The sequence below is a fragment of the Streptomyces sp. TLI_053 genome (genome assembly GCF_900105395.1).
GTDB lineage: Bacteria > Actinomycetota > Actinomycetes > Streptomycetales > Streptomycetaceae > Kitasatospora.
Genome location: NZ_LT629775.1, coordinates 2,918,589 through 2,976,259, shown reverse-complemented (window position 1 = coordinate 2,976,259; position 57,671 = coordinate 2,918,589). Strand labels below are relative to the sequence as shown.

Annotated in this window: 45 protein-coding genes, 1 tRNA gene and 2 pseudogenes (2 of these 48 cut by a window edge); 37 read left to right on the top strand and 11 right to left on the bottom strand. The window is 74.1% G+C overall.

The window, feature by feature from the left end:
- The 8 genes from BLU95_RS11555 to BLU95_RS11520 form a co-directional block, all read left to right on the top strand.
- On the top strand, window positions 1-1,904 hold the 3' portion of the coding sequence (locus BLU95_RS11555) for a tetratricopeptide repeat protein (RefSeq protein ID WP_159424861.1). The gene continues 133 nt to the left of window position 1, outside the view; 1,904 of the gene's 2,037 nt are visible here — the last part of the coding sequence; its start codon lies beyond the left edge, outside the window; the stop codon is at window positions 1,902-1,904.
- A 261-nt stretch (window positions 1,905-2,165) separates the two neighbouring features.
- Complete coding sequence (gene ald / locus BLU95_RS11550; RefSeq protein WP_093859950.1) at window positions 2,166-3,281, top strand: alanine dehydrogenase; 1,116 nt, start codon at window positions 2,166-2,168, stop codon at window positions 3,279-3,281.
- A 473-nt stretch (window positions 3,282-3,754) separates the two neighbouring features.
- Window positions 3,755-4,822 (top strand): ParA family protein, encoded by a 1,068-nt coding sequence (locus tag BLU95_RS11545; RefSeq protein WP_030396097.1) that lies wholly within the window; start codon window positions 3,755-3,757, stop codon window positions 4,820-4,822.
- On the top strand, window positions 4,819-5,457 hold the full coding sequence (locus tag BLU95_RS11540) for a hypothetical protein (protein ID WP_093859949.1): 639 nt from the start codon (window positions 4,819-4,821) through the stop codon (window positions 5,455-5,457). Before BLU95_RS11545 ends, BLU95_RS11540 begins: the two co-directional genes overlap by 4 nt.
- Window positions 5,458-5,749: 292 nt before the next feature.
- A complete protein-coding gene (locus BLU95_RS11535) occupies window positions 5,750-6,811 on the top strand; it encodes a segregation and condensation protein A (protein WP_093859948.1) in 1,062 nt (353 codons plus the stop codon).
- 419 nt (window positions 6,812-7,230) lie between these two features.
- A complete protein-coding gene (gene scpB / locus BLU95_RS11530; RefSeq protein ID WP_231978738.1) occupies window positions 7,231-7,824 on the top strand; it encodes an SMC-Scp complex subunit ScpB in 594 nt (197 codons plus the stop codon).
- Between the two features lie 64 nt (window positions 7,825-7,888).
- Window positions 7,889-9,211 (top strand): pseudouridine synthase, encoded by a 1,323-nt coding sequence (locus BLU95_RS11525; protein ID WP_093859947.1) that lies wholly within the window; start codon window positions 7,889-7,891, stop codon window positions 9,209-9,211.
- 216 nt (window positions 9,212-9,427) lie between these two features.
- Complete coding sequence (locus tag BLU95_RS11520; RefSeq protein ID WP_093859946.1) at window positions 9,428-10,411, top strand: helix-turn-helix domain-containing protein; 984 nt, start codon at window positions 9,428-9,430, stop codon at window positions 10,409-10,411.
- 27 nt (window positions 10,412-10,438) lie between these two features.
- Here the strand turns inward: BLU95_RS11520 and BLU95_RS11515 are convergent, their stop codons facing one another.
- From BLU95_RS11515 to BLU95_RS11505, 3 genes are read right to left on the bottom strand one after another with little or no spacing between them, the layout of a single operon-like run.
- Complete coding sequence (locus BLU95_RS11515) at window positions 10,439-10,801, bottom strand: DUF952 domain-containing protein (RefSeq protein WP_093859945.1); 363 nt, start codon at window positions 10,799-10,801, stop codon at window positions 10,439-10,441.
- A 55-nt stretch (window positions 10,802-10,856) separates the two neighbouring features.
- Entirely contained in the window at window positions 10,857-12,503 is a 1,647-nt protein-coding gene (locus BLU95_RS11510; RefSeq protein WP_093859944.1) for a DUF4139 domain-containing protein, read from the bottom strand.
- Window positions 12,504-12,506: 3 nt separating this feature from the next.
- The gene (locus BLU95_RS11505; protein ID WP_353653557.1) at window positions 12,507-14,768 is read right to left on the bottom strand and encodes a DUF4139 domain-containing protein; all 2,262 of its coding nucleotides are present in this window, start codon (window positions 14,766-14,768) and stop codon (window positions 12,507-12,509) included.
- Between the two features lie 407 nt (window positions 14,769-15,175).
- Between BLU95_RS11505 and BLU95_RS11500 the strand changes: the two genes are divergently transcribed.
- From BLU95_RS11500 to der, 3 genes are all read left to right on the top strand, one after another.
- Window positions 15,176-16,261: a prephenate dehydrogenase gene (locus BLU95_RS11500; RefSeq protein ID WP_093859942.1), complete on the top strand. Its 1,086-nt coding sequence runs from the start codon at window positions 15,176-15,178 to the stop codon at window positions 16,259-16,261.
- Between the two features lie 271 nt (window positions 16,262-16,532).
- Window positions 16,533-17,252, top strand: coding sequence for a (d)CMP kinase (cmk, locus tag BLU95_RS11495; RefSeq protein WP_231978524.1), 720 nt, complete (start codon window positions 16,533-16,535; stop codon window positions 17,250-17,252).
- A gap of 170 nt (window positions 17,253-17,422) precedes the next feature.
- The gene (gene der, locus BLU95_RS11490) at window positions 17,423-18,880 is read left to right on the top strand and encodes a ribosome biogenesis GTPase Der (RefSeq protein ID WP_093859940.1); all 1,458 of its coding nucleotides are present in this window, start codon (window positions 17,423-17,425) and stop codon (window positions 18,878-18,880) included.
- Between the two features lie 236 nt (window positions 18,881-19,116).
- Here the strand turns inward: der and BLU95_RS11485 are convergent, their stop codons facing one another.
- A complete protein-coding gene (locus tag BLU95_RS11485) occupies window positions 19,117-19,920 on the bottom strand; it encodes a hypothetical protein (protein ID WP_093859939.1) in 804 nt (267 codons plus the stop codon).
- A 312-nt stretch (window positions 19,921-20,232) separates the two neighbouring features.
- Window positions 20,233-21,120 (bottom strand): DUF8842 C-terminal domain-containing protein, encoded by an 888-nt coding sequence (locus tag BLU95_RS11480; RefSeq protein WP_093859938.1) that lies wholly within the window; start codon window positions 21,118-21,120, stop codon window positions 20,233-20,235.
- A gap of 682 nt (window positions 21,121-21,802) precedes the next feature.
- Between BLU95_RS11480 and BLU95_RS11475 the strand changes: the two genes are divergently transcribed.
- The 6 genes from BLU95_RS11475 to BLU95_RS11450 all read left to right on the top strand — a co-directional run bounded on the left by BLU95_RS11475 (window position 21,803) and on the right by BLU95_RS11450 (window position 27,542).
- Window positions 21,803-22,618, top strand: a complete 816-nt coding sequence (locus tag BLU95_RS11475) for a LysM peptidoglycan-binding domain-containing protein (protein WP_093859937.1) — start codon at window positions 21,803-21,805, stop codon at window positions 22,616-22,618.
- A 266-nt stretch (window positions 22,619-22,884) separates the two neighbouring features.
- Window positions 22,885-23,658 (top strand): alpha-ketoglutarate-dependent dioxygenase AlkB, encoded by a 774-nt coding sequence (locus BLU95_RS11470; RefSeq protein WP_093859936.1) that lies wholly within the window; start codon window positions 22,885-22,887, stop codon window positions 23,656-23,658.
- 238 nt (window positions 23,659-23,896) lie between these two features.
- Window positions 23,897-24,757, top strand: coding sequence for an acyl-CoA thioesterase (locus BLU95_RS11465; RefSeq protein WP_093859935.1), 861 nt, complete (start codon window positions 23,897-23,899; stop codon window positions 24,755-24,757).
- 210 nt (window positions 24,758-24,967) lie between these two features.
- Window positions 24,968-25,762, top strand: coding sequence for a DUF1684 domain-containing protein (locus BLU95_RS11460; protein WP_093859934.1), 795 nt, complete (start codon window positions 24,968-24,970; stop codon window positions 25,760-25,762).
- A 226-nt stretch (window positions 25,763-25,988) separates the two neighbouring features.
- The gene (locus tag BLU95_RS11455; RefSeq protein ID WP_093859933.1) at window positions 25,989-27,323 is read left to right on the top strand and encodes an MFS transporter; all 1,335 of its coding nucleotides are present in this window, start codon (window positions 25,989-25,991) and stop codon (window positions 27,321-27,323) included.
- Between the two features lie 145 nt (window positions 27,324-27,468).
- Window positions 27,469-27,542: transfer RNA gene (locus BLU95_RS11450), tRNA-Pro, on the top strand.
- Window positions 27,543-28,228: 686 nt separating this feature from the next.
- Here BLU95_RS11450 and BLU95_RS11445 read toward each other — a convergent pair.
- The 3 genes from BLU95_RS11445 to BLU95_RS11435 are packed head-to-tail and all read right to left on the bottom strand — an operon-like array spanning window position 28,229 to window position 30,403.
- Window positions 28,229-28,714, bottom strand: coding sequence for a SitI3 family protein (locus BLU95_RS11445; protein WP_093859932.1), 486 nt, complete (start codon window positions 28,712-28,714; stop codon window positions 28,229-28,231).
- A gap of 22 nt (window positions 28,715-28,736) precedes the next feature.
- Complete coding sequence (locus BLU95_RS43250; RefSeq protein WP_197698751.1) at window positions 28,737-30,077, bottom strand: putative T7SS-secreted protein; 1,341 nt, start codon at window positions 30,075-30,077, stop codon at window positions 28,737-28,739.
- Complete coding sequence (locus BLU95_RS11435) at window positions 30,077-30,403, bottom strand: hypothetical protein (RefSeq protein ID WP_093859931.1); 327 nt, start codon at window positions 30,401-30,403, stop codon at window positions 30,077-30,079. Before BLU95_RS11435 ends, BLU95_RS43250 begins: the two co-directional genes overlap by 1 nt.
- Window positions 30,404-30,950: 547 nt before the next feature.
- Here BLU95_RS11435 and BLU95_RS41415 point away from each other — a divergent pair.
- From BLU95_RS41415 to BLU95_RS11415, 4 genes and pseudogenes are all read left to right on the top strand, one after another.
- Window positions 30,951-31,043 (top strand): annotated as a pseudogene (locus BLU95_RS41415) (phosphorothioated DNA-binding restriction endonuclease); the annotation flags it as partial.
- A 443-nt stretch (window positions 31,044-31,486) separates the two neighbouring features.
- Window positions 31,487-32,197 (top strand): thioesterase II family protein, encoded by a 711-nt coding sequence (locus tag BLU95_RS11425; RefSeq protein ID WP_093859929.1) that lies wholly within the window; start codon window positions 31,487-31,489, stop codon window positions 32,195-32,197.
- Complete coding sequence (locus BLU95_RS11420) at window positions 32,197-33,021, top strand: SDR family oxidoreductase (protein WP_093859928.1); 825 nt, start codon at window positions 32,197-32,199, stop codon at window positions 33,019-33,021. Before BLU95_RS11425 ends, BLU95_RS11420 begins: the two co-directional genes overlap by 1 nt.
- On the top strand, window positions 33,018-35,984 hold the full coding sequence (locus BLU95_RS11415; protein WP_093859927.1) for an amino acid adenylation domain-containing protein: 2,967 nt from the start codon (window positions 33,018-33,020) through the stop codon (window positions 35,982-35,984). The genes BLU95_RS11420 and BLU95_RS11415 overlap by 4 nt, the downstream gene beginning before the upstream one ends.
- Window positions 35,985-36,064: 80 nt before the next feature.
- On the opposite strand, the gene BLU95_RS11410 is transcribed toward BLU95_RS11415, so the two are convergent.
- A complete protein-coding gene (locus BLU95_RS11410; protein WP_093859926.1) occupies window positions 36,065-36,733 on the bottom strand; it encodes a response regulator in 669 nt (222 codons plus the stop codon).
- Window positions 36,730-37,878 (bottom strand): sensor histidine kinase, encoded by a 1,149-nt coding sequence (locus tag BLU95_RS11405; protein ID WP_159424860.1) that lies wholly within the window; start codon window positions 37,876-37,878, stop codon window positions 36,730-36,732. The genes BLU95_RS11410 and BLU95_RS11405 overlap by 4 nt, the downstream gene beginning before the upstream one ends.
- Window positions 37,879-37,997: 119 nt before the next feature.
- Here BLU95_RS11405 and BLU95_RS11400 point away from each other — a divergent pair, with 119 nt between their 5' ends.
- The 3 genes from BLU95_RS11400 to BLU95_RS11390 all read left to right on the top strand — a co-directional run bounded on the left by BLU95_RS11400 (window position 37,998) and on the right by BLU95_RS11390 (window position 40,159).
- On the top strand, window positions 37,998-38,180 hold the full coding sequence (locus BLU95_RS11400; protein ID WP_159424859.1) for a hypothetical protein: 183 nt from the start codon (window positions 37,998-38,000) through the stop codon (window positions 38,178-38,180).
- A gap of 87 nt (window positions 38,181-38,267) precedes the next feature.
- On the top strand, window positions 38,268-39,170 hold the full coding sequence (locus BLU95_RS11395) for an ABC transporter ATP-binding protein (RefSeq protein ID WP_093859923.1): 903 nt from the start codon (window positions 38,268-38,270) through the stop codon (window positions 39,168-39,170).
- Window positions 39,167-40,159, top strand: a complete 993-nt coding sequence (locus BLU95_RS11390) for an ABC transporter permease (protein WP_093859922.1) — start codon at window positions 39,167-39,169, stop codon at window positions 40,157-40,159. The genes BLU95_RS11395 and BLU95_RS11390 overlap by 4 nt, the downstream gene beginning before the upstream one ends.
- Window positions 40,160-40,194: 35 nt before the next feature.
- On the opposite strand, the gene BLU95_RS11385 is transcribed toward BLU95_RS11390, so the two are convergent.
- Complete coding sequence (locus tag BLU95_RS11385; protein WP_093859921.1) at window positions 40,195-42,159, bottom strand: ABC transporter ATP-binding protein; 1,965 nt, start codon at window positions 42,157-42,159, stop codon at window positions 40,195-40,197.
- A 648-nt stretch (window positions 42,160-42,807) separates the two neighbouring features.
- Here BLU95_RS11385 and BLU95_RS11380 point away from each other — a divergent pair.
- From BLU95_RS11380 to BLU95_RS11325, 13 genes and pseudogenes are all read left to right on the top strand, one after another.
- Window positions 42,808-43,608 (top strand): alpha/beta fold hydrolase, encoded by an 801-nt coding sequence (locus BLU95_RS11380; RefSeq protein ID WP_093859920.1) that lies wholly within the window; start codon window positions 42,808-42,810, stop codon window positions 43,606-43,608.
- A 29-nt stretch (window positions 43,609-43,637) separates the two neighbouring features.
- Complete coding sequence (gene hppD / locus BLU95_RS11375; RefSeq protein WP_093859919.1) at window positions 43,638-44,651, top strand: 4-hydroxyphenylpyruvate dioxygenase; 1,014 nt, start codon at window positions 43,638-43,640, stop codon at window positions 44,649-44,651.
- Window positions 44,648-45,643, top strand: a pseudogene (locus BLU95_RS45835) (alpha-hydroxy acid oxidase); the annotation flags it as partial. The gene hppD and the pseudogene BLU95_RS45835, both read left to right, overlap by 4 nt.
- 12 nt (window positions 45,644-45,655) lie before the next feature.
- Window positions 45,656-47,095 (top strand): aminotransferase-like domain-containing protein, encoded by a 1,440-nt coding sequence (locus BLU95_RS45830; protein ID WP_502689863.1) that lies wholly within the window; start codon window positions 45,656-45,658, stop codon window positions 47,093-47,095.
- 95 nt (window positions 47,096-47,190) lie between these two features.
- Window positions 47,191-48,288, top strand: coding sequence for a 3,5-dihydroxyphenylacetyl-CoA synthase DpgA (gene dpgA, locus BLU95_RS11365; RefSeq protein ID WP_231978522.1), 1,098 nt, complete (start codon window positions 47,191-47,193; stop codon window positions 48,286-48,288).
- A gap of 11 nt (window positions 48,289-48,299) precedes the next feature.
- Complete coding sequence (dpgB, locus tag BLU95_RS11360) at window positions 48,300-48,959, top strand: enoyl-CoA-hydratase DpgB (RefSeq protein ID WP_093859916.1); 660 nt, start codon at window positions 48,300-48,302, stop codon at window positions 48,957-48,959.
- Complete coding sequence (gene dpgC, locus BLU95_RS11355) at window positions 48,956-50,254, top strand: (3,5-dihydroxyphenyl)acetyl-CoA 1,2-dioxygenase DpgC (protein ID WP_093859915.1); 1,299 nt, start codon at window positions 48,956-48,958, stop codon at window positions 50,252-50,254. The genes dpgB and dpgC overlap by 4 nt, the downstream gene beginning before the upstream one ends.
- Entirely contained in the window at window positions 50,244-51,050 is an 807-nt protein-coding gene (gene dpgD / locus BLU95_RS11350) for an enoyl-CoA-hydratase DpgD (protein WP_093859914.1), read from the top strand. The genes dpgC and dpgD overlap by 11 nt, the downstream gene beginning before the upstream one ends.
- A gap of 182 nt (window positions 51,051-51,232) precedes the next feature.
- Complete coding sequence (locus tag BLU95_RS11345) at window positions 51,233-52,816, top strand: MBL fold metallo-hydrolase (protein ID WP_093859913.1); 1,584 nt, start codon at window positions 51,233-51,235, stop codon at window positions 52,814-52,816.
- Window positions 52,817-52,881: 65 nt separating this feature from the next.
- Window positions 52,882-53,091: an MbtH family protein gene (locus BLU95_RS11340; protein ID WP_093859912.1), complete on the top strand. Its 210-nt coding sequence runs from the start codon at window positions 52,882-52,884 to the stop codon at window positions 53,089-53,091.
- Window positions 53,092-53,248: 157 nt separating this feature from the next.
- The gene (locus BLU95_RS11335) at window positions 53,249-55,015 is read left to right on the top strand and encodes a fatty acyl-AMP ligase (RefSeq protein WP_093859911.1); all 1,767 of its coding nucleotides are present in this window, start codon (window positions 53,249-53,251) and stop codon (window positions 55,013-55,015) included.
- Window positions 55,012-56,757 carry an acyl-CoA dehydrogenase family protein gene (locus BLU95_RS11330; protein WP_093859910.1) on the top strand — a complete coding sequence of 582 codons (1,746 nt, stop codon included), beginning with the start codon at window positions 55,012-55,014 and terminating at the stop codon, window positions 56,755-56,757. The genes BLU95_RS11335 and BLU95_RS11330 overlap by 4 nt, the downstream gene beginning before the upstream one ends.
- Window positions 56,754-57,671 carry the 5' portion of an acyl-CoA dehydrogenase family protein gene (locus BLU95_RS11325; protein WP_093859909.1) on the top strand. The gene runs 819 nt beyond the window's last position, so 918 of the gene's 1,737 nt are visible here — the first part of the coding sequence; the start codon lies at window positions 56,754-56,756; the stop codon falls past the right edge of the window. The genes BLU95_RS11330 and BLU95_RS11325 overlap by 4 nt, the downstream gene beginning before the upstream one ends.

Genomic DNA, 57,671 nt, shown 5'->3' with positions numbered 1-57,671 from the left:
CCGCCGCGCGTCCGGCCGAGGGCCGTTGCCCGGTGCTGGTGCTGGCCGGGCGGCCCGGTTCGGGCCGTACCGCGCTGGCCGTCCGGTTCGCCGTCACCGTCGCCGGCCAGTACCCCGACGGCGTGCTGTTCGCCCGGCTGTCCGCCCCCGACGGCGGCCGGGTGCCGCCCGCCAGGGCCGCCCGCCGGCTGCTGGAGCAGCTGGGCGCGGACACCGCCGACGTTCCGCTGCCCGGCGCCGCCGGGGACGGCCGGGACGATCCGGCCTGCGTCGCGCTGCGGGCCGCGCTGGCCGGGCGCCGGGTGCTGCTGGTGCTGGACGACGTCCGGGACGCCGGGCAGCTGTGGCCGCTGCTCGCGGACGAGCCGGGCTGTCTGGTGCTCGCCACCACGGCCGGGCCGCTCACCGGGATCGAGGACATCGATCCGGTCATCCTCGGCGGGCTCGACCGGACGGCGGCGGCCGAGCTGCTGGGCGATCTGGTCGGCGGCACCAGGATCGGCTGCGACCCGGTCGGCGCTGCGGACCTGGCGGAGGCCTGCGGCTCCCAGCCGGCGGCGCTGCGGCTGATGGCCGGGCGCCTGCGCGGGAAGCCGGAGCTGGCGGTGACGGAGGCGGCGAAGGAGCTGCTGCGGGCCGTCACCGAGGCCGGGAAGCCGGAGCCGGAGCCGGAGCGGGCCCCGGAGAAGGACTCGGAGGAGTCGAAGGAGCCCGCGCCGAAGGGCAAGGGGCGGCGCGGGCCGGAGCCGGTCGCCGCGGCGGCCCCGCCGGCGGAGCCGGCCCGTGATCCGGCGGCCTGGGTCCGACCCGGACCGGAGCCCTCCGAACCCGTCCCGGTGCCCGACAACGACCCGCTGGTCGGCGCCTTCACGCTGGCCTATGCCGGCCTGACCGCCGCGCAGGCCCGGATGCTGCGCGCGCTCACCCTGGCCCCCGCCCAGTCCGCGGACCCGCGCACCGCCTCCGCGCTGGTCGGCTGTCCGGCCCCGGAGGCCGCGACGACCCTCGCCGCGCTGGCCGAGCGGGAGCTGCTGGCCGAGGAACCGCCGGCCGCGGACGGCACGGCCCGCTACCGCGTCCCCGGCCGGCTCCACCCTCGGCTGGTGCGGCTGCGCGAGCGGGAGGACCGGCCCGCCGAGATCGAGCTGGCCCGGGCCAGGCTGCTGGAGCGGCTGGTCCGGCTCACCGAGTCGGCCCGCTCGCTGCTCGACCCGTCCGACGGCGCCGGGCCCGACCCGCTGCCCGGTCCGCTGCGGCTGAAGTCCGCCGCGCACGCCCGGGAGTGGCTGCTCGGCGAGCGGGACCCGCTGCTCGGCGCCGTCGCCGACGCGATCGGCCAGGGCGATCTCGACGGCTCGGCGGGCCGGCTGGTCACCGCGCTGCTGCGGTCGCTGCCGCTGACCGGTGCCGCCGCCCCGGCCGACCTCCACCAGCTGCACGAGCTGGTGCTGACGGTGGCCGAGCGCCACGGCCGCCCGCGCCGGGCCTCGGCCGCGCTGCTCAACCTGGGCGACCTCCAGGCGGCCGCGAGCCGCTGGGAACTGGCCTCCGGGCACTACCGGGCGGCCCTGGAGCACGCCAGGACCGCCGACGACGAGGCGCTCTGTGCCCGCGCACTGGAGGGCGCGGCGGGCTGCCACCGGGCGCTCGGCGATGCCGTGCGCGCCGCCGATTGGTACAACCGGGCGCTGGGTGTCCGGCAGTCGATGGGGGACCAGGCCGCCGAGGCCCGGCTGCTGGCCCGGGTGGCCGAGGCGCACGCGGCCCAGCGCCGGTTCGACGAGGCCGAGCGGGAGTACCGGGCGTCCCTGTCGGTACTGCGCCGGATCGGCGACGAACGGGGCCGGGAGGCCGTCGGCGCCGCCCTCGCCGAGCTGCGGGAACGGGCCGCCGGCGGGTGGTAGGTCCAGGTTCGGGAGTATTGTCGAATATGCCCGGTCGGCGCGGCTTTGACAGGAAGATCGCGATGGAAGCCTACGAACCTGCCAATGAGTCCGGCGGATTTGTTCGCTTTGGAAGGCTGACAGGCCGCCTGGGCTTCATTACACTCGTACTCAGTCGCGCAGCGAGCCGTGCCCCGGTGCCATCCGGAGGCTTCCCCCCGTGCGCGTCGCCCGCCGGTCTTCTCCGGTAGGGACCCCCATGGCAAGAGGACGTGTTTAGCCGTGAAGGTCGGCATCCCCCGCGAGGTCAAGAACCACGAGTACCGCGTGGCCATCACGCCCGCCGGCGTGCATGAGCTCGTCCGCAACGGACACGAGGTCTACATCGAGGACAACGCCGGTGTCGGCTCCTCGATCCCGAACGAGGAGTACGTGGCCGCCGGCGCCACCATCCTCCCCACCGCCGACGAGGTGTGGGCCACCGCCGACCTGCTGCTGAAGGTCAAGGAGCCCATCGCGGAGGAGTACCACCGCCTGCGCAAGGGCCAGACGGTCTTCACGTACCTCCACCTGGCGGCCGACCGCGCCGGCACCGACGCGCTGGTCGCCTCCGGCACCACCGCGATCGCGTACGAGACCGTGCAGCTCGCCAACGGCGCCCTCCCGCTGCTCGCCCCGATGTCCGAGGTCGCGGGCCGGCTGGCCCCGCAGGTCGGGTCCTACCACCTGATGCGCCCGGCCGGCGGCCGCGGCACCCTCCCCGGCGGCGTTCCCGGCACCCACCCGGCCAAGGCCGTCGTCATCGGTGGCGGCGTCTCCGGCTGGCACGCGGCCACCATCGCCATCGGCATGGGCTACGACGTGACCCTGCTGGACCGCGACATCAACAAGCTGCGCGAGGCCGACAAGATCTTCGGCACGAAGATCAAGGCCATCATGTCCAACTCCTTCGAGCTGGAGAAGGCCGTCATCGAGGCCGACCTGGTCATCGGCGCGGTGCTGATCCCGGGCGCCAAGGCCCCGAAGCTCGTCACCAACGAGCTGGTCTCCCGCATGAAGCCGGGCTCCGTGCTCGTCGACATCGCCATCGACCAGGGCGGCTGCTTCGAGGACTCGCACGCCACCACGCACGCCGAGCCGACCTTCCAGGTCCACAACTCGGTCTTCTACTGCGTGGCCAACATGCCGGGCGCCGTCCCGAACACCTCCACCTACGCGCTGACCAACGCGACGCTGCCGTACGTCGTCGAGCTGGCCAACCGGGGCTGGAAGGAGGCGCTGCGCCGCGACGCCGCGCTGGCCAAGGGTCTGAACGTCCACGAGGGCCAGATCACCTTCGCCGCCGTCGCCGAGGCCTTCGGCCTGGAGTCGGTCTCCCTGGACTCCGTGCTCGCCTGAGGCACGACCCCGCGTCGCCCCCGATCCGATGTCCTCGGGTCGGGGGCTTCGCCGTGCCCGTCCGCGGGGTCACGCTGAGTCCTCGCGGAGGGTGTGAACGAGGGGTGAACCCCGTGACGACTTCGGGGGTGGAACGGGCGGGTCGCTCTGTCGTCAATTTCTGTGGGTCGTGTCACCCCACCGCAGAAACGTTAGGGTCAAGGGCCCTCGCATCCCTTGACAGAGGGTTGCCCGATAGTCGACACATCCTGCCCACTACCGTGGATTGTGTTGCTGCGAACGCCTTGAACGGCCTAGAGTCGCAAACCGTCGGCATGCTGCCACGCTGACGAATCGACATAGAGTCCTGGATGCCCAAGGAGGTAAGACGACTTGTGAATGAGTCGACATTTGCTCCCGGGGGTGGTCAGCCAGGACTGGCGGAGCACACCGCCGGCCAGCCGAGTGGGGAGTCCGGGGCCAGGCAGGCCTCCGTGGGCTCGGCCGAGGTCGGCTCGGTCGCTCTCCGTACTTTCGAAGCACGCCAGAACACAGCACAGGTGACCACGGTGACCGACTACGACGCCGAACTGCCGGCCCACGGCCTGGCCTACGGCGAGTTCGCCTACGGCGCCTACGACGACCCCGACGCCGAGTACGAGCCGGACCCGGAGTACGCGGCCACGCTCGCCCCCGACGCCGCGCGTCAGCGCCGCGAGCGGATCGGCCCGACCGGACGTCCGCAGCCGTACTTCCCGATCCCGGCGCCGGTGGCCGAGCACGGCCCCGCCCAGATCATCGCGATGTGCAACCAGAAGGGCGGCGTCGGCAAGACCACGTCGACCATCAACCTGGGTGCCGCGCTCGCCGAGTACGGCCGCCGGGTGCTGCTGGTCGACTTCGACCCGCAGGGCGCCCTCTCCGTCGGACTCGGCGTCAACCCGATGGAACTCGACGTCACCGTCTACAACCTGCTCATGGAGCGGGGGCTGACGGCCGACGAGGTGCTGCTGAAGACGGCCGTGCCGGGGATGGACCTGCTGCCGTCCAACATCGACCTCTCCGCCGCCGAGGTGCAGCTGGTCAGCGAGGTGGCCCGGGAGTCCGCGCTGGCGCGCGCCCTGAGGCCGCTGCTGCCCGACTACGACTACGTCATCATCGACTGCCAGCCCTCGCTGGGCCTGCTGACGGTCAATGCGCTGACGGCCGCTCACAGCGTGATCGTGCCGCTGGAGTGCGAGTTCTTCGCGCTGCGCGGTGTCGCGCTGCTCACCGAGACCATCGAGAAGGTCTGCGAGCGGCTCAACCCGGAGCTGCGGCTGGACGGCATCCTCGCCACCATGTACGACTCTCGCACCGTGCACAGCCGTGAGGTGCTGGCGCGCGTGGTCGAGGCGTTCGGCGAGCACGTCTTCCACACCGTCATCGGGCGGACCGTGCGCTTCCCGGAGACCACCGTCGCCGGCGAACCGATCACGACGTACGCGACCAATTCGGTCGGTGCCGCCGCCTACCGCCAGCTCGCCAGGGAGGTGCTCGACCGGTGCCGCCCCGCCGAGTGAGTCTCCCGGGGGCCGACGAGCTGTTCCGAACCACCGGCGGGATGGCGCTCTCGCCGTCCCTCGCGTCGCGTTCGGCCGTCGAGGCCCCCAGACCGGAGACCGCCCGGGCGGTCAACGGCGCCGGTGACCCGGACGGCGCCGAGGGCGTCGACGAGGTCGCCGCGGCCGACGGCACCGGACCGGCCGACGGCGCCGAGGGGCCGGAGCACGCCGGCAGCGGCACGGACCGGACCGGGGACCAGGCGGAGGGCCGACGGAGCACGCGCCGCGAGACCGGTGCGGCGGGCGCGTCCGTGCCCGCTCCCGCCCAGCCGGGCGGCCGGACCTCGGCCCCGGCGCCGCGGCAGCACGCCGGCGCGGTCGAGGACCAGACGGGTGCCGCGGGGCGGCCCCGTCCGCGTGGCCGTGCCCCCCGCCGCCCCAGCGGGCGCGAGCGGCACGACGAGAAGATCACCGTGTACGTGTCCGCCGAGGAGCTGATGGACCTCGAGCACACCCGGCTGGTGCTCCGCGGTGAGCACGGCCTGGCGGTGGACCGGGGCCGGATCGTGCGGGAGGCCATCGCGGTCGTCCTGGCGGACCTGGAGCAGCGCGGCGAGGCCAGCATCCTGGTGCGGCGGCTGCGCGGGCGCTGAGCCCGTGCCTCGGGGCCGCGGGGGGTCCGGGGCGGGTCGTGGTCCGTGCGGTGAGCGGCGTCCGGGAGGGACCGCGGTCGTCCTGGCGGGTCGCCGGGCGGTGCGGTGGGGCCGGCGGGCCCCGTAAGGGCGGTTGTGCGGGCGCCGAGCCCGTGCCTCGGGGCCCGAGGGCGGTCCGGGCGGGTCCGGGGCCGTGCGGTGGCCGCGCGGGCGGCTGCGGGCCCGGCGGGGACCGGCGTGTCGACGGCCCCGGTGCGGGGTGACCGGTGCCGCCGGGCGAAGATGGACCGTCATGCCGAGCACCTCCGAGAGCCCCGTCGACGCCCAGGCCGCCGCTGTCGCCGCGGCGGAGCCCGGCGCGCCGGCCGTCGCGGGCGGGGGAGCGGAGGGTGCGGGCGGGGCGGGTAGCGACGGACCGGGGACCGACGGGCCGCAGGGCGGCTTCCGGGTCCGGCTGGACAACTTCGAGGGCCCGTTCGACCTGCTGCTGAGCCTGATCGCCAAGCACCGGATGGACGTCACCGAAGTGGCGCTGGCGACGGTCACCGACGAGTTCCTCGCCCACATCAGGGCCATGGGGCCGGACTGGGACCTGGACGCGGCGACCGAGTTCCTGGTGGTCGCCGCCACCCTCCTCGACCTCAAGGCGGCCCGGCTGCTGCCCGCCGCCGAGGTCGAGGACGAGGAGGACCTCGCCCTGCTGGAGGCGCGCGACCTGCTCTTCGCGCGGCTGCTCCAGTACCGGGCCTACAAGCGCGCGGCGGCCCTGTTCGGCGAGCGCTGGGCCGCCGAGCTGCTCCGGCGTCCGCGCAGCGTCGGCCTGGAACCCCGGCACGCCGCGCTGCTGCCCGAGGTCGTGATCGCCATCGGCACCGAGCGTTTCGCGCAGCTCGCCGCCCGGGCGATGACGCCCAAGCCCCCGCCCGTCGTCTACGTCGACCACATCCACAGCCCGCCGGTGAGCGTGCGCGAGCAGGCCGGTCTCGTGGTCGACCTGCTGGCCGAGCTGGGCGAGGCCACCTTCCGGAGGCTGGTCGAGGACGCCCCGGACACCATGGTGGTGGTCGCCCGCTTCCTGGCGCTGCTGGAGCTCTACCGGGAGCGGGTGCTCGCGTTCGAGCAGCCGGACGCGCTGGGGGAGCTGCTGGTGCGCTGGGTGGCCGAGGCGGACCGGGGCGTGATCGAGGTGACGGACGAGTTCGACCGGCCGCCGGACGGGGCGGAGCAGTCGTCGCGCGCGCCGGGGTCGGCCGCGGGGTCGGCCGCGGGGTCGGCCTCCGGGATGGCGGCGGGTTCGGCCTCGGGATCGGCGGCGGGTTCGGCAGCGGTGAAGGGCGAGGAGGACGGGCGATGACGGTCGGGAACGGCGGGGCGGGCGGTGGACGGCCGGCCAGGCGGGCGCTGGGGGTGCCGGGCCAGCCGAGGGCCGAGGAGTGGCAGGAACCGGCGCCGAGCGTCCTGGAGGACGGTCCGGTGTCGGTTGCCGGGGCCGTCCCCGCGGTCGTGGCCGCCGTGGCGGCGGTCGCGGCGGCGGGCGAGGCGGTCGCGGCGGTCGACGTGGTGCCGGTGGAGGTGGTGCACCAGAAGTCGGCGCCGTCGACTTCTCCGGCGGACCTTCCGGCGGGGCTTCCCGGAGACTCTCCGGCGGACTCTCCCGCCGGGCTCTCCGAGGACGCTCCGGCGGAGCTTCCCGAGGACCGTCCCGAGGCTCGTCCCGGCGGCTTCCCGGCGGAGGACGGGCCCGGACTGCGGGCGGAGCTCGAGGCGATTCTGATGATCGTCGACGAGCCGGCCGCCGAGGCGCACCTGGCGGCCGTGCTGGAGCGCCCCCGCGCGGAGGTGGCCTCGGCCCTGCGCGGGCTGTCCGCCGAGTACACCGCCCAGGGGCGCGGCTTCGACCTGCGGCAGGTGGCCGGGGGCTGGCGTTTCCACAGCCGCGCCACCTGCGCCCCGGCCGTCGACCGCTTCGTCCTGGACGGCCAGCAGGCCCGTCTGACCCAGGCGGCGCTGGAGACCCTGGCGGTGGTCGCCTACCGGCAACCGGTGTCCAGATCGCGGGTCTCAGCCGTCCGCGGTGTGAACTGTGACGGCGTGATGCGTACCCTGGTACAGCGAGGACTGGTGGAAGAGGCCGGATCCGAGCCCGAAACAGGTGCGATCCTGTATCGGACGACGAACTACTTCCTGGAACGGATGGGGCTCCGCGGCCTGGACGAGCTGCCGGAGCTCGCCCCGTTCCTGCCCGAGGTCGACGACGTGGAAGCGGAGTCCCTGGAGGGCACGATGATCGCGGAGGCGGTCGCCGCCGCTGCCGCGAAGGCTGCGGACGGCAGTGGCGAGGCCGGTCGGGCTGCGCCTGATCGGTAGGGGGCGGTGAGGTCGGCCGAAACGACCGCACAGCCCAAGACGGTAACGACGTACGGACACTTTGATGCGTAGCAGTGGCAACGGCAGGAACAGCAGCGGCGGCGGCAGCGGTCGCGGCGGACAGGGCGGGGGCCGGGGCGGCTCCTACGGGGGCGGCTCGGGCCGCGGTGGCTCGGGAGAGCGCGGGGGTTCGTACGGCGGTGGCTCCGGCCGCGGTGGCTCGGGAGAGCGCGGCGGTTCCTACGGCGGCGGCTCCGGCTCGGCCCGTGGTGGCTCCGGCGCGCCGCGCACCGGCTCGGGCCGTCCGGGCTCGGGCGCGGGCCGTGCCGGCTCCGGCTCGTACGACCGGCGTGACGACCGCCGTGACGACCGTCGCGACGACCGCCGTGACGACCGTCGCTTCCCGGACCGCCCGCTGCGGCCCGAGGAGCGCAGGTACGACCGTCCCGAGTTCGGCGGCGGCCCCAACGCCACCCCGGCCCGCGGCGGCTACTCCGGGCGCCGGCCCGGCCCGGCCCCCCGGCCGCGCCGCGAGGGCGCGCCCGCCCCGGGCGACCCGCGGCGCCAGCCGCAGCGCTCGCGCGAGCTCCAGGCCCGGATCGAGGACGCGGTGCTGGCCCGCCACGACAAGCCGGCCGTGAAGCTGCCGAAGACCTTCGGCGAGCCCGAGGGCGAGCGACTGCAGAAGGTGCTGGCCCGGGCCGGCATCGGCAGCCGCCGCGCCTGCGAGGAGCTGATCGACCAGGGCCGGGTCGAGGTCAACGGCAAGCGCGTCACCGAGCAGGGCAAGCGGGTCGACCCGCAGAACGACGAGATCAAGGTGGACGGCCTGACCGTCGCCACCCAGTCGTACCTGTTCTTCGCGCTGAACAAGCCGGCCGGCGTGGTCTCCACCATGGAGGACCCGGACGGCCGTCAGTGCCTCGGCGACTACGTGACCAACCGGGAGACCCGGCTGTTCCACGTCGGCCGGCTGGACACCGAGACCGAGGGCATCATCCTGCTCACCAACCACGGCGAGCTGGCCCACCGCCTCACCCACCCCCGGTACGGCGTCACCAAGACCTACCTGGCCGCCATCCAGGGCCCGATCCCGCGCGACCTGGGCAAGCAGCTCGCCAAGGGCATCGAGCTGGAGGACGGCTACGCCCGCGCCGACAGCTTCAAGGTGGTCTCGAACGTCGGCAAGAACTACCTGGTCGAGGTGACCCTGCACGAGGGTCGCAAGCACATCGTCCGCCGGATGCTGTCCGAGGCGGGCTTCCCGGTCGAGAAGCTGGTCCGCACCCACTTCGGGCCGATCGCGCTCGGTGACCAGAAGTCCGGCTGGCTGCGCCGGCTGACCAACCCCGAGGTCGGTCAGCTGATGCGCGAGGTCGGGCTGTAGCACCCCGACCCCCGGTCCCCGGAGGGCCTCCCCGCCAGTCGGCGGGGAGGCCCTCCGTCGTTCGGCGGATCTGCTGTGAAGCGGACCGCATCGTGGGGTGATCACCTTGTCAGCCCGGTGATCCGTGGCCGAGGATTGCCACCTGACCGCGACCCGCCGGGTGGCGGGACTGCGCCACCCCGTGCGGGGGGCCGGAGGCGAACGGGGAGCGACGCCGTGTCCGATGCACCACTCAGCGCTCTGGGACTGGCCGGAGCGGACGGGCAGGTCTACGCGGCGCTGGTGGCCAACCCGCAGTCCACCGCCGAGGACCTCGCCGGGCTCTGCGAACTGACTCCCCAGCAGAGCCTGCGGGCCCTGGACCGGCTCGCCCAGCAGGGCATGGCCACCCGGGCCCCGGTGGACCGCCAGCGCTTCCTGCCGGTCGCCCCGGACGTGGCGATCGGCACCCTGATCGGCCACCGCGAGTCCGAACTGCGGCACGCCCGCGCCGAGATGCACCGGCTGATGGACGCCTTCCGGGAAGCGTCCCGGTACACCGACCCGGCGCACTCGGTCGAGGTGCTGACCGGCGGCGAGGCGATAGCCCAGCGCCTGGAGCACATCACCGGGACCAGCCAGTACCAGATCCGCGGCTTCGACTGCCCGCCCTACATCCAGGACCCGGTCGCCAACATCCCGTTGCAGCGGCAGCGGCTGGGCGAGGGCGTGCGGTTCCGGACCATCTACGACCGGGAGGCGGTGGCCTGGCCCGGCCGGCTGGAGAAGAACATCCTGGCCGGGGTCGCCGACGGGGAGGAGGCCAGGGTTAGGCCGGTGCTCCCGATGAAGATGGTCATGTCGGACGACCGGATGGCGATCATCCCGATCAGCGTCGGCGACAGCGTCCTCGACGCCGCCTACGTGATCCATCCCTCGGCGCTGCTCCAGGCCCTGGACACGCTCTTCGAGGCGGAATGGGAGCGGGCCGTCCAGCTGCAGGCCGCGATCGGCACCGGGGACGGGGCGCTGGAGCCGGAGGCCGACCACCGCAAGCTGCTCGGCCTGCTGGCGGCCGGCCTCACCGACGAGTCCATCGCCCGGTCGCTGGGCTGGAGCGCCCGGACCACCCAGCGCCGGCTCCAGTCGCTGATGCGCGAGCTGGGCGCCACCACCCGCTTCCAGGCCGGGATGGCGGCCCGGGAGCGGGGCTGGCTGTAGGGCGCGCCCGCCGGGCCCGCCGGGGCGTCAGCTCCAGGGGGAGAGCGACGCCCAGCGGCCGTCCGGGCCCCGCTCGACCTTCTCCAGGCCGACCACCGCCGTGCGGTTCAGCCGCCCGTAGATGTGCGGGAACAGCACCCCGGGAGTGGCCCCGGGCGGCGGCGCGCCGTTCGGGGCCTCCCACTTGACCATCGGTTCGACCAGCGACTCCTCGATCAGCAGCACCATCAGGGGTCCGCGGGTGTCGGCGAAGAACGCGTTGGCCACGGCCAGCGCGGTCGGCTCGTCCGCCGAGCAGTGGATGAACCCGTCGGTGAGCAGCGAGGCGGCCGCGTACGGCCGCCCCGGGTCGGCCAGCCAGTCGTCCAGGGGCGCGAGGTGCAGGATCATGCTCCTGTTGTACCTGTTCCGGCCGGGACGGGACGGGCGCCCGGGCCGCCGCCGCTCACAGGCCCGCCACCTTCGAGGAGGCGGAGACCTCGTACACCAGGGTCAGCGTGCGGCGGGCGCCCGGGCCGAGCGGGACGTCCCAGCGCACGATGCCCTCGGCGTCGAAGGCGTCCGGCACGGGTGAGCACTCCTCCTTGCGCAGCCGCACCTCCACCGCCGCCACCTCGGAGACCGGCACCCGTTCGCGCACCGCGACCAGCTGCTCGTCCCGCTCCTCCGGGCCGGAGAACCGGGACAGGTGCAGCCGCACCGTGCGGACGGTCACCGCACGCTGGCTCAGGCCCGCGGTGGACCGGCGCTCCTCGCTCTCCCGCACCACCCGGTAGCCGTCCGAGCTGCCGAAGGACAGTTCGGTGTCGGCGCCCGCCGCGGTGAACGGCAGCCGGCCGCGCCCGGTGAATCCGCTGCCGCGGACCAGCTCCACCGGCCCGGCGAGCAGGGGGTGGCCGGCCGTGTTGCGGAACCGGACCACCTGGGTCACCAGCGGCGACAGCTCCGGCGCGCAGGCGAACTCGCTGTGCGCCGGACCGTCGAAGGCGGCCAGCGGCACCCGGTGCGCCTTGCCGTCGGAGGGAACGGTGGCCGGGGCCGGGGCGTTCAGCACCCGTACCTCGCCGCCGTCGTCCACGCCCGGCACCACGCCGTCCGGTCCCAGTTCGGAGACCGCCTCCTCGCGCAGCTCGACCTCGACGGCGCGCTTCTCCTCGGTGGTGCGCTCGCGCAGGACCAGCACGTCCTCGGCGAGCGCGGGGGGTTCGGTGGCCAGCGCCGACCGGGCGGTGGAGAAGGTCAGCCGGACCCCGTCCCACGGCTCGCCGGTGCGCTGCCAGACCACCGCCTCGGACTCCAGTCGCAGCACGCCGTCGGCCAGGGTGGCGCGGTAGGACGGCCGCCACAGGGCGCACGGCACCAGGTGGTGCACGGTGAGCCGGGCCGGGCCGGCCGCGGCGGCCTCGACGGTGAGTTCGAGGTGGGCGACCAGTTCGGCGGGCCGCTCCTCGGACTCCTCCAGGGCGCCGAGCGCCGCCGCGCGGTCCACCTCCAGCCGGCGCAGCCGGACCCGGGCGGCGCGCAGCTCCTCGCCGTGCTGCTCGCGGCCGGCGTCGACCCGGTCCAGCTCGCGGTGCCAGCGGGTGCGTTCGACCTCGCCGGCGCCGGCTCCCTCGCCGACCTCCCGCAGCAGATCGGTGCTGAGCTGGGCGAGCAGGGCCAGCCGGGCCTCCAGCCGGTCGGTCAGCCGTTCCTCCTCGCGGATCCGGACCTCCAGCGCGTGCAGCCGGTGGCGCAGCTCGGAGTCGCCGGGGCCGGGCGGCAGCGGCGGGCGGGGCGTCCAGGCGCGGGTGATCCGGGCGTCCAGGACGCGGACGCCCGGGGTGTCCGACTCGGCGCGCAGGGTGCGGTCGACGGCGAGGGCGGTGAGCGGGCCGAGCCGCAGCCGCTGGACGCCGGCGGCCAGCGTCGGCGAGGCGGTGCGGCCGATCCGGGCGCGGTCCTCCAGGCAGGTGACGGTGGTGACGGGCAGCGCCGTCACGGGGGGTGCGGTCAGGGGGAGCGGGGCGGTGGGGGCTGGGGCGGCGGTGCCCGGGGTGCCCGGTCCCGGGGCACCCGCGCTCGCGGCGCCGGGGAGGGGGGTGACGGTCATCGTTCAGTTCCTCCGGTTTCCGCCGACGATGGCCTTTCCGGCCGGGATTCTGATCTGGTAGCCGCCGTCCAGCTCGGCCCGGCCGCCCGGCGGCAGCTCGACCCGCCGGAGCCGGGTGCCGGGCGGGCACTCGGTGGACGGTTCGTCCGGTGCGTGCCAGCCGGGCCGTTCCTCGATCCGGACATCGGCGTCGGAGCTGACCGGTACCCGTTCGCGGACCTCGACGGTGACCGGGCGGCCGAGCCGGTTGGCCAGCTCGACGCGCACCCGGTGGTCGAGCACGGTGCTGCTGTTCAGCATGCCCGCGGTGGACTCGTGCAGCTCGGTACGGCGCGTCACCTCGACCGACTCGGCGACACCGATGCCCAGTCGGCGCACACCGCCGGGGGCGAGGGTGGGCAGCGCCCCGGTGAGCAGGAACTCGTCGTCGACGGTCACCTCGACCGGGCCGGCGAGCACGGCGCGGGCGGTGCCGTTGGTGAGCACCAGGGTCGCGTAGACCCGCTCCTCCACCGCGGGCACGGCGACGTACTCGGGCCGGACGCTCACCGCGATGTCGTCGATCGTGACGGTGTGCCAGGTGCCGTCGGACGGGATGTCGGCGGGCGCGGCGGCGTCGAAGCGGTGCTCGAAGGAGCCGGTCGAGACCTGCGGCGGCACCGCGTGCTGCGGCATCGGGAGGCGCTGCAGCCGGGCGCCGTACGGGCCGGCCGCCGTCCGGATGCCGGCGCCCGGGCGGAACACCCGGTGCAGGGTGCCGCGCCGGCCGGTGTCGCCGTCCGGGCCGAGCAGTTCGAGCACGGGGTAGTCGAGCAGTTGTTCGTCCGGGACCGGCGGTCCGGGCGGGGGCGCGAACGGGGCGGGCGCGCCGGCGAGCAGGAAGTCGGGCTCGTCGGCGGGGCCGGCGGGGCCGGCGCCCTCGGCGGTGAAGGCCGAGCGGACGCGGCGGGCCTCGGGCGGCAGCGGCACTCCGCCGTAGCCTGCGGCCCCGGGCGGCTGCGGGGCCGGGTACATGCTGCCCTGGGCGCCGCCGCGCGCTGCGCGGCGGTGCGCTCCGCCGCCGGCCGGGCGGGAGGGGAACGAGGCGGCCGCGGGGGCCGGGGGCGGGGGCGGGGCCGAAACCGGGGCCGAAACCGGGGCCGACATCGCGCGCGGCGTCCCGGGGGACCGGAGCGGGCGGTCCGGTACCGGGCGCGGACCGGCCGCGTCGTAGGCCGAGAACAGGTCGGACAGCCCGGCCGGCGGCTCGCGCCAGCCGGAGGACGGTGGGACCGGCTGGCTGCGGCCGATCCGCAGCGAGCGTAGCTTCGGCAGGTCGGTGCGGCGTTCCAGGTCGGCGGTGGAGAGGGCGAGGCGGACGCCGGTCCAGTCCTCGTCGGTCTGCTGGGCGACGGAGGCGCGCAGGACCAGGTGGCCGGTGTCGTCGCCCTGCCGGTAGGACAGGCGGTAGGAGGGCACCCAGCGGGCGGCCTGGACGGTGTACTCCAGCTCGATGTCCAGCTCGGGGGTGGTCGCTTCGGTGCTGCCGGTGGTGTCGGTGCTCTCGGTCGTGCCGGTCGTGCCGGTCGGTGCGGCGGCTTCGGTGCTGAGGGTGAGGAGGGCGGTGGTCGCGGTCGTGATCGCCTCCTGCGGGTCGGCGGTGGTCGCCCGGGCGATCCGGTCGGCGAGCAACTCGGTCTCGTGCTCGGCGAGTTCGATGTCCCGGGTGAGCAGCTCGGCGCGCCGGTGGAGCCGCTCCAGGCGTTCGTCCACGAAGTCGGCCAGTTCGAGCCAGGCGTCGGCGGGCGTGCGGCGCAGCGGTTCGTCGCGGCGCCGGGCCGGCGGGACGGCGCGCAGCGCGGTGGTCTCGGCGACGGCGGCCAGCACCAGTCGGAGACGTTCCCGCAGGGTGCTCTCGTGCTCCCTGGCCTCGTCCAGCCGCAGTCGCAGTCCGGGCAGCTCGGAGGGGTCGCGGAGTTCGGCGACCGCCTCCAGCCGGGCCCCGGTGACGGCGGTGCCGGCCGGGCCGGAGAGGACCCGGGCGCGCAGCGAGCGTTCGTCGAGTCTTCCGGGCAGGCCCGTCAACCGGATCCGCCCGTCCGGGGGCAGGGCCACCCGGGCCCGGCGGCGGCAGACCGCGCCGACGGCGTGGACGACCACGGAGTCCAGGACCGAGGGGACGGTCGGGACGGTGGTTCCTCCTCCGGTGGAACCGCTGGCGGAACCGGTGGTGGTGGTGCTGTGTTCCTGCGGTCGCTGCTGGTCGCTGCTGTGCTGATCGTTCACCCGGCCAACCCCTTCGTCGCGTACCTTCGGCGCCGAGCGCGCGCCGAGCCTTCTCCCGGGCGGCCCATCCTGCCGTGTGCCCGTTCCCGCGTCCCCGGTTTTCCGTCGTGCGTGGCGTGCGGTCGGCGGCATCCGTCGGCCGCCGACCGTCGGCCGCTGTCGTCGGGTGTCGTCGTGGGGGCGGTGCCGGGGCAGGTGGTGCGGGTCCGTGTGAGTGGGGACGGCCACGGTGCCCGGTGCGGTTGCGGACGGCGGCCGCGCGGGCGGTGGTGATGGGGGAGGATAAGGCGGGCCCGGTCCGCGGTCGGTTCCGCGTCGCCCGGTTCCGGTCCTTGTCGTTCCGTGCTGTTCCGTTCCGTGCTGTTCCGTTCCGTGCTGTTCCGTTCTGTGAGGAGAGCCACCCCGCCATGCGCACAGCTGTCGTCGTCGGTACCGGACTCATCGGCACCTCCGCCGCGCTCGCCCTCACCGGACGGGGTCTGACCGTCCATCTGGAGGACGCCGACCCGGACGCCGCCCGCACCGCCGCGTCGCTGGGCGCCGGCACCACCGAACCGGCCGACGGTCCGGTGGACCTGGCGATCATCGCCGTCCCGCCCGCGCTGGTCGGCAAGGTGCTGGCCGACTGCCAGCGTCGCGGCCTGGCGCAGTACTACACCGACGTCGCGAGTGTGAAGGACGGCCCGCGGGCCGAGATCGCCGCGCTCGGCTGCGACACCGTGCACTACCTGGGCAGCCACCCGATGGCCGGGCGGGAGCGGTCCGGCCCGCTGGCGGCCCGCGCCGACCTCTTCGAGGGCCGGCCGTGGGTGCTCACCCCCACCCCCGACACCGACACCGGGGCGCTGAACGCCGTCCTCGAACTGGTCGCGCTCTGCGGGGCCATGCCGATCGTCATGGACGCCGCGGACCACGATCGCGCGGTCGCCCTGGTCTCGCACGCCCCCCAGCTGCTCTCCTCGCTGGTCGCGGCCCGGCTGGAGCACGCCGACGAGACGGCCATAAGGCTCTCCGGCCAGGGCGTCCGGGACGTCACCCGGATCGCCGCCTCCAACCCCGCGATGTGGGTGGACATCCTGTCCGCCAACGCGGGCGCGGTGGCGGACGTGCTGGCGGAGTTCGCCACCGACCTCGGCGAGACCGTGGCCGCGCTGCGTGCCCTCCAGGCCGCCGAGGAGGCCGAGCGGCAGGGCGGCACGGCGGGCATCGAGGCGGTCATGCGGCGCGGGAACACCGGTCAGGCCCGGATCCCGGGCAAGCACGGCGCACCGCCCACCCGCTACGAGACCGTCGCCGTCGTGCTCGGCGACCAGCCCGGCGAGCTGGGTCGGCTGTTCGGCGAGGTCGGCGCGGCCGGGGTCAACATCGAGGACGTCGTGATCGAGCACTCGACCGGCCAGCAGGTGGGCTTCGTCCAGCTGGCGGTGGCGCCGGGGGCGGTCCGGGCGCTGACGGCGGCGCTGCGGTCGAGCGGGTGGAGCGTCCGGGACTGAGCGCTGCCGCCCCGCCGGTTGCCGAGGCGGTCGCCGAGCCGGGCCGGGGCCGGTTGCTGTGCCGGGCCGGGGTCGGTTGCCCGAGCGGGTGCCGAGCCGGGTCGCCGGGGTCGGCCGGGAGGGCTCGGCACCGGCGGGGCCGGGTCGGGCGTCGGTCCATTAACCTTGAGGGAGACAATCCCCGGCTGCCCCGTAGATCCGGGCCGCCATGCTCGGAGACCAGAGATCCGAGCTCCAGCTCCAGCTCCAGCTCCAGAGAGAGGTTCGCGCCGTGGACACTGCCGACCGAGCGCACGCCCCGGTCGTCGTCGCCATCGACGGACCCTCCGGCTCCGGCAAGTCGACCGTCTCCCGGGCGGTCGCCGCGCGGCTGGGCCTGAGCTTCCTCGACACCGGTGCCATGTACCGGGCGATGACCTGGTGGATGCTGGCCAACGACATCGACGTGGCCGACCCGGAGGCGGTGGCGGTCGCCTGCGGCAAGCCGGTGATCGTGTCCGGCACGGACGCGGACGGCCCGACCATCACGGTCGACGGCCAGGACGTCTCCGGCCCGATCCGCGGCCCCGAGGTGACCGCGCAGGTCAGCGCCGTCTCGGCGGTGCCGGCGGTGCGGGCCCGGCTGGTCGAGCTGCAGCGCGGCTGCGCCGGGGTCGCCGAGCGCGGCATCGTCGCCGAGGGCCGGGACATGGGGAGCGTGGTCTTCCCGGCCGCCACCGTCAAGGTCTTCCTGACCGCGTCGGAGGCGGCCCGGGCCGAGCGACGGGCGGCCGAGCTGCGGGCCAAGGGCCTGGACGAGGCGACCATCACCGCGATGGCCGCCGACCTGGCCCGCCGGGACGCCGCCGACTCCTCGCGGGCGACCGCGCCGCTCACCCAGGCGGCGGACGCCGTGCTGGTGGACACCAGCGAGCTCACCCTGGAGCAGGTGATCGACCGGATCACCACGCTGGTCGAGCAGCGGGCCGGAGCCGCGCTGTCGACGGTGTGATGCCGGCCGGACCGTTCGGTCCGGCTCCTCGACGGGAACGTCCGGCAAGAACTTTCTGACAACAACGGGGTGCCGCGGTGGCACCCGGACCAACTCGCGCTGCCCCGGAGGGGCAGGTACGCACGGTGTCTCCCTGGGAAGGGCCGCACCGGGAAACGGACAGTACGAACATGACCGCAGAGCACACCTCCGCCGGCCCCGGCGAGCTGGACGCCGCCGACTACGCCGAGTTCATGGCGCTCGCCGCCGAGGAGGGCTTCGACCTCGACGACGTCGACGGCCTCGGTGACGGCAGCCACGCGCCGCTTCCGGTGCTGGCCATCGTCGGCCGCCCGAACGTCGGCAAGTCGACCCTCGTCAACCGCATCATCGGCCGCCGCGAGGCCGTCGTCGAGGACAAGCCCGGCGTCACCCGCGACCGCGTCAGCTACGAGGCCACCTGGAACGGCCGCCGCTTCAAGGTCGTCGACACCGGCGGCTGGGAGATCGACGTCCTCGGCATCGACGCCATGGTCGCCGCCCAGGCCGAGCTGGGTATCGAGCAGGCCGACGCGGTGCTGTTCGTGGTCGACGCCACCGTCGGTGCCACCGACACCGACGAGGCCCTGATCAAGATCATCCGCCGGGCCGGCAAGCCGACCGTGCTCTGCGCCAACAAGGTCGACGGCCAGTCCACCGAGGCGGAGGCCGCCTACCTCTGGTCGCTCGGCCTGGGCGAGCCCTACCCGGTCTCCGCCCTGCACGGCCGCGGCTCCGGTGACCTGCTGGACGCCGTGATGGCCGCCCTGCCCGACGCCCCGCCGCAGACCTTCGGCGACGCCGCCCCCGGCGGCCCGCGCCGGGTCGCGCTGATCGGCCGGCCGAACGTCGGCAAGTCCAGCCTGCTGAACAGGGTCGCCGGCGAGGACCGCGTCGTCGTCAACGAGCTGGCCGGCACCACCCGTGACCCGGTCGACGAGATGATCGAGCTCGGCGGCAAGACCTGGAAGTTCGTCGACACCGCCGGCATCCGCCGCCGGGTCCACATGACCGCCGGCGCCGACTTCTACGCCTCGCTGCGCACCTCCGCCGCGCTGGAGAAGGCCGAGGTCGCCGTCGTCCTGATCGACTGCAGCGAGACCCTCGCCGAGCAGGACACCCGGATCATCTCGATGGCCGTCGAGGCCGGTCGCGCCGTCGTCATCGCCTACAACAAGTGGGACCAGCTCGACGAGGAGCGCCGCTACTACCTGGAGCGCGAGATCGAGCGCGACCTCGTCCAGGTCCAGTGGGCGCCGCGGGTCAACGTCTCGGCGAAGACCGGCCGGCACATGGAGAAGCTCGTCCCGGCGATCGAGACCGCGCTGCAGGGCTGGGAGACCCGGATCCCGACCGCGCGGCTGAACGCCTTCCTCGGTGAGCTGGTGGCCGCCCACCCGCACCCGATCCGCGGTGGCAAGCAGCCGCGCGTCCTGTTCGGCACCCAGGCGGGCACTCGGCCGCCGCGGTTCGTGCTGTTCGCCTCGGGCTTCCTGGAGGCGGGTTACCGGCGCTTCATCGAGCGCCGGCTGCGCGAGGAGTTCGGCTTCGTCGGGACGCCGATCTCGATCTCGGTGCGGGTGCGGGAGAAGCGCAACCGGAAGAAGTAGCGGCTGACGCTCCCGGTGGAGCCGTTGAGGCGGTGAACCGGGCGTGAGCCGTGCGGAAGCGGTGGGGAAGGGCCCTGTCGGCCGGTCTTGTTCGGGACCGGGTGGCGGGGCCCTTCGTCGTGTCCGGCCGGGGCGGGTGCGGGTGCGGGACCGGTGGGGTGTGGGACGGGTCCGGTGCGGGGTGGGGCGCGGTGCGGTGCGGGGTGCTGCGGGTGGGGCGCGGTGCGCGGGGTCGGTCAGTGGTGGTCGCCGCTCCGGCCCGGGGGGAGTGAGAGCAGGCTGCGGTGGCGGCCGCCACTGGTCGCACCCGGGCCGCCGCCGGGGCCGTAGGCGGTGCCCACGGTCGGCACGGGGGCCGGGACCGGGACCGTCACCGGCGCGGGCGCGGGCAGCTGCGTCGCCATCGGGTGCGGGACGGCGCCGAGGTAGCCGGCAGCCACCCAGCCCTGGCCGGTGCCGAACTGGGCCTGGGCCGGGGCATGGGGGTGGGCGGCCTGGGCGGCGACGGGGTGGAATCCGGTCGCGTACGGGCTGGGCGCGTGGCCGGGGTGGCCTCCGTGGGTGTGGGCCTGGTCGTGCGCGTGGACCTGGGCCGGGAGGGCGGGGAGTCCGCCGTGGCTGTGCTGGTGGTGCTGGCCGTGCGGGCCCTGGTGGCCGGTGCTGGTGTGGTGGCCGGTATGGCCGGTGTGGCCGGTGTTGGCGTGGTGACCGGTGAGCTCGGCCGGGCCGGCGGGGTCGGGGTTGCCCGGCTGGCTCGGCATGAACTGGGGGAGGCCGACCGCCTGGCCCGCGTACGTCTGGAACGCCTGGTGCTGCGGCGGATAGCCGCGGTGGTCGGTCCGGTGGTCGGAGCGGTGGTCGTTCCGGTGGTCGGCGCGCCCGAGGCCGGTGTCGCGGACCGCGAAGCCGGCGAAGGCGAGGTCCTCCTCGCCCGAGCGGTCGCCTGGCAGGGCGCGGAAGAGGCGCCGGTACTCGGAGTACAGCTCGTCGTAGATCGGCGTCACCGAGTGCGGGTGCTCGGCGTCGTACGACGGGCGCATGCCCGGGATCGCGCGGGAGGCGGCGGACCGCCGGGGGGCTGCGGGGACGTCGTAGCTGTACACGCAGGGCCCAACGAGTGAGGACGCCGGGGGATGCGGGGTGCGGCGGGGCGATGGCGCGGTGACGGAGGGGGGTGGAAGGGCCCGGTGGCGGGGTGCGACAGCAGGCGCGGCGGAGGGCGCGGCGGAGGGCTGCTGCCGCCCCGGCCGCCGCCGGTGGAGGCCGCGTCCGGGCAGCGGCGCCCACCGGCGGGGGCTCCACCGGCGGGCGCTCCACTGCCGGGCGCTCCGGCCGGCGGTCCCGGGCGCGGCTCAGGTGCCGGCGAGCGGGAGGGAGGCGGACACCACCTGGCCCATGGCCACCGCGCGCTCCAGCGCCTGGCGCAGCAGGTCCTCGCGCGGCTGCCGGCCGACCGTCCCGGCCGGGACCGCGTACATGGTCACCTCGCCGAGCTGGTTGGCGGCGAACCGCCAGGCGTCGGTCACCTGGAGCGGCTGGTGGGCCTGCCACCAGCCGGTGCTGCCCCCGGCCGCGGCGGGCTGGAGGATCGCGTGCAGCTTGCCCATCGCGACCAGTACCGACCACCCGGGCAGTTGCTCCGGGGTCCGGTCGAGGTCGGCGACCGGCTGGAATCCCGCGTCCTGGAGCAGGTCGAGGAACTCGTCCTCGCCGGTGGTGTTGCCGGGCCGGCCGACCGGCCCGGTCGGCTCGACGACGAGCGAGGCGTGGCCGGTGTCGCCGTGCAGCACCAGTCCGCAGGTGATGCCGAGGATCGCGGCCTGGCCGGGTGCGCCCGTCCGGCCGGCCGGGTCGGACGCCGCGGCCGGGGCGGGAACGGCCTGGGCGGGAAGAGCCTGGGAGGGAAAGGCCTGGGAGGCGAGGGGCGACTGCAGTCCGGCGGCGTCGGCGGACACGTCGCTCCGGGCCTGGCTGATGCTGCGGACGGCGCCGGCCAGCTGCTCCTCGGCGACCGGCACGACCTGGGACGGAATGCAGCGGGCGTGGGCGAAGGCGAGCACGGCCGTCTCGTCGCCGACGAACAGCACCGTGCTGGTCGGCTCCAGGAGCGCGTCGCCGGGGGTGCGGCAGGAGGTGCATTCGTAGCTGTCGGGTGCGTGGGCGCCGCCGAGCAGGCGGTCGGCCTCGTCGTCGCCGATCTCGGATCGGACCTCGTCGCTGACGTCGAGCATGCGCGGCACTGGGTCTCCTCGGTGCGGGGTCGGAAATACCGGTTGGGGGCTGTCGGGGCCGGCGCCCGGGGTCTCGGGGCCGGCCCCCGGGGTCGAACGCGGTGGAGCCGGAAGGTCGGGTCTGTTCGAGTCGGGAGGCGACGGCGGCCCGGCCGCCCTTACCAACGGGCCCTTGTGGCAGGGGTCACGGGTGGGGGGTCGGGGTGACGGGAATTGCCTCTGATCCGATCGCGGAGGGTGTTCTCTGCGTCGCAATCTGTCGATCTCGGAGGCGGGACTGCCGGAATGAAATGGTGAGGTGAGTCACGGCTCGTCGATGTTTGATCTAGGAAATGACGGTTAAAACGGACAAATTGGACATATTTGCATGGTCGTTACCGCTGGTAACCCCGTGCTGAGCTGGGGAGACCTCCGGCTGTTTGAACCCCGGCCGCCCGCCTCGTAGCTTCATTGGCGGTGCAACGAGCACCACCCGGGTTCACCCCCGACGCACAGCCCGCCGGTTTCGCACCGGCGCCGGCGGTGCCCCCCGACGCGACCGCTCGAACAGGTCGCCGGTGTGTGGTGGGTGGCCGGGGCGGCACGGAACGTCCGACACGTACCCGGCCGCCCGACGGACGCGGCGAGCGATTCCAGACCCCCTCCAGGGCTTGGTTCCGCATGCCCTCCCGGGGCTGTCGAGAGGAACCTCATGACCTTCCGTAACGAGATCGCCGCTGCCACCACCACCGCCACCAAGCGCAACCGCGTCCGGATGGCTGTCGTGGCGGGCGCCGCTGTCGCGGCCCTGCCGGTGGCCGGCCTCGTCACGGCCACCTCGGCCTCGGCCGCCTCCGTCTCCACCTGGGACGCTGTCGCCCAGTGCGAGAGCGGTGGCAACTGGGCCATCAACACCGGCAACGGTTTCTACGGCGGTCTGCAGTTCACCTCCAGCACCTGGGCCGCCTTCGGTGGCACCGCCTACGCCTCGCAGGCCAACCTGGCCACCAAGGCGCAGCAGATCGCCGTCGCCGAGAAGGTTCTCGCCTCGCAGGGTCCGGGCGCCTGGCCCGTCTGCTCCGTCAAGGCCGGTCTGACCAAGGGCGGCGCCGCCGCCGCGGTCGACACCTCCACCCCGAAGGCCACCGAGGCCCCGAAGCCGGCCGCCCCCAAGGCCACCGAGGCTCCGAAGGCCGCCGCGCCGAAGGCCGTCGAGGCCCCCAAGGCCGCGCCGAAGGCCGTCGAGGCCCCGAAGGCCGTCGAGACCCCCAAGGCTGTCGAGGCTCCCAAGGCCGCGCCGAAGGCCGACGCCGCGTCCAAGGCCGACAAGGCCGCGAAGTCCGGCAAGTCCTGGACCTCGAACGACGCCAAGCAGGTCAACGGCACCTACACCGTCAAGGCCGGCGACACCCTGAGCAGCATCGCCGCCGCCAAGGGCATCGACTGGCACGCCCTGTACGACAACAACGCCAAGGTCATCGGTGGCAACCCGGACCTGATCCTCCCGGGCCAGACCCTCACCGTCTGATCCGACGCCGGCCGGTCCGAGACCGGTCGATCCGGCGGCGTCCGGTCTCGGACGCCGGCCGGTCCACGCCTCCACGGCCGCCCTTCCGCACTGCGGGAGGGCGGCCGTCGGGGCTTCCGGCGTGTCCGGGGCTGCCGGGGGTCTCCGGTGGTTTCCGGGGCTTCCGGTGTTCCCGGTGTTCCCGGTTCCCGGTGTTCCCGGTGGTTTCCGGGCCCGGTGGCGGTGGCCGCGTCCGGTCCCTGCAGTATCCGGCCGTTGTCGGAGGGATGCGCGAGGATGGGGGCGTGACCCAGGGCGAGTTGTTCGGCGGACTCTTCGACGCCTCCCCCGACCGCGGACGGTCCGAGCCGGCTCCGGGGGCGGTGTTGCTCCCCGGCTGGCTGGACGCGGCGGCGCAGCTGCGCCTGGTCGCCGCCTGCCGGGCGTGGGCGCGTCCTCCCGCCGGGATGCACACCGTCCGGATGCCCACCGGCGGGACGATGTCCGTCCGCATGGTCGGTCTGGGTCTGCACTGGTATCCCTACGGCTACTCCGGCACCGCCGAGGACGGCACCCCGGTCAAACCCTTCCCGTCCGAGCTCGGCGCGCTCGCCCGGCGGGCGGTGGCCGAGGCGTACGGGGCGGCGGGCGTGGACGAGGGCGAACGTGGTGGTGGCGGAGCCAGTGGAGTCGGCGGAGTCGGCGGAGTCGGCGGAGTCGGCGGTATCGCCGGGGCCGTCGGCTACGAGCCGGACGTCGCGATCGTCAACCACTACCCGCACGGTGCCCGGATGGGCCTGCACCAGGACCGCGACGAGCGCGTCGACGCCCCGGTGGTCTCGTTGTCGCTCGGCGACACCTGCGTCTTCCGGCTCGGCAACACGGAGACCAGGACCAGGCCGTGGACCGATCTGGAGCTGCGCGGCGGCGACCTGCTGGTGTTCGGCGGCCCGGCCCGGTTCGCGTACCACGGCGTGGTGCGGACCCTGCCCGGGACGGCGGACCCGGCGCTGGGGCTGACGGGACGGCTGAACATCACCGTCCGGCAGTCGGGCCTGTGACGCCTGTGACGCCTGTGACGCCTGTGACCGGCGCCGGACCGCTCCCACCTGCGGCGACATTCCGCGCAGGGGCTACTGTTCGACCTCGTTCGAGTGAATTGGTGCGGTCGGCCCGAGTGAGGGGAATGTCCCGGCTCGCCGAGGAATTCGATTGAGCTGGAGAATTCGAGAGAACGGGCTGCCGACGTCGGGGCGGAAGACCTCCGGCCCGGGCGGCGGCCCGGAGAGGACGTGTCCCATGGCTACCCCGGTCGACGATCTCGTCGCACTGCTGGACCTCGAGCAGATCGAGCTGAACATCTTCCGCGGGCGCAGCCCCGAGGAGGCGCTCCAGCGCACGTTCGGCGGGCAGGTGGCCGGCCAGGCGCTGGTGGCGGCGGGGCGCACCGTGGACGACGACCGCCCGGTGCACTCGCTGCACGCGTACTTCCTGCGGCCCGGCGTGCCGGGGGTGCCGATCGTCTACCAGGTGGACCGGCTCCGGGACGGCCGCTCGTTCACCACCCGCCGAGTGCTGGCGATCCAGGGCGGTCGGTCGATCTTCGCGCTGACCGCCGACTTCCACGCCCCGGAGCCCGACAGCATCGAGCACCAGTACCCGATGCCCGACGTGCCCGGTCCGGAGAAGCTGCCGAGCGCGCTGGACGAGGTCGGTTCCCGGCTCGGCGAGCTGCCTCCGTTCATCAGCCGGCGCCAGCCCTTCGACATCCGCTACGTCGACCGGTTGCGCTGGAGCACCGAGGAGCTCGCCGGGGTCGAGGCGCGCAGCGGCGTCTGGCTGCGCACCAACGGCGCGCTGCCGGACGACCCGCTGATCCACGTCTGCGCGCTCACCTACGCGTCCGACATGACGCTGCTGGACGCGGTCCGGGCCCCGGTCGAGCCGCTCTGGGGCACCCGGCACTTCGACATGGCCTCGCTGGACCACGCGATGTGGTTCCACCGGCCGTTCCGCACCGACGACTGGCTGCTCTACCAGCAGGAGTCCCCGATCGCCCACGGCGCCCGCGGCCTGGCGCGCGGGCAGATCTTCGACCGGAGCGGTCAGCTGGTGGTGTCGGTGGTGCAGGAGGGACTGTTCCGCCGGATCAAGGCCTGACGGGCGGCTGTGCCGCGAACGGCGTGTTGACCGGCGTGAACCGATGTGACAGGCGTGAACCGGCGTGACGGTGGTGCGACGGCTTTGCGACGGCCGTGCGACGGTGTCCCCGGCCGGGAATGCCCCGCCCGGGTACCGGATGTTCGATGGGGTGACGGAGAACGGACGGCCCGCCCCGCGGGCCCTTGACCGGAGTGGGAGGGCGAGCCGATGACGGCGACGGCCGCGGAGGAATGGCAGCACTGGAGCGACGGACGGGCGGCGACCGTCAGCGCGCCGCACGGCCAGCTGGCGCTGACCGGTACGCACTGGCTGGAGCCGGAGCCGGCGGCGATCGCCGGCCTGCCCGGGCTCTGGTGGGCGGACGCGGAGGGCGTGCGGCTGCGGGCGGCGGCGGCCGACGGCATCGCCGTCGCGGGGGCGGGTGCCCCCGTCGACGGCGAGGTGCTGCTGCGCCCGGACACCGATCCGGCGGCGGACACCGCCGCGCTCGGCGAGGTGCTGCTGGTGCCGATCGAGCGCGAGGGCGAGCCGGCCCTGCGGGTCTTCGACCCGGACGCGCCCGGGCGAGCGTCGTTCGCCGGGATCTCGGCCTACCCCTATGCGCCGGAGTGGGCCGTTCCGGCGGTCTTCACCCCCTTCGAGGACGGCACCGGGCAGACGGTGCTCGTCCCGAACGCCGACGGCAAGGAGCGCCCGCTCGCGGTGACCGGGCAGGTCGCGTTCACCGTCGCGGGCGAGCACCGCACCCTGACGGTCAGCCGCTCGGGCGACGGCCGGTTGAGCGGGGTGATCGCCGACGCGACCAGCGGCCGGGACACCTACCGCTTCCGGTTCGTCACCCTGCCCGCCCCCGACCAGGACGGCCGCACGGTGCTCGACCTCAACCGCGCCTACCTGCCGCCCTGCGCCTTCGCGGACCACTTCATCTGCCCCTTCCCGCCGCCGGGCAACCGGCTGGACTTCGCGGTGGAGGCGGGCGAGAAGCAGGTCCTCACCCGGTAGGGCCCGTTGCCGCGGAGGCACCCGCCCGGTCCGGCGGGCGCCTCCGGGGCCGGGCGCTCGCCCCGGACGGTCGCGTGGCGGCTCCTCCGGTCGGGGCGGGGTTCGTGGTGCACGGGTCCGTTCGGGGGGCGGAGCCGTCCCACCGGGTGGCGATGACGTCGGGGCAAGCGGTCACAGGCGCCCCCGGTGTCCGCGGCCGGGGCGGCCGGGGCGACGATGGGGCACTGTGTCGACCAATCATCCTGCCAATTCGCCGACCGACGGAGACTCGCCGCCGGCCCCCGCCGTCGCCCCGCTCGCAGTCCCTCCGTCCTCCTCCCGCTACCGGCGGCTGGCCCGCGGGGCCTTCGCCGACCTCAGCCCCTTGCGCGACCACGCCGACTACCGACGGGTGTGGTTCGGCCAGTCCATCTCCTCCATCGGCCAGCAGATGACGGCCGTCGCCGTCTCCGTCCAGGTCTACGACCTGACCGGTTCCACCTTCGCCACCGGCCTGGTCGGTCTCTTCTCCCTGGTCCCGCTGATCGCCTTCGGCCTGTACGGCGGCGCCATCGCCGACACCGCCGACCGCCGCCGCCTCGGCCTGATCGGCTCGGCCGGCCTCGCCGTCGTCTCCGCCGTCCTCGCCGCCCAGGCGATCGCCGGCCTCGGGCTGGTCGCGGTCCTCTACGCCGCGGTCGCCCTCCAGGCGGCCTTCTTCGCGCTCGCCTCACCCGCCCGCTCGGCGATGATCCCGCGCCTCGTCCCCGCCGAACAGCTCCCCGCCGCCAACGCCCTGAACACCGTCAGCATGAACCTCGGCCTCACCGTCGGCCCCATGATCGGCGGTGTCCTCATCGGCGCCTACGGCGTCCAGGCCGCCTACCTGGTCGACACCGTCGCCTTCGCGGCCACCCTCTACGCGATGTGGCGCCTGCCCGCCATGCTCCCGCTCGGCGAACGCAAGGGCCGCGCCTCCGTCCTCGACGGCCTCCGCTTCCTGCGCGAGCAGCCCAACCTGCGCACCAGCTTCCTCGCCGACCTCGCCGCGATGATCTTCGGCATGCCGCGCGCCCTCTTCCCGGCCCTCGCCGTCACCTTCTACGGCGGCGACGCCCGCACCGTCGGCCTGCTCGCCGCCGCCCCCGCCGTCGGCGCCCTGGCCGGCGCCCTCTTCTCCGGCTGGGTAGGCCGCATCCACCGCCAGGGCGCCGCCGTCATGACCGCCGTCGCCGCCTGGGGCCTCGCCATCGCCGCCTTCGGCCTGGCCCGCAACCTCTGGCTCGGCCTCCTCCTGCTCGCCGCCGCCGGCTGCGCCGACACCATCAGCATGATCTTCCGCAACACGATGATGCAGGTCGCCGCCCCCGACGAGATGCGCGGCCGCCTCCAGGGCGTCTTCATCGTGATCGTCGCCGGCGGCCCCCGCCTCGGCGACTTCGAGTCCGGCGCCGTCGCCTCCCTCACCAGCCCGACCGTCTCCGTCGTCAGCGGCGGCCTCGCCTGCGTCGCCGCCATCCTCCTCCTCGCCGCCCGCCGCCCCGCCTTCCTCCGCTACGACGCCCGCCACCCCACCCCCTGACCCGCTGCCCCACCCACCCCCGACAACCCTGCAGCGAGCACCCCCCGACGTGCTGTATTGTTTTCCTCGTCGCCGGGTGAACCGGCCGACAAGGTCGAGAAACCCGAAGCCGAGCCCCCCAGGCTCAGCCCGGGCCACGAGACCGCGGGACGTGGCGCAGCTTGGTAGCGCACTTGACTGGGGGTCAAGGGGTCGCAGGTTCAAATCCTGTCGTCCCGACAGTGATGTCGGAAGGCCGTTGATCGGGAGAAATCCCAGATCAACGGCCTTTTTGCTGATGGCCCGACAGGTGGTGGGCGGCTGCGATGCCGCCGCTCCGTGATCCTGCCGGGGGCCAGTCGGGGACCGCAGCCATCGGCCGAAGGCCTGCCGTAACCGTGTGCGGCGGGCGCACGTTCGCACCTGCGCGAGGTTGCCGGCCTGCCGGCCCCCCGGGGGGCGCCTGCCGAAGGGGCCAGGTCGACCTCCGGCGAGGCGCGAAGGGCTGGTGCTGGCGCTGATGCAGCCTCGCCTTCCCTGGGCGGCAGGGCAGTCAAGTCTGCTGAGAGGGCGTCACATTTACGCGAACGAAGCCCGGCGGGCCTGCCGGACCATGAACTGGTGCACCACGACCCTTGTGCCGCCCGCGGGGTTGCCGGAGCCGTGGCTACCGATGCCCCGTCCGGGCGGGTCCGACTGGAACGGCCCCTCGTAGGGAGCCCACGGCCGGGGGACCACATCGGTTCCACAGGACTCACGGCACGGGACGTCGACGGTCTGCTCAGCTCCTCGTCTCCTCATGGTGAGAAGCGGGACAGACCCTCGGCAGGTCCCCTTCCGATGCACACCGTCTTCGCCGTCGACTGCCTGATGCCGGCGCTCGGCCTGCTCTGATCCCCGTCGACGTCGGTGCGCAGGGCGCGGGATCAGTCCTCGTCGGAGAAGACGTGTGTCTCGCGGGTGAAGGGGCGGGGGACGAGGGCCAGGCGGTCGGGCGGCCAGAGGTCGTCCCGCTCGTTGAGGCTGAGTTCGCCGCCGCGTCGCAGGAGCCAGATGATCTCGTAGTGGTACTGGAGCACCGTGTCGCCCGGGACCCGGTCCAGGAGGCCCGCGACCACCCGGACGACGTCGTCCTCCTGTCCCGACAGGTCGGTGGTCTTGTCCAGCCGGAAGGCGACCGAGACGGTCGGGGTGATGCGGAGGTCGGTGACCAGTGGGTTCCACGGCCTGGGGTTGGGGGCGAAGACCCGGATCCAGGTGCCGTACCTGGTGACGACGCCGTCGGTGAGCAGGTCGGCCGCGGCGGTGGTCGTATCGAACAGTCCGGCGCCCCGCGCGACGTCGTCCAGCACGTCGGCCACCTCGGCGATCGACAGTGGCGTGGCCAGGTTGAAGCTGTGGGAGATCGACATGGCTGGGATCCGTTCGGATGCGCTAGGGGTAGATGTGCAGGATATTGCCCTGCCGGTCGATCACCACGGCCTCCTGGAGCCCTTCGATCGGCCAGTCGTGGAGCTGGGCCTTGAGGGCCGAGACCTCCACCGGGGAATCCGCGAGGTTGACGACGATCCGGCTGGTCTGGCCTTCCAGGACCTTCTCCTCGATCCTCGAACCGACGTTCCGGGCACTCCGGCTGCTGGGTGAGACGCAGTCGAAGATCTCGCCCTCGATCCGGTAGTCGGGATTCTTAGGACCGGGGACCGACGGGTTCTGCTCGACGTGGTAGCCCTGCTTCGCCAGGATCTCCGCCGACTCGTTCTCCCGCTGGAGCGCGAGCCGGTTCTCGGCGGCGTCCTCCGGGTTGATCCGGGTGGTGGACCCCTGCGGCGTGGCGTTGGGGTCGGGGGCCCTGGACGGCTGGGTGCGGACCTCGCCCGCGCCGCCGCCCCCGCCCCCGCCGTTCCCCTCCATGTGGACCCGGTCGGGGCCCGCCGCGTCCTCGATGATCTGGCCCGCGCCGATGCCGGCCACGCCCAGGCCGGTGGCGATCACCCCGGCGGAGAGCACGTTCACGGGCACGCCGATCACGGCGCCCGCGCCGGTGAGGTCGAGGCCGGCGCCCAGCACCTCGCCTCCGGCGCCCAGGGCGGCCAGGCCGAGGCCGCCCGCGACCTCCAGCACCGCGCCCGGGTCGTGGACCATCGCGTTGCCCACCGAGGCCAGGTCCTCGACGGCGGTCTTGCCGAGGTCCAGGGCGAAGTCGCCGGCGTCGGAGAAGAAGTCGCCCACCTTGTCCAGCCAGCCGGGCTCCTCGGGAGCCTTGTCGCGGGCCTTGGCGATCGTGCGCGCCGCAGTGTCGCCCGCGCTCTTGAGCTGCTCCCGCGCGGTCTTGAGAGTCTGGTTCGCGGCCGCCCGGGCGCCCTCGCCGGGATCGGTGAAGGGCAGTTCGTGCCCGGCGTTGCGCTCCGCGTCCTGGTGCTCGGACCTGGCCTTGCCCGTGGCGCTCTGGCCCTCGTTCCACTGCCGGATCGCGTCGGCGGCCCGTTCCTGGGCCCAGGCCAGCGTCCACCGGTAGTCGGCCAGCGCCGTGGAGGCGTCGTGGAAGCAGTCGCCGGCCACCAGCCACTTCTTGGGCTCGCCGTGGAAGGCGTGCCGGAACGCGTCGCCGGCCTTGCCGGACCAGCCTTCGACGGTGTCGATGCGCTTGAGGCCCTCGCCGGTCGAGTGCAGGATGTCGCCGTAGCTCTTGAGCCAGGCGACGGTCGAGGCGATCGTTTCGGGGTTCCCCGGGACGAGTTCGCTGGGGTCACCGGTCTGCCCGAGGTTCTTGGCCACTACTTCACCCCGGGGTCCTCGCCGCCCGGACGGGTCACCGTGCCGCCCGGCTGGCCGAAGAGGGTTCCGTCGACCTCGCGGTAGGCCTTGACGCTCGCGGTCAGGCGCTGCGAGACCTGGGCGGCGTCCTTGACCAGGTGCTCGACGCCGATCTCCCAGCGGGTGCAGAACTTCTCCAGGACGTCGGCCAGGTGTCCGTGCCCGATCTCGTCCTTCCTGGGATCGAGGTCCTTCACCTTTCTGAACTGGAGCTTCGCCACCGTGCCGGTGATCCCGGAGGCGGCCTTTTCCAAGGCCGCCAGGTCCACCGTGAATCCCTCCGCCACAGGACCTCCCCCTTACAGCCCCTCGCCGGGTGTGAATCGACCCTCAGGACTCGCCCGCCGAAGCTAGCACGGCGGGTTTGCCCGTTGCACCGAAACGGCGCAGGAGGCGCCCGCGGACCGATCCCGGCGGGATCTACCGGTTTCGAACGGGGCGGGCGGGGCCGGTGTTCCGGGAGTGAATTCCCGGCGTGGCCGGAATAGGGGAGGCGCCGGGAATTCGGGGCCGGCCGCACCGGCAGCCAACCAGCCCCTGCATGACCGGTGCACCGTCACGGCGGCCGAGTCCCGTCCCGATCGGATATCGGTCCGCCTCGTGGCTACCGGTGACAGGTGTCGTGCCTCGGCACAGCGATCCTGGCCCAGGCATGGGCGTCCTACAGCTCGGCATCCAAGGGGCGGCCCGCAGCGCACCGCGGCTGATCACCGTGAAGTGCCAGGGCGGCGGTAGCTCGCCGCATGTCTGACGGGACGGCCGGGTTCATAGGCAAGGCTGACATGAAGCCCGCAGCTGAGGCAGCGTCGGGGCTGCGGAAAACCCTTGACGGCCATGGACTGGCTGGAGCGGGTGGCGAAGCTGAGACGGTGGACGAACAACGACGTTCGGGCGCCGCACACACCGTTGCTGCTGCTGTACGGTCTCGCGTCCCTGACGGGCTTCTTCGCGCTCGGCATCGTCGTGCAGACCGCGGCCTGGCCATGTGGTCGTCCGCCGGCCGCCAGCCGCGACCGCACCGCGGGGTTCGGTGCGTTGCGCAGCGTCGAGACCACCCAGTACAGCGTCGCCCGTCCCGCCGGTCCTCGGCCTGGCGGGTATCGTCCTGGTCGTCGCGCGTTCCGAGGGTAGGCGGGCCCGGGGGCGGGTATCAAGCGGCGGCCCGGTGACGGTGTTCAACCGAGCCGCCGCGGCGGTTGTACGTGTTCGGGGTGGGTTCGGGGGTGGCGGCCGGCGCCTGGCCGTGCGGCGGCCGTGATCAGTACAGTCGGGCCGGTAACCCCCCCAACTCCGCGGTCGCCGCGGTCTTTTGCCTGCCCGTGGCCACCCATCGACCTGGGGGGACCGCAGAACACGCCAGGGAGAAATGTATGAACCGGGCACTGGTATGCCTTCCTTTCGCGGGCGGCGGCGCGGGCTTCTACCGAGCCTGGAAGGACCTTCCGGACGGCTGCCCGAGTATCGTCGCGGTCCAGCTGCCGGGCCGTGAGGAACTGTTCGCCGAGCCGATGTACAAGGACGCGGTCACCGCGGCCGAGGAGCTCGCCCCGAAGATCGCCGAGCAGGTGCGCGGCTTCGACTCCTACGCGCTGTTCGGGCACAGCCTGGGCGCCGTGCTCGCCTTCGAGGTGGCCGGGCAGCTGGCCCGGCTGGACGGCAGGGGGCCCGAGCACGTCTTCGTGAGCGGCTCGCCCGGCCCGTGGAGCGGCCGTTCCGAGCGGGCCACCGGCCTCGGCGACGACGAGTTCGTGGCCAAGGTCGAGCAGTTCGCCGGCTACCGGCACGACGCCCTGAACGAGCCGGAGCTGCGGGAGCTGCTGCTGCCGCTGCTGCGGGCGGACGTCGAGATGCACGAGAACTACCGGCCGCAGGGCCGGACGCCGATCGCGGCGCCGGTCACCTCGCTGCGCGGCGACGCCGACGCCCTGGTGAGCGCCGAACAGGCCCGTGAGTGGGCCGGGGCCACCACCGGCGGGTTCTCCTACCGGGAGCTCCCTGGGCAGCACATGTACCTGGTCGACGCGGCCGACGCGCTGCTGGCCGCGGTCACCGCGACCACGGCCGGCCGGGACGGCCGGTGATGCGGCTCCAGGGGATGACCGCGGTCGTCACCGGGGCCGCCCGGGGACTGGGCCGCGCCTGCGCCGTCCGCTTCGCCGAGGAGGGCGCGGACCTGGTGCTGGTCGACATCGGCGGGCAACTCCCCGGAGTGCCCTACCCGTTGGGAACCGAGAACCAGCTCGGCCACACCGCGGACCTCTGCCGCGAGCGCGGCGCCGCCGTCCTCACCGAGAGCGCCGACGTGCGCGACCTCGACGCCTGCGCGGCGGTGGCCGAGCAGGCGCTGGAGCGCTTCGGCGCGGTCCAGGTGCTGGTCAACGGCGCGGGCATCGCCGCGCCGTCGGGCAAGGCGACCCATGAGATCAGCGGCGACGAGTGGCAGCTGATGATCGACACCGACCTCACCGGCGCCTGGCACATGATCAAGGCGTTCGCGCCCGCGATGGTCGCCCGGCGCGAGGGCAGCATCGTCAACGTCTCCTCCACCGCGGGCCTGGTCGGCTACCGGAACTTCGCCGGCTACGTCGCCGCCAAGCACGGGCTGATCGGCCTCACCAAGGCGGCGGCGCTGGACTACGCGCCCTACCGGGTGCGGGTGAACGCGCTGTGCCCCGGCTCCGTCCGGGACGACCCGCTGGTCGAGGGCCGGATGCTGGCCGAGATCGCCCGCTCCCTGGAGGTGGCGGTCGAGGAGCACGAGGAGGTCTTCACCCGCGCCCAGCCGATGAACCGGCTGATCGAGCCGCAGGACATCGCCGGCGCCGCCCTCTGGCTGGCCGGGCGGGACTCGTTCCAGGTCACCGGCACCACGCTGACCGTGGACGGCGGCTTCGTCGCGAAGTGATCGGCAGGCAGAACGACGGCTACGCGCCGGCCCGCCCCGACGGCGAGGCCGGCGCCCACATGTCAGGAGTCCTCATGGCACACGGCCTGCGCTACCGCGTGGCCGCAGGGCAGGCCGGCCGGGGGGCCGGCGGCTGCCACAGTCTCACCGTCCGGCTCGCCGGCGACGTCACCGCCGAGTCGGTGCACGCCCGGGCACGGACGGTGGCCGGTTCGCACGAGGCCCTCGCCGGGCTGCGGGTCTGGCGCGAACCCGGCGCGGCCCGGTCCGACGACCCCGCCGCGCTCGAACGGCTGCGCACCGAGGCGCAGCGCCCGCTGCACGGCGCCCGGACGGTGCGCGCCGTCCTGATCGAGCACGCGGACGGGGTGGCCGACCTGGTCCTGGTCGCCCGCCGCTCGGCCCTGGGTGGAGCCGGACTGCGGCAGCTCGCGGCCGTCCTCACCGGTGGGCGGCCCGCCGCCGACGGCCTGCCCGGCGTGGCGGACCGGCCCGCGCCCGCGACCGTCGCCACCCTGCCGCAACCCGGCCCGGACACCGCGCCCGAGTGGGGCCTCGGCGACCCGGAGGCGCGCGGAGTGTACGGCGAGGCCGCCGTCGAGCCGCTCCCGGCCGCCGTCACCGACGAACTGCTGCTGGCGGCCACCGCTGTCACCGTGGGCCGCCACGGCGACACCGTGGAACCGGAGCTGGCGGTGTGGTCGACCGCCGATTCCGGCTCCGACCACTGGGTGCACCGGGTGGACTGCCGCCCGGAGCGGACCGTCCGCGAGCACCTCGCCCAGTACCCGCAGCCAACGGACGGCGCGCCGGCCGGCCGGGTGAACCCGTGGATCGGCGTCGTCCTCGACGAGGACCGGCCCGGGGAGCACTACCGCCCCTTCCTGGCGCCGCCGCTGCCCGCCCTGGTGGTCTGGCGGCGCGCCGCCGACGGGACCGTGCGCGGCACCCTCCACTACCGCGAGCGCGACCTGGCGCCCGCCGTCGCCCGCGACCTGGCCGCCCATCTGACCCGGGTGGCTCAGCAGTTGGCCGCCTCGCCGGACCTCGCGCTGGGTGACGTCGAGCTGATCGGGGCGGCCGAGCGCGAGCGCCTGCTGCGGGCCGGTGCCACGCCCGCCGCCGGGGACCCGGCGCCGGACGCCGGGCGCACCGTGCACGAGCTGTTCGCCCGGGTCGCCGCCCGGCAGCCGGAGGCGGTGGCCCTGGTCGACGAGGACGGCGAACTGGGCTACGCGGAGCTGGACCGGCGGGCCGACCGGGTGGCCGCGGGCCTGCGGACGCTCGGCGCCGCACCCGGGGACACCGTGGTGGTCGCCCTGGAGCGCACCGCCGAACTGGTCGTGGTGCTGCTCGGCGTGCTCAAGGCCGGCTGCGCCTACGTGCCGGTGGACATCCGCTACCCGGCCGAGCGGCTGCGCTACACCATGGAGGACGCGGGCGCGAAGCTCGCCGTCGCCCTGCCGGGCGCGCTCCCGGAGGCGGGCGGCGTCCGGCAGGTCTCGCCGGAGGAGCTGTCCGGCCTCGCCGACGCCCCGGGCGTGGACGGCGCGGCAGGAGCGGCAGGAGCGGAGGGCGCGGGCCCGGCCTACGTCATCTACACCTCGGGCTCCACCGGCCGGCCCAAGGGCGTCGTGGTCCCGCACCGCAATGTGGCCGCCCTGGTGGAGGCCGCCACGGCGGGGTTCGGCCTGGGCGGCGAGGACACCTGGACCTTCTTCCACTCCTGCGCCTTCGACTTCTCGGTGTGGGAGATCTGGGGCTGCCTGCTCACCGGCGGCCGACTGGTCGTGGTGCCGTACTGGGCTTCGCGGGACACCGAGGTCTTCTACGAGCTGGTCGAGCGGCGGCAGGTCACCGTACTGAGCCAGACGCCGTCCGCGTTCGCCCAGTTCATCGAGGCAGACGCCCGGCGCGAGGGCCGGTTGGCGCTGCGACTGGTGGTCTTCGGCGGCGAGCCGCTGGACACCGGCATGCTTGCCGCCTGGTTCACCCGCCACTCGCACACCTCCTGCCGGCTGACCAACATGTTCGGGATCACCGAGACCACGGTGCACGTGACCGAGCAGACGCTGACCCCGGCCGAGGTGGTGGCCGGCAGCCGCAGTGTCGGCCGGGCGCTGCCGGGCTGGTCGCTGTCGGTGCGCGACCCCCGGGGCCGGGTGCTGCCGGCCGGGGTCGCCGGGGAGATCTTCGTCGGCGGCGCCGGCGTCGCCCAGGGCTATCTGAACCGCCCCGAGCTGACCGCCGAACGCTTCGTCACCGACCCGGACGGCGCCCGGGTGTACCGCTCCGGCGACCTCGGCCGGCTGCGGCCGGACGGCCGGCTGGACCACCTGGGCCGGATCGACAGCCAGGTGAAGCTCCGCGGCCACCGGATCGAGCTGGACGAGATCCGCGGCGTGCTGCTCGGCCACCCGGCGGTCGCCGCAGCGGCCGTGGCGCTGCGCCACGCCACCGAGGGCGACCGGGACACCGCCCGCCTGGACGCGTACTTCGTGGCGCGCGGCGGCCGGCTGGACGGCCGGGAGCTGCGCGCGCACGCCGCCGGCATGCTGCCCGACTACATGCTGCCGGCCACCTTCACCCGGATCGACGCCATCCCGCTGACCGCCAACGGCAAGGCCGACCTGGCCGTGCTGGCGGGGATGGCCGAGGAGCCGTCCGGGCCCGCACCGGCCGACCCGTCCGGCCCGTCCGGCCCGTCCGATGTGGCGGAGCCGGGGGACGGCCGGGCCGGCGATCCGACCGCGGCCGCCGTGCTGGCGCTCTGGGAGCGGCTGCTCAACACCGAGGTGGGGCTGCGGGACAACTTCTTCGAACTCGGCGGCAACTCGCTGCTGGTGGTCCGGCTGCTGCGCGAGCTGCGCGAGCAGGGCCTGCCCCAGGTGTCCATGCAGGACTTCTACCGCAACTCCGTCGCGGCCCAGTTCGTCGAGGTGGTCCGCAACGCGGCGGGCTGAGCCGCGGGCCCGCGCGCACCGCGGGCCGGGCGCCACTCCCGATGGGACGGAGTGGCGCCCGGCCCGTTCGTGCGGAGGCGTCAGAGCGCGGGCCCGGCGTCGTCCATCAGCCGGCTCTCCCAGGCCCAGGCCGCGATCTCCACCCGGTTGCGCACCCGGAGCTTGTTCTGGATGGTCGCCAGATGGCTCTTGACCGTGCTCAGCGAGATGAACAGCGCGGTGGCGATCTCCTGGTTGGTGCGCCCCCTGGCGATGGCCCGGATGACCTCGATCTCCCGCAGCGAGAGCGGCTGCGCCGGCCCGGTCACCCTGCTGTGCCGGGTCGGCGCCAGATTGCGCAGCAGCCGCAGGGTGATCGACGGGGAGATCAGCGCGTCGCCGGCGCTGGCGGCCCGGACCGCCTCGACCAGCAGGGCCGGTCCGGCGTCCTTCAGCACGAAGCCGACCGCCCCGGCGTGCAGGGCGCCGTGCACGTACTCGTCGAGGTCGAAGGTGGTGACGATGACCACCCGCAGCGGGTCGGCGACATGGGCGCCGGACAGCGCCCGGGTGACCTCGATGCCGTCCAGCTTGGGCATCCGGATGTCCACCAGGCAGACGTCGGGGCGCAGCCGCCGCGCCAGGTCGACCGCCTCGGCGCCGTCCGCGGCCTCGCCGACCACGGTGATGTCGTCCTGGTCCTCCAGGATGAGCTTCAGGCCGCCGCGGATCATCGCCTGGTCGTCGGCGAGCAGGACGTTGATGGTCAACGCGACTCCTTCACCAGGACCGGCACGGTGGCCAGCACCGACCAGCCGGCGCCGGCCTCCGGGCCGACGGTCAGCGTGCCGCCGAGCGCCTCGACGCGTTCGCGCATGCCGATCAGGCCGAAGCCGCCCTTCTGGAGGTGCCGGGCCCGGCCGTGGCCGGCCGGCACGTCGTTGGTGATGGAGATGGTGACGCCCTCCCGGCCCTGGGCGATGTCGACGACCGCGGAGCGCGCCTGCGAGGCGTGCCGGGCGATGTTGGTCAGGGACTCCTGGACGATCCGGTAGACGGTGGTGTCCACCTCGGGGGGCCAGGGCAGCGGCGCTTCGGGCAGCCGCAGTTCGATGTCCGGCCCGTGGCCCTCGAAGCGCTGGACGAGTTCGGGCAGGTGGTCCAGGCCGTGCGGGGTGGGGGAGGTGGTGACCACGTCGTCGGAGTCGCGCAGCAGCCCGACCACCCGGCGCATCGCGGCCAGCGCCTCGGCGCCCGCCCCCTCGATGCCCGCGAGGGTCCCGTCCAGCGTCTCGGGCCGCGAGCGGCCGACGATCCGGGCGGCCTGGGCCTGCACCACGATCCCGGTGATGTGGTGGGCGACCACGTCGTGCAGCTCCCGGGCCAGGATCAGCCGCTCGTCGTGCCGTACGGCCTCGGCGGCGGTGCGGCGGCGGTAGTCCAGGAAGCGCAGCAGCAGGCCGACCCCGAGGGCCAGCACCCAGACCTCGGTGCCCACCCGGAAGGCGGTGCTCGGGCCGTCCCGGGTCAGCCAGCCGGAGACCATCAGCACCAGGCCGCCCGCGGCGATCGCACCGGCCTTCCGGCGGGGCAGTGCCCGGATGGCCGAGCCGCCGAGGACCAGCAGCGCCAGGACCGCGCCGGGGCCGGGCTCGCCGGGCAGGTCGGCCAGTCCGGCGATCACGGCGGCTCCGCCCGCGACCACCAGTCCGGCGACGGCCGCCCACGCGCGGTTCCACTCGCGGGCCAGGGCGATCACGCAGACCAGCAGGCCGACGCCGGTGTCGAAGGCCCAGGGCCGGCCCTGGGACGCGTACTGCGCGGCCATGACGGACAGGACGGCGGCGAACACGGTGCCCAGCGCCGTGTTGACCGCGGCCCTCGGCCCGGCGGCCGATCGAAGAGCGGTAATCACCCTGTGCACGCTACGCGATCGGGTACCGGCGGCCGAACCGGCCGAAAGTAGGAGCGGGCGGGCCCGGACCGTCCTTTCGGCCGGTGCGGGCGCGGGCGCGTGACCAGCAGGCTGAGGTCATGGCTGATCTGACCTCCTCCGCCCCCGCCCTCCTCGCCGTCGCCGCCGAGGCCGAGAAGACCGTGCGCAGTCCGCTGCTGTACGCCTGGTGGGCGCTCAACCTGGTGGTGCTCGCCGCGGTGGTCTACGGGGCCTACTGGGGCGTCAAGAAGTACCGCTCCAGGCGCGCTCCGCGCCGCTGACGCCGCCCGCCCCCCGGCCGGGGACCGGGCTCCGGACACCCCCGCACCACGACCACTTCGCGATCCTCGATCGAGGGAAAGACCCACATGACACCGGTACTCGAAGCCGTGAAACTCGGCAAGCGATACGGCCGCCACCAGGCGCTGGTCGACTGCGACCTGAACATCCCGCAGGGGCGGGTGATCGGCTTGGTCGGCCCCAACGGCGCCGGCAAGTCGACGCTGCTGAACATGTCCTGCGGACTGATCAAGCCCACCGAGGGCACCATCCGCGTGCTGGGCGCCGAGCCCGCCGCCAACCCGGCCCACCTGGCCAAGGTCGGCTTCGTCGCCCAGGACACGCCGGTGTACGGCGACCTGTCCGTGGCGGACCACCTGCGCCTGGGCGCCCGGCTGAACCCGACCTGGGACGGCGCGCTGGCGCAGCGGCGGATCGCCCAGATCGGCCTGGACCCCAAGCAGAGGGCGGGCCGGCTCTCCGGCGGCCAGCGGGCCCAGCTGGCGCTCACCGTCGCGGCGGCCAAGCGGCCCGAGCTGCTGATCTTCGACGAGCCGGCGGCCGCGCTCGACCCGCTGGCGCGCTCAGGCTTCCTGGACAACCTGATGGAGTTCATCGTCGACCTCGGCGCGAGTGCGATCCTCTCCTCGCACGCGCTGCCCGACGTCGAGCGGGTCTGCGACTACCTGGTGGTCCTGGCCGACCACCGGATCCAGCTGGCCGGCGACGTGTCGGACCTGCTGTCGCGGCACTACCGGATCACCGGCGCCCGCTCCGACTTCGAGCGCTTCCCCGTCGGGGTGGAGCCGATCCGGGTCGAGCACACGCTGCGCGAGAGCACCGCGATCGTCCACGCCGAGGGCGGCCTGCTGTCGGTCGGCCCGTGGCGCGTGGACTCCGTCGACCTCGAGGAACTCGTCCTCGCCTACATGACCCGTGCGAACGAGGGCACCGCCCGTATCGTTCCGATGTCGACGGAGGCTCACCGATGATCTGGCTGACCTGGCGTCAGTTCCGTGTCCAGGCGCTGGTGGGCCTGACCGCGCTGGTCCTGCTCGCGGTCTATCTGGTGGTGCTCGGCACCCAGATCCACGGCTCCTACGACGACACCCTCGCGCGCTGCGCGGGCGGTGGCGGCTGTACCGGGCAGCTCGCCTCCGTCGCCGACGAGTACGGCGGCCAGGTGGACCTGCTGAGCTACCTGCTGCTGGCCGTGCCCGGGCTGATCGGCGTGTTCTGGGGCGCCCCGCTGGTCGCCCGCGAGCTGGAGGCCGGCACCCACCGGCTGGTGTGGAACCAGAGTGTGACCCGCGGCCGGTGGCTGGCCGTCAAGATCGGCTTCGTCGGCCTGCTGAGCGTGGCGGTGGCCGGCGTCTACAGCGTGGCGCTGACCTGGGCCGCGGGCCCGGTGAACACCATCCTGAACAACCGCTTCGAGCCGGCGCTCTTCGGCTCGCGCAACCTCGTCCCGCTCGGCTACGCGGCCTTCGCCTTCGCGCTCGGGATGACCTTCGGCCTGTTCATCCGGCACACCGTGCCCGCGATGGGCGCCACCCTGGTGGTCTTCGCGGTGCTCCAGGTCGTCATGCCGTCCGTGGTCCGCCCGCACTACCAGACCCCGGTCAAGACCACGGTGCCGCTCACCGCCCCGCTGATCAGCGGCCTCACGAAGATCGGGACCTACGGGGAGATCGGCGGCCTGCGGGTGCCCGGCGGGCCGTGGGTGGTGGAGACCACCGAGATCCTGGACGCCTCCGGCAAGGCGGTCGGCCACTCCGACTGGTACCAGGACTGCACCAACAACAAGTCGCTCACCGAGATGCCGGAGTGCCTGGCCAAGGGCAACATCCACGTGGACATCTCCGAGCAGCCCGCCGACCGGTACTGGACCTTCCAGCTGCTGGAGACCCTGATCTTCACGGTCCTCGCGGCCGGGCTGTCCGCCCTCTCCTTCTGGCGGATCCGCGGCCGCCTCAACTGACGCGGAGCGGCCGCGGATCCCTCGGCACCATGGCCTCAGCGGCCGGTCGGCTCCCGACCGGCCGTTACGGCGTTCCGGTCCCCGTCGGCCCCGTCGGCCCCGTCCGCCCCGTCCTCAGCCGGCGCGTCCTCCCGCGGCCCGCCCGCCGGGAGGGTGGCCGCCTCGGCCTCGGCCTGCCGGATGAACTGGGCGCGGTAGAGCTGGGCGTAGCGGCCGTCGGCCTCCAGCAGCTCCTCGTGGGTGCCGCGCTCGCGGATCTCGCCGGCCTCGACGAAGAGGATCTGGTCCGCCTCCCGGATGGTGGACAGCCGGTGGGCGATCACCAGCGAGGTCCGGTCCGCGAGGGTGGCCTTGAGGGCGCGCTGGATCGCCGCCTCCGACTCCGAGTCCAGGTGCGCGGTGGCCTCGTCGAGCACCACCACCGGAGGGTTCTTGACCAGCAGCCGGGCCAGCGCCAGCCGCTGCTTCTGGCCGCCGGAGAGCCGGTGGCCGTGGTCGCCGACCACGGTGTCCAGGCCGTCCGGCAGCGCCGCGACGGTCTCCCAGATCCTGGCCGTCCGGCAGGCCTCGACCAGTTCCTCCTCGGTGGCCTCCGGCCGGGCGTACGCCAGGTTGGCGCGGATGGTGTCGTGGAACAGGTAGGTCTCCTGGGAGACCACGCCGATGGCCGCCCCGAGCGAGTCCTGGACGAGGTCGCGCACGTCCGTGCCGCCGACCCGGACGGTGCCCTCGGTGGCGTCGTACAGCCGGGGGACCAGCTGGGTGATGGTGCTCTTGCCGGCGCCCGAGGGGCCGACCAGCGCCGTCATCCGGCCCGACTCGACGGTGAAGCTCATGCCGCGCAGCACCCAGGCCTCGGACTCCGACTCCGCGGTGGACGCGGCGGCCTCCAGCGAGGCGAGCGAGACCTCCTCGGCGGCCGGGTAGCGGAACGAGACGTCCTCGAACACCACGTCCGGCGACTTCGCCGCGGCGTCCAGCGGACGGGCGTCCGGCTTGTCGGTGATCAGCGGCTTGAGGTCCAGCACCTCGAAGACCCGGTCGAAGCTCACCAGCGCCGTCATGACGGTGATCTGCATGCTGGAGATCTGGTTGATCGGCTGGTAGACCCGGGCGAGCAGGGTGGCCATCGCGACCAGAGTGCCGATCTCGAAGGAGCCGTCGATCGCCAGGGCGCCTCCGAAGCCGTAGACCATCGCGGTCATCAGGCTGGCGAGCAGGGTCGCGATGACGAAGAACAGCCGGCTGATCGTCAGCTGGGTGATGTTCACGTCGCGGACCCGGCCGGCCTCCCGGGCGAACAGCGCGGACTCGTCCTGCCGGCGCCCGTACAGCTTGGCGAGCATCGCGCCGCCGACGTTGAACCGCTCGTTCATCAGCGAGCCGATCTCGGCGTCCAGCTCCATGCCGTGCCGGGCGAGGCGCTGCAGCCGGCGGCCGATCGCCTTCGCGGGCAGGAAGAACAGCGGGATCAGGACCATCGCCACCAGGGTGATCTGCCAGGACAGGTAGAACATCGTGGCGGTGATCAGGACGAGTGACAGGACCGTGGACACCGTCTGGGACAGCAGGGAGCCGACCGCCTGCTGAGTGCCGATCACGTCCGAGTTCAGCCGGCTGACCAGCGAACCGGTCTGGGCGCGGGAGAAGAACGCCAGCGGCTGGCGCTGCACGTGGTCGAAGACCTCGGTCCGCAGGTCGTAGATCAGGCCCTCGCTGATCCGCGCCGACAGCCAGGTCTGGACGTAGACGGCGACCGCGCTGACCAGGGCCAGCACGGCGACGCCCGCGGCCAGCAGGGCGACCACCCGCAGCTTGCCCGGCAGGATGCCCTCGTCGATGACCGCCTTGAGGATCAGTGGGCTCCCGGCGGTGATGACCGCGTCGGTGACCGCGGCGATCACCAGGGTCACCAGCGCCCAGCGGCAGTTGCCGGCGTACGGGAGGATCCGCCGCAGCGTGCCCGGTCGCACCCGTTGTGTGGTGACGCGCTTGTCCATGCGCGGTAGAAATGGTCCCGACAGACTCACAGTTGAATGCCTTCCTGATCTGTCCCGCGCGGCACGCGCGTGGTGGACGGCCGGACGGTCGCCGACCGGGGCGACGTTCGTGCGGAGGTTGCGGCGCGGCGCGGCGGCGTTCCGACCGGTGACGGCCCCGGAGGCCGCGTCGGGCCTGCTCGGAGCCTGGCCCGATACATGGTCGGGCGGGTCGAGGCTATGTGCAGGGCGGGATCGGTAACAAGCCACCACTCGAGCCAACTCGGGCCGTCCGACATGGAGTTCGGCGGCGCGTGTGCACGGTGCGCGGCTGCCGCCGGGGCCGCCCCGGCGGTTATGCTGCTCCGCGCCCTCCCGCCGGCGGTCCGCCCGCCGGACGGCCCGGGGTCCGTTCAACCGCGGCGTCCGCTCGGTTGAACGGACGGCGGACGCCGCCCGCCCGGTCCGCCCGGAGCGCATTTCCGGAATTCCCCGTCCGCGCTGCGCCGGGTTCCCGGCCGGTGTGTCCACGGACGGCGTTGAGGACGGAACCCGCGCTGTGTCATGGTCCTCCGGTCCGGAATTCACCGGGCCGGCGACGGGGTGAAGGAACATGCTGGCGAAGAGTCACGACAAGGGCCTTCCGGGAAAGGGCGGGGTGTAACCGACATGCCTTTCGCGGACGCCAACGGCATTCGGATCTCCTATCAGAGCACCGGTACCGGGGAACCCGTTCTGCTGATCATGGGCTCGGCCGCCTCCGGCCGGGTCTGGACGGTGCACCAGACCCCGGCGCTGGTCCGGGCCGGCTACCGGGCGATCACCTTCGACAACCGCGGCGTCCCGCCGACGGACGCGCCGGCCGGGCGCTACGCGCTGGCCGATCTGGTCCAGGACACCAAGGGCCTGATCGAGGCCCTCGGGATCGGGCCGTGTCGGGTGGTCGGGACCTCGCTGGGCGCCATGATCGCCCAGGAACTGGCCCTGAAAAGCCCGGAGTCGGTCCGCTGCGCGGTGCTGATCGGCACCAGGGCGCGCACCGACGCGTTCCGCCGGGCCCAGTTGCTGGCGGACCGCGCGCTGCTGGCGGACGGCGTCTCCGTCCCGCCCGCCCACCGGGCCGCCACGACGGTGCTCCAGATGCTGTCGCCCGCGACCCGGGACAACGACGACGAGGTCGCCCGCTGGCTCGACCTGTTCGAGCTGGCCGGCGACGACGGAGCGGCCCCGGGACAGGCCTGGGCCGATCCGGACGGCGACCGGCGCGAGGCCCTGAGCGGCGTTTCCGTGCCGTGCCGGGTGATCGCCTTCGAAGACGACGTGATCACCCCGCCGCACCTGTGCGCGGAGGTCGCCGAGGCCATTCCGGACTGCGATCTCGTGCGGATTCCGCGGGCCGGCCACATCGGATATCTGGAACGGCCGGCCGAGGTCAATTCGGCCGTCATCGAGTTCCTTGACAAAAACTAGCCAATCCGCAGCGTGGGGAGTTCTCTGCCATGGGCGTGCGTGACATCGAGTACGTAGAGCTGTACACGAGCGAGCCGAAGCCCGCTCTGGACTACTTCGTGGAGGCGATGGGCTTCACGCCGGTGGCCGAGTCGGCGGAGCGTGGTGCCGACTCCACCGCGCTGCGCTGCGGCGGGGTCCGCATCGTGGTGACCTCCGGTCGGGGCACCGAGGCGTTCCTGGACGCGCACGGCGACGGCATCGCCGATGTCGCGCTGGGCACGGACGACGTCGACGCGACCTACCGGGCGGCGCTGGACGCCGGGGCGCGGCCCGTCCCGGTCGAGGGCGGCGGACCGGCGGTGGCCTGCTTCGGCGACGTCCGCCACAGCCTGGTGCCCGTCGCGGGCGACCGGTGGCTGCCGGCCGGCCGCGAGTGGAAGGCGCTGGACGCCGCCGCCGGCCGGCCCGAGCGGATCCGCAGCCTGGACCACATAGCCGTCTGCCTGGAGGCCGGGACCCTGGCCGGGACCACCGACTTCTACCTGCGGGCCCTCGGCCTGGAGCGCTACTCCTCGGAGTACGTCGCGTTCGGCGACCAGGCGATGGACTCGATCGTGGTGCGCAGCGCCACCGGCGGCGCGACCTTCACCCTGATCGAGCCCGACCCGGCCAAGCAGGCCGGGCAGATCGACCGCTTCATGGAGCGCAACAGCGGGCCGGGCGTGCAGCACCTGGCCTTTCTGGTGGACGACATCGTTCCGGCGGTGCACGAGTTCCGCGCCAGGGGCGTGGACTTCCTGAGCACCCCGGCCGCGTACTACGACATGCTCGCCGAGCGGCTGGGCGACCTCTCCGAGGAGATCGCGGACCTCCAGGCCGCGCACGTGCTGGCCGACCGCGACGAGTGGGGCCACCTGCTGCAGTTGTTCACCCGCTCGCCCTACGAGCGGAACTCGCTCTTCTTCGAGCTGATCCAGCGCCGCGGCTCCCGGGGCTTCGGCAGCGCCAACATCCGCGCGCTGTACGAGGCGGTCGAGCGGGACCGCGTGGTCGCCGAATGAGCACCGAGGTGAGATCCGCCCTGACCCTGGCGGACGTCGAGGAGGCGGCCCGGCGCCGGCTGGACCCGGCGGTGTGGGACTTCATCGCCGGCGGCGCGGGCGAGGAGCGCACCCTGCGCGCCAACGTCGAAGCCTTCCGGAAGGTGCGGCTGCGCCCACGGGTGCTGACCGGAGCCGGGCGCCCGGACACCGCCACCCGGATCCTCGGGCGCACCTGGGCGGCGCCGGTGGCGGTCGCCCCGGTCGCCTACCACACCCTCGCCGACCCGGCGGGGGAGACGGCCACCGCCGAGGCGGCCGGCGCGGTCGGCGTCCCCCTGGTCGTCAGCACCTTCGCCGGCCGCGGCTTCGAGGACATCGCCGCCGTCGCGACGGCGCCGCTGTGGGCGCAGGTCTACTGCTTCCGGGACCGCGAGGAGACCCGGCGGCTGGTGGAGCGGGCCGAGCGGGCCGGGGTGGAGGCGCTGGTCCTGACCGTGGACGCGCCGCACCTGGGCCGCCGCAACCGCGACCTGCGCAACGGCTTCCGGCTGCCGGAGGGGATCGTCCCGGCGAACCTCTCCGGCGCCGACTACTCCTCCCCGAGCGGTCACGCCGCCGCCGAGTTCGACCCGGCGCTGGACTGGTCGGTGGTGGACTGGCTGTGCTCGGTCAGTCGGCTGCCGGTGCTGCTCAAGGGGATCCTGTCCGCCGAGGACGCCCGCCGGGCGGTCGCGGCGGGCGCCGACGGCATCGTGGTCTCCAACCACGGGGGCCGCCAACTCGACGGCGTCCCCGCCACGCTGGAGGTGCTGGCCGAGGTGGCCGGGGCGGTCGCCGGGGTTTGCCCGGTGCTGCTCGACGGCGGGGTCCGCCGGGGCGCGGACGTGCTGGCCGCGCTGGCGCTGGGCGCCGACGCGGTGCTGCTCGGCCGCCCGGTGCTGCACGGCCTGGCGGCCGGCGGCCGGGAGGGCGCCGAGCGGGTGCTGCGGATCGTCGTCGACGAACTCGTGGACGCGATGGGCCTGGCCGGGATCGGCTCGGTCGCGGAGGCCGGCCCGGCGCTGCTCTGGGACGGCCCGCGGACCGCCGCGGCCGCCGTGCCCGGGGCAGCCGCGGCGCCGCTCGCGCCGGCCGCCTCGACGGCCCCCGGCGGCGGCCTGGGCATGGCGGACCTGCACCCGAGTCTGAGCGACCCGGTACTGGACACCATGAATTTCCTCAACGACATCACCCGCCGCTACCCGCGGGCGATCTCCTTCGCACCGGGGCGGCCGTACGACGAGCACTTCGAGACCGAGCAGATCTTCGACTACCTGCGCCGCTACCTGGACCACCTGGAGGAGCGCGGCTTCACGCCGGAGCAGCGGCGCGAGGCGCTCTTCCAGTACGGCCCGACCCGGGGCCAGATCCGCGAGCTGATCGCCGACTGGCTGCGCGCGGAGGAGGACATCGACGTCCCGGTGGACTCGATCGTGGTCACCGTCGGCTGCCAGGAGGCGATGGCCCTGGCGCTGCGCGCGCTGATCTCCGGGCCCGAGGACGTCCTGCTGGTGGCCAGCCCCTGCTACGTGGGCATCACCGGCGCGGCGCGGATCCTCGACATCGGGCTGGCCGCGGTCGCCGAGCGCGAGGACGGTTTCGACCCGGCCGAACTGGAGGCCGTGGTGCGCGAGCAGCGCGCCCTGGGCCGCCGGCCGCGGGCCTTCTACGTGGTGCCCGACCACGCCAACCCGTCGGGCAACACCATGTCGCTGGCGAACCGTCACGCGCTGCTGGAGCTGGCCGGACGGCTGGACCTGCTGGTGCTGGAGGACAGCCCCTACCGGCTGGTCAGCCCCGGTCGGCAGCTGCCCACCCTGAAGTCGCTGGACCGCGACCGCCGGGTCGTCCAGCTGGGGTCGTTCTCCAAGACGCTGTTCCCCGGCGCCCGGGTCGGCTACGCGGTCGCCGACCAGCCGGTGGCCGGCGCCGGTCTGCTCGCGGACGAGCTGACCAAGCTCAAGAGCATGATCACGGTGAACACCTCGCCGCTGAGCCAGGCCGCCGCCGCGGGCATGCTGCTGGCCGGCGAGGGGCGGCTCGCGGAGATCAACGCCGAGGCCGTCGCCCACTACGAGGGCGCCATGCGGGTGACCCTGAAGGCGCTGGACGAGCACCTGCCCGAGCCGCGCCGCTCGGCCCTCGGGGTGCGCTGGAACAAGCCCAGCGGCGGGTTCTTCCTGACGCTGAACGTCCCCTTCCGCGCCGACGACGCCGCGCTGGCGCGCTCGGCCGAGGAGTTCGGCGTGATCTGGACGCCGATGTCGTACTTCTACCCGCTCGGCGGTGGCGAGCACGCCATCCGCCTGTCCACCAGCTACCCGACGCACCCCGAACTCGAGGAGGGCGTGGCCAGGCTGGCCCGCTTCATCGAGTCCGAGTCCGCCTCGGAATCCGCCCCGGATTCCGGGTCCGCGTCCTAGTCCGCGTCCCAGTCCCGAACGGAAAGGGTGATCGCCATGGTGAGCCGTGTGCTCCCGCCGCGCAGCAGGCCCCGGATGTGGGGGTGGACGTTCAGGTGACCAGTGGACGCTCCGCCACCGCCACGCGGCACGTCCCCACCACGGCGCGGGTCGCCGGGGTCGGAACGGCCGTCACGAGCACGTCGTACTCCCAGCGCGAGCTGCTGGACCGCTTCGGGATCACCGATCCCAAGATCCGCTCGCTGTTCCTGAACAGCGCCATCGAGCGGCGCTTCCTGACCGTGCCGCCGACCGGCCCCGACGGGCTGCCGGTCCCCGAGATCCAGGGCGAGCTGCTCGCCAAGCACAAGCGGATCGCCGTCGACATGGGCGCCCGGGCCCTTCAGGAGGCCCTGAAGAACGCCGGGCTGGACCTCTCCCGGATCGACTACCTCTGCTGCGTGACGACCACCGGCTTCCTGACCCCGGGGCTCAGCGCGCTGATCATCCGGGAGCTGGGCGTCGACCCGTCCTGCCACCGGGTGGACGTGGTCGGCATGGGCTGCAACGCCGGGCTCAACGCGCTGAACGCCACCGCCGGCTGGGCGGCCGCCAACCCGGGCAAGGTCGCGGTCATGGTCTGCGCCGAGGCGTGCTCGGCCGCGTACGCGCTGGACTCCACCATGCGCACCGCGGTCGTCAACAGCCTCTTCGGGGACGGCGCCGCGGCGATCGTGGTGACCGTCCCGGAGGCGGGCGAGCCGGAGCCCGAGGGCCCCCGGATCCTGTCCTTCGCCAGCCACCTGATCACCGATGCGATCGGGGCGATGCGCTACGACTGGGACGACGAGCAGAACCGTTTCAGCTTCTTCCTCGACCCGGAGATCCCCTACGTCGTCGGCGCCAACGCCGAGCGCGTGGTGGACCGGTTGCTGTCCGGCGCGGGCCTGCGCCGCAGCGACATCGCGCACTGGCTGGTGCACTCCGGCGGCAAGAAGGTCGTCGACGCGGTCCGGGTCAACCTCGGCCTGACGCGGTACGACGTGCGGCACACCACCGGGGTGCTGCGCGACTACGGGAACCTGTCCAGCGGCTCGTTCCTGTTCTCCTACGAGCGGCTGCTCGCGGAGCGGGCCGCCGAGCCCGGTGACCTCGGCGTGTTGATGACGATGGGCCCCGGTTCGACGATCGAGACGGCGCTGGTCCAATGGTGAAGGGGAGAGCGATGGGTGACACCGGCCTGACTCTGCGGATCGACGGCGCGCTGCCGCCCTCGGCCGAGGCCGTCGCCGCGGTGAACGAGCTGTGCGACCGGGTCGAGGACGGCGTCGGCGGCCCGGTGGTCCTGGAGGTCTCCGGCACCCCGCTCCCGGGGTGGACCGAGGGCCTGGTGGTCGGCCTGGTCGGCAAGTGGGAGCGCGCGCTGCGCCGCCTTGAGCGGCTGCCCGCGGTGACCGTCGCCGTCGCGGCCGGCGAGGTCGGCGGTATCGCCCTGGACGCACTGCTGGCCGCCGACCACCGGATCGCCGGCGCCTCGGCCCGCCTGGTGCCGCAGAGTGCCGACGGCGGCGTCTGGCCCGGCATGGGCCTGTACCGGCTGGCCCGCCGGGGCGAGAGCGCGGTGATCCGCCGGGCACTGCTGTTCGGCACTGCCGTCGAGGCCTCCGAGGCACTGGCGGCGGGACTGCTCGACGAGCTGACCGACGACGCCGCGGGCGCCGTCGCGCGGATCGCCGGGCTGACCGCGGCGCTGCCCGGCAACGACCTGGCGGTGCGCCGGCAGCTGATGCTGGACGCCCTCGCCACCGGCTACGAGGAGGCGCTCGGCGCCCACCTCGCGGCCTGCGACCGCCTGCTGCGCCGGACCGCGGACACCCGGTCATGACCGTGCGGGCGACACCCGTGGCGGGCCCGGAGGCCGCGCGCGAGGTACGGAAGGACCTGGGTGCCGCCCGCGCCGCGCTCGCCCGGGCGGCCGGTGCGGAGCCGGCCGCCGGGAGCCCGTCCGACGCCCTGCGGGACCTGCGGGCGGCCTTCCTGGGCACCCACGTGGAGGCCGTCTACGCGGAGCTGACCGACCGGCACGCCCGTCCGCTGCGGCTGGACGAGCTGTGCCGGGCGGCCGCCGCGGCCTTCCCCGGCCTGCTGCCCACCGCGGAGCAGCTCGCCGCCGACCGCGCCCTCGCCCAGGAGGCCAAGGCCGGGCACGAGATCGACCAGGGGCTGTTCCTCGGCCGGGTGCTCGGCTCCCCGGTGGCGGGACCGCACCTGCTGGACGCGATGCGCCGGCCGACCGGGCGCGCGCTGGAGCTGCTGGCGGACTTCCGCCGCACCGGCACGCTCGACCTCGGCACGGTGCGGCTGGAGAGGGCGGACGGCGCGGCACGGATCACCATGACCCGCGACGACTGCCTGAACGCCGAGGACGACCGCCAGGTCGACGACATGGAGACGGCCGTCGACCTCGCGCTGCTCGACCCCGAGGTGCGGGTCGGGCTGGTGCGCGGGGGAGTGATGAGCCATCACCGCTACCGCGGCCGCCGGGTCTTCAGCGCCGGCATCAACCTGAAGGCGCTGCACGCCGGCGACATCTCGCTGGTCGACTTCCTGCTCCGGCGCGAGACCGGCTACATCCAGAAGCTGGTCCGCGGCCTGGTCGTCGACGACGGGCCCGCCTGGCGCCCGGCCGTCGTGGAGAAGCCGTGGGTGGCCGCGGTGGACGCCTTCGCGATCGGCGGGGGCTGCCAGCTGCTGCTGGCCGTGGACCACGTGATCGCGGAGGAGGACTCCTACGTCAGCCTCCCGGCCACGCAGGAGGGCATCGTCCCCGGCGTGTCCAACCTGCGGCTGACCCGGGCCACCGGGGCGCGGCTGGCCCGCCAGATCATCCTGGGCGGCCGCCGGCTGCACGCCTCCGAACCGCAGGCGCGCACCCTGCTGGACGAGGTGGTGCCCTCCGAGGACATGGACGGGGCCGTCGACCGGGCGCTGAAGTCGCTCCAGGGCGACGCCGTGGTGGCCAACCGGCGGATGCTGAACCTGAGCGAGGAGCCGCCGGAGGAGTTCCGCCGCTACCTGGCCGCGTTCGCGCTCCAGCAGGCGCTGCGGCTGTACAGCGAGGACGTGATCGGCAAGGTCGGCCGGTTCACGGCGCGCGGGGGCGGGCCCGGTGACGGCTGACGACCGGGCGCGGGTCCGGTACGAGAAGCGGGACCGGGTCGCGTACGTGACCCTGGACCGGCCCGAGGTGCTCAACGCGATGGACCGGCGCACCCACGAGGAGCTGGCGGCCGTCTGGGACGACGTGGAGGCCGACGACGAGGTGCTGGTCGTGGTGCTGACCGGCGCCGGCGAGCGGTCCTTCAGCGTCGGCCAGGACCTGCGCGAGCGCGCCCGGATCGACGCCGGCGGGGAAGGGGCGACCACCTTCGGCAGCCGGGGCCAGCCCGGCTGGCCCCGGCTGACCGAGCGGTTCGGCCTGGCCAAGCCGCTGGTCGCCCGGGTGAACGGCTACGCGCTGGGCGGCGGCTTCGAACTCGCGCTGGCCTGCGACATCGTGGTTGCCTCCGAGGACGCCGTGTTCGCCCTCCCGGAGGCCAGGCTCGGCCTGGTCCCCGGGGCAGGCGGGGTGTTCCGGCTCGCCCGGCAGCTGCCGCTGAAGACGGCGATGGGCCACCTGCTCACCGGCCGCCGACTGGACGCGCACACCGCGCTGCGGTTCGGCCTGGTGAACCAGGTGGTCCCCGCCGACCGGCTGGACGAGGCGGTCCGCGAGTGGACCGACGACCTGCTGCGGGCAGCCCCGCTGGCGGTGCGGGCGATCAAGGAGGCGGCGCTGCGCTCGCTGGACCTGCCGTTGCCCGAGGCGTTCACCGCCGAGTACGTCTGGGAGCGGCGCCGGCGCCTCGGCGCGGACGTCGTCGAGGGCCCGCGGGCATTCGCCGAAAAGCGCGAACCGCAATGGCGGGACCGCTGATCCGGTAATCGCCGGTCCTGGTGCACGTTGATCAATCCGACGGCCCCGTGCCAGAGTGGTCCGGGTTCGTTCAGCACGGAAACCGGGAAACGCCCCGGAGCCCGGCCGGTAATCGGCGGACGGTTGTTCTGAATTCCGTGTCATGACTCTTCTCAATGAAATTCCCTGGGGGTGGTGCAGTGATGAGCGACGACGAGATGTTCCTGCGTTCGCGCGTCATCATCGAGCCGTTGGTGGACCGGTTCTACGCCTGGTTCCACACGGTGGCTCCGGTACAGGCGTCGATGAATCTCGCATTCCTCCAGGTGCCGATGCTGGAGTCCTATCTGGACAATCCGCAGGTGCACGTCGCGGCGAGCGTCAACCCGGAGCTGCGCGGCGGGTACTTCGTCAACATCGCCGAGGAGCGCGCCGCGGAGGTCCGCGAGCTGCTCGACTCGATCAAGACCGACCGGGCCGGCATGCTGGCCTTCGCCAAGGCGGTCGCCGACGCGGAGAACCTGCTGCGGGAGAACGCCACCGGCTACGACCTCACGCCGTTCTACCCGCAGCTGCCCAAGGAGCTCGGCGGCCTGGTGGAGCTGGCGTACGACACCAGCAACCAGGCGTCGGTGCGCTTCATGGAGCCGCTGGCCTACCGTGGCGGGCTGTACAGCGAGGACCGGCAGTCGGTCCAGATCTCGCTGGAGCCCGGCTACGAGCGGCCGTTCATCCTGAGCACGCCGCGGCTCGCCTCGCCGGACGTGCTGGAGGCGAAGATCCCGTTCCGGCACGCCGGCCTGGAGGAGCTGTTCCGCGCCCGCTTCCGCCCCACCACGGTGGGCCGGCTGCGCGAGGCCCTGGAACTCACCGACGCCCAGGCCGCTCTGCTGCCCGGGCTGCTGTCGGACCGTCCGAGCGTCTCGGAGGACCGCCACATCGAGGCCGGCGGCCGCATCCGCTACTTCGGCCACGCCTGTCTGGTGCTCCAGACGCCGCAGGCGGCGATCGTCACGGACCCGTTCCTGAGCGCCGACGCCAGCGCCGGCGACCGGTACACCTACGACGACCTGCCGGACTTCATCGACCTGGTCCTGATCACCCACGGCCACCAGGACCACATCGTCCTGGAGACCATGCTCCAGCTGCGCGGCCGGGTCGGCGCCGTGGTCGTCCCGCGCTCCTCGCGCGGCAACCTGGTGGACCCGTCGATCGGGCTCTACCTCAAGGAGCTGGGCTTCCCGGTCGTCGAGGTGGACGACTTCGACGAGGTGCCGTTCCCCGGCGGCAAGGTCGTCGCCACGCCGTTCCTCGGCGAGCACTGCGACCTGGACATCCGGGCCAAGTCGACCTACTGGGTCGACCTGGCGGGCAAGTCCGTGTTCGTCGGCGCGGACTCCTCGGGCATCGACCCGGTCCTCTACCGGCACATCCGCAACCACCTGGGCACCGCCGACATCTGCTTCCTCGGCATGGAGTGCGACGGCGCGCCGCTCACCTGGCTCTACCAGGCGCTGCTCACCAGCCCGGTGCCGAAGAAGATGAGCCGTTCGCGCAAGCTCTCCGGCTCCAACGCCCAGCAGGCCGCGGCGATCATGACCGAGTTCGGCGCCACCGAGGCCTACATCTACGCCATGGGCGAGGAGCACTGGCTCGGCCACGTCATGGCCACCACGTACAACGAGGACACCTACCAGATCCAGCAGATCAACGAGTTCCTCACCTGGTGCGCCGACCGCGGCATCAAGGCCGAGCACCTGCTCAACCAGCGCGAATGGCGTTGGTGACGCCGGCCGGGTGAGACCGGCCGGAACCCGATCCCGGGAAAAACCCCGCACGAAAGGAATGCGCTGTGAACCCCTTCGACGACCCCGATGCCTCCTTCCTGGTCCTGGTCAACGACGAAGGCCAGCATTCGCTCTGGCCGGTCTTCGCCGATGTTCCGGACGGCTGGCGGAAGGTCTTCGGCGAGGCCGCCCGGCAGGACTGCCTCGAATACATCGAGACCAACTGGACCGATCTGCGGCCGAAGAGCCTGATCGCCGCGATGGAGAGCAAGTAACAGCAAGCGGAAGTATTCGATCCGCCCGCGCCGGGACGAACGGCGGAGGAATTCCTCCGCCGCCCGGCGGCCGGCGAACGAACCGAGGAAAACGTCAATCCGGCCGGATGGCCCGGCGAGTGCCGGGGCCCGGCCCGTTTCGTGGAGGGGTGCCGAGATGCCCGATCTCACCGACCACCGGAACCTGCGCGACGCGTTCGCCGCCCAGGTCGCCCGGCAACCGGAGGCGACCGCGCTGACGATGTTCCGCGGTTCCGACGCCGAGGAGCAGGAGAGCCTGAGCTTCACCGAGCTGGCCCGCCGCGCCGCGCTGCGTGCCGGACGGCTGTCCGCCCGCTTCGCGCCGGGCGAGCGGGTGCTGATCGCGCTCCCGACCTGCACCCAGTTCGTGGAGCTCTACCTCGCCTGCCTGTTCTCCGGCCTGGTCGCGGTACCCACCCCGCCGCTCGGTGGCTCGGCCACCGCCACCGAACGGGCCGTCGCCATCGCCGCCGACTGCACCCCGGCCCTGGTCGTCACCACCGCCGACCACCGGGAGGCGCTCGCCGAGCGGCTGGCCGCGCTCGGCCTGGACGGCGCCCTGGTCGAGGCGGCCGGGGAGGCCGGCGACGGCGAAGCCACCGTGCCCACCGCCCCCGACCTGCCGCCGGACACGCTCGGCGTGCTGCAGTACAGCTCCGGCTCGACCGGTCGCCCCAAGGGCGTGATGCTCTCGCACCGCAACATCCTCACCAACATCCGCAGCATCGGCGAGTACTTCGGCCTCGGCGACGGCCCCGGCGGCTGCGGCAGCTGGCTGCCGCTCCACCACGACATGGGCCTGTTCGGGATGCTCACCACGCCGCTGATGGCCGGCGCGCCCGTCACCCTGATGTCGCCGAGCGACTTCGTGCGCCGCCCTGTGGAGTACCTGCGGATGATGCAGTGGTCGCGCAGCACCGTCACCGCCGTGCCCGACTTCGCCCTCGACCTGTGCACCCGGCTGATCAACGACCGGGACCTCGCGGACCTCGACCTCTCGCACGTGCGCCGCATCTGCAACGGCTCCGAGCCGGTGCACGCCGCCACCCTGGAGGCCTTCACCGAGCGGTTCACCCCCGCCGGCCTGCGCCCCGACGCGCTGTCACCGTGCTACGGGATGGCCGAGGTCACCCTCTACGTCTCCGGCACCCGGATCGGCACCCCGGCCAAGGTGTTCTCCGTGGACCGGGCCCGGCTGGAGGATTCCGGGCACCCCGACGTCCGGCAGGTCCCCGCCGAGCAGGGCCGCCCGCTGGTCGCCCTCGGCGCCCCGCACGGCATCCGGGTGCGGATCGTCGACCCCGCCGCCGGCCTGGCCGTCGCGGACGGCGCGATCGGCGAGATCTGGGTCAGCGGCCCGAGCGTCGGCAGCGGCTACTGGGAGCGGCCCGACCTCAACGACCAGGTCTTCGGCGCCCGGCTGCCCGACGAGCCCGGTACCGCCTGGCTGCGCACCGGCGATCTCGGCGCCCTCGTCGACGGCGAGGTGGTCGTCACCGGCCGGCTCAAGGAGGTGATGATCGTCCGCGGCCGCAACCTCTTCCCGCAGGACGTCGAACGCGAGGCCCGCGCCGCGCACCAGGCGCTCACCGGCTTCGTCGGGGCCGCCTTCGCCGTCGCTGCCCCGGACGAGCGGGTCGTCGTGGTCCACGAGGTCAGCCCCACCCTGCGGGCCGACGACCTGCCCGCCGTCGCCGGCGCCGTCCAGCGCCGGCTCTCCACCGAGGCGGACGTGCCCTGCCGCAACGTCCTGCTGGTGCGCCGCGGCACCGTCAGCCGCACCACCAGCGGCAAGATCCAGCGCACCGCGATGCGCGAGCGCTTCCTGGCCGGCGAGCTCACCGTGCTGCACGCCGAGCTGGACCCGCAGCTGGCCCTGATCGCCCGCGGCGGTGCGGCATGACCGCGCCGACGAGCCCCGCCGACGCCCTGGAGGCGGCCCTCGGCGACCTGGAGGACCTCGCCCGCGACAGCGCCGCCCTCGACGCCGCCGAGCGCTTCCCCGCCGAGGCCTGCGCCCGGCTCGACGCCCTCGGCCTGCCCGCCCACTACGTGCCGGCCGAGTGGGGCGGCGCCCTGCACGACCACGAGCGGCTGATCGGTCTCTGGCGCGGCGTCGCCCGGAGGGACGTCAGCATCGCGGTCGCCCACGGCAAGACCTACCTCGGCGCCGCCCCCGTCTGGGACGCCGGAACCCCCGAGCAGGCGAGGGACACCGCCGCCGCGATCCTGGCCGGCACCCCGATCGCCTGGGCGCTCTCCGAGCCCGACCACGGCGCCGACCTGCTCAACGGCGGCCTCACCGCCACCGTCACCGGGGACGGCTACCGCCTGGACGGCCTCAAGTGGCCCGTCAACAACGCCACCAGGGGCGGCCGGCTCACCCTGCTCGCCCGCACCGGCGCGCCCGGGACCGCCCGCGGCCACAGCCTGTTCGTCGTCGACAAGTCCGCGCTGCCCGCCGACACCTGGCGCAACCCGGCCAAGGCCCCCACCCACGGCATCCGCGGCATCGACATCTCCGGCATCGAGTTCGACGGCGCCCCGCTGCCGGCCGACGCGCTGCTCGGCCCGGCCGGCAGCGGCGTCGAGACCGTGCTGCGCGCCCTCCAGCTCACCCGCATCACCTGCGGCGCCCTCTCGTTGGGCGCCGGCGAGCACGGCCTGCGGCTGGTCGCCCGGTTCACGGCGGAGCGGATCATCCAGCACCGCCCGCTGCTCGACCGCGCCTACCCCGGCTCGATCCTCGCCCGCTGCGCGGCCCTGCTGGCCGCCGCCGAGGCCACCACCCTGATCGGCGCCCGGTCGGTGCACAGCCTCACCGGCGAGCTCAGCGTCACCTCCGCCGTGGTCAAGTCGCTGGCGCCCACCCTGGTCGACTCCCTGCTCGGCGAACTGTCCGAACTGCTCGGCGTGCGCTCCTACCTCACCGGCACCTACGAGCACGGCGCCTTCCAGAAGCTCTGGCGAGACCACCAGGTGGTCGCCGTCTTCGACGGCAGCACCCCGGTCAACCGCAGCGCGCTCGCCCAGCAGTTCCCCCGCCTCGCCCGGGCCCTGGCGGCCGGCGACATCGATGCGGACGGCCTGGCCGAGGCCGCCGCATCCGGCACCCCGCCGCGCCCGCTCGACCGCGGCGCGCAGTCCCTGCTCTCCCGGACCGGCTGCTCCGTCGTCCAGTCGCTGCCCGCGCTCGCCGAGGCGCTCGCCGCGCACGGCGCCCCCGACGGGCTGGCCGAACACGCCGCCGCCCTGGCCGCGGCCGCCCGCCGGCTCGGCACCCTGCTGGCCGAGGTCCGCCCGGCCGCCCGCCCGCCGATGGCCGCCTACGAGCTGGCCGCCGCCTACGAGCTCTGCTACGCCGGCGCCGCCGTCCTGCAGCTGTGGACGTACGGCGCGCCCGCCCACCGCGGCGAACCGCTCTGGCAGGACGGCCTCTGGGCCCGGGCCGCGCTGCGAGCCCTGCGTGTCCGGCTCGCCGCCGTGCTGCGCACCCCCGCGCCCGCCGACGCCCCCGGCGACGAGCGGATCGACGCGGCCCTGTCGCGGCACATCGCCGGGGCCGCCGAGACCGGCGCGCCCGTCACCCCGTTCGGCGCACCGCTGCCCATGTCCGCCGTCCGCAGTGAAGGAGCATCCGCATGAGCGAGCGGAGCGAGCTCATCGACCAGGAGCAGGACGGCCCCCGCAGCGCCGAGCGCCTCGACGCCCTGCTCGGCGACCCGCGCGACGCCGCGAACCCTGTCGGCCACGCCCGCGCCCTGGCCGCCGACGAGCGCCAGGAGATGCACGCCGAGGGCGAGCGCCTGCTCGACGCCTTCGGCCTCAACGCCGAGTTCGTGCCCGCCGCGCTCGGCGGCCGGCTGCGCCGCGCCGACACCCTCGCCGAGGTGCTGCGCACCGTATGGCGGCGCGACCCGTCGCTCGGCCTCGGCTACGGCTTCGCCTCCTTCATCGCCTCCGTCAACATCTGGACCGGCGGCGACCGGGAGCAGCAGCGGCGCACCGCCGGCCTGTTGCTCGCCAACCAAAGGATCGCCGCCGCGTTCCACGAGCTCGCCCACGGCAACGACTTCGCCCGGGCCGGCTTCACCGCGCAGGCGGCCGACGGCGGCTGGCTGCTCTCCGGCCGGAAGGAGATCGTCACCAACCTGCGCCGGGCCGAGGCGATGGTGCTGTTCGCCCGCACCGACGACCGGGCCGGCAGCCGCAGCCACAGCCAGTTCCTGGTCACCCGCGACGAGCTGCCCGCGAACCGGGTCCTCGACCTGCCGCGCTTCCCCAGCTCCGGCATGCGCGGCGTCCAGCTCGGCGGCATCCGCTTCACCGACTGCCCGGCGCCGGGCCGCGCCCTGATCGGCGGCGTCGGCCAGGGCATCGAGATTGCGCTGCGCTCCTACCAGGTCACCAGGGCGGTGCTGCCGGCGATGAGCGTCGGCCCGTTCGACACCGCGCTGCGCACGGCGGTGGAGTTCGCCCTGGAGCGCCGCCTGTACGGGGGCACCGCCGCCGACATCCCGTACGTGCGCGCCACCATCGCGCGCGCCTACGCCGACCTG

What these genes read in the sequence shown, in the direction of transcription:
- BLU95_RS11515 (WP_093859945.1), bottom strand. Translation starts at nt 10,801, where the DNA reads ATGATCCTGCACCTCGCGCCCCTGGACGACTGGCTGGCCGACCCGGGG.
- BLU95_RS11465 (WP_093859935.1), top strand. Translation starts at nt 23,897, where the DNA reads ATGGCTACCCCGGTCGACGATCTCGTCGCACTGCTGGACCTCGAGCAG.
- BLU95_RS11330 (WP_093859910.1), top strand. Translation starts at nt 55,012, where the DNA reads ATGACCGCGCCGACGAGCCCCGCCGACGCCCTGGAGGCGGCCCTCGGC.
- BLU95_RS11400 (WP_159424859.1), top strand. Translation starts at nt 37,998, where the DNA reads ATGGCTGATCTGACCTCCTCCGCCCCCGCCCTCCTCGCCGTCGCCGCC.
- der (WP_093859940.1), top strand. Translation starts at nt 17,423, where the DNA reads ATGACCGCAGAGCACACCTCCGCCGGCCCCGGCGAGCTGGACGCCGCC.
- BLU95_RS11500 (WP_093859942.1), top strand. Translation starts at nt 15,176, where the DNA reads ATGCGCACAGCTGTCGTCGTCGGTACCGGACTCATCGGCACCTCCGCC.
- dpgB (WP_093859916.1), top strand. Translation starts at nt 48,300, where the DNA reads ATGGGTGACACCGGCCTGACTCTGCGGATCGACGGCGCGCTGCCGCCC.
- dpgC (WP_093859915.1), top strand. Translation starts at nt 48,956, where the DNA reads ATGACCGTGCGGGCGACACCCGTGGCGGGCCCGGAGGCCGCGCGCGAG.
- BLU95_RS11335 (WP_093859911.1), top strand. Translation starts at nt 53,249, where the DNA reads ATGCCCGATCTCACCGACCACCGGAACCTGCGCGACGCGTTCGCCGCC.
- BLU95_RS11425 (WP_093859929.1), top strand. Translation starts at nt 31,487, where the DNA reads ATGAACCGGGCACTGGTATGCCTTCCTTTCGCGGGCGGCGGCGCGGGC.
- BLU95_RS11345 (WP_093859913.1), top strand. Translation starts at nt 51,233, where the DNA reads ATGAGCGACGACGAGATGTTCCTGCGTTCGCGCGTCATCATCGAGCCG.
- BLU95_RS11470 (WP_093859936.1), top strand. Translation starts at nt 22,885, where the DNA reads ATGCGCGAGGATGGGGGCGTGACCCAGGGCGAGTTGTTCGGCGGACTC.
- BLU95_RS11525 (WP_093859947.1), top strand. Translation starts at nt 7,889, where the DNA reads ATGCGTAGCAGTGGCAACGGCAGGAACAGCAGCGGCGGCGGCAGCGGT.
- BLU95_RS11485 (WP_093859939.1), bottom strand. Translation starts at nt 19,920, where the DNA reads ATGCGCCCGTCGTACGACGCCGAGCACCCGCACTCGGTGACGCCGATC.
- hppD (WP_093859919.1), top strand. Translation starts at nt 43,638, where the DNA reads ATGGGCGTGCGTGACATCGAGTACGTAGAGCTGTACACGAGCGAGCCG.
- BLU95_RS11445 (WP_093859932.1), bottom strand. Translation starts at nt 28,714, where the DNA reads ATGTCGATCTCCCACAGCTTCAACCTGGCCACGCCACTGTCGATCGCC.
- BLU95_RS11385 (WP_093859921.1), bottom strand. Translation starts at nt 42,159, where the DNA reads ATGGACAAGCGCGTCACCACACAACGGGTGCGACCGGGCACGCTGCGG.
- BLU95_RS11535 (WP_093859948.1), top strand. Translation starts at nt 5,750, where the DNA reads ATGCCGAGCACCTCCGAGAGCCCCGTCGACGCCCAGGCCGCCGCTGTC.
- BLU95_RS11420 (WP_093859928.1), top strand. Translation starts at nt 32,197, where the DNA reads ATGCGGCTCCAGGGGATGACCGCGGTCGTCACCGGGGCCGCCCGGGGA.
- BLU95_RS11510 (WP_093859944.1), bottom strand. Translation starts at nt 12,503, where the DNA reads ATGACCGTCACCCCCCTCCCCGGCGCCGCGAGCGCGGGTGCCCCGGGA.
- BLU95_RS11390 (WP_093859922.1), top strand. Translation starts at nt 39,167, where the DNA reads ATGATCTGGCTGACCTGGCGTCAGTTCCGTGTCCAGGCGCTGGTGGGC.
- BLU95_RS11460 (WP_093859934.1), top strand. Translation starts at nt 24,968, where the DNA reads ATGACGGCGACGGCCGCGGAGGAATGGCAGCACTGGAGCGACGGACGG.
- scpB (WP_231978738.1), top strand. Translation starts at nt 7,231, where the DNA reads ATGATCGTCGACGAGCCGGCCGCCGAGGCGCACCTGGCGGCCGTGCTG.
- BLU95_RS11395 (WP_093859923.1), top strand. Translation starts at nt 38,268, where the DNA reads ATGACACCGGTACTCGAAGCCGTGAAACTCGGCAAGCGATACGGCCGC.
- BLU95_RS11380 (WP_093859920.1), top strand. Translation starts at nt 42,808, where the DNA reads ATGCCTTTCGCGGACGCCAACGGCATTCGGATCTCCTATCAGAGCACC.
- BLU95_RS11475 (WP_093859937.1), top strand. Translation starts at nt 21,803, where the DNA reads ATGACCTTCCGTAACGAGATCGCCGCTGCCACCACCACCGCCACCAAG.